Below are 57,088 nucleotides of genomic sequence, written 5' to 3'. Positions count from 1 at the left end.
CGTGAACGCCAGCAGGAACGCGAGCATCAGCGCAGAGGAGGATCGCGCGGAGGTTGCCGGCGCGGCCGGAGGGGTCGGGTCCGACGGCGGGCGTTCACGCCCCGGCCCGGTCGCTCGCGGCGGCCCGTGACGCGGCGATGCGCTCGCCGTTCTCCTCCGACCAGGCGCGGATCGCGTCGATGGGGCCGAGGAGCGACCGGCCGAGGTCGGTGAGCGCGTACTCCACGCGCGGCGGCACCTCGGCGTAGACGGTGCGCTGGACCAGGCCGTCACGCTCGAGCGAGCGCAGCGTCTGGGTCAGGACCTTGGGAGTGACGACGCCGACGAGGTCGCGCAGCTCGCCGAAGCGCAGGACGCGCCGGCGCAGGGCCATGAAGACGAGGAGCGTCCACTTGTCGCCGATGCGCTCGACGACGAGCCGGCTCGGGCAGTCGGCGGCGAACACGTCGGGTGCGCCGTCGGCCCTGCTGTCGGGTCCGCTCCGCGAGACGTGTGCGGTGGCGTCGCCGCCCGGTCGGCTCGCCATGGTATCCACCGGGGAAGTATGGCACGGTGAAGTCACCAGTACCTGAGAGATACCGTGCGTCCGGACCGGTCGCCGACCGGCCACGACACGGGAGGTACGACATGCGGGTGCTGCTCACCGGGGGAACCGGGTTGGTCGGGTCGGCCGTGCTGCGCGAGCTGCACGGCCGCGGGCACGAGGTGACCGCGCTCGTGCGGTCCGAGGCGTCCGCCGCGTCCGTCGCCGCGGCCGGGGCCACCCCCGCCCAGGTGGACGCGTACGACGCCGACGCGCTCGTCGCCGTCCTCGACCGGGCCGAGGGCGCGATCCACGCCGCCGCGCCCGGCGACGGGACGAGCGAGGCCCTCGACCGCGCGGTCGTCGAGGCGGTCACGCGCGCGTTCGGAGGGACGACCAGGCCGTTCGTGCACACGAGCGGGGTGTGGAAGTGGGGCCGCGGGGCGGCGACGGAGAGCTCGCCGACCGACCCGCCCGCGATCGTCGCGTGGCGCGTCGCCGTGGAGGAGCTGCTGCTCGCCCAGGACGTCGTCGCGTCCGTCGTCGCGCCCGGCGTCGTCTACGGGGACGGGCGCGGCATCCCCGCGCTCGTCTCGGGGGCGCCGCGCGTGGACGGACCGGACGGACCAGGCCTCGCGCTCGTGGGCGACGGCGCGCAGCACTGGTCGGTCGTGCACGTCGACGACCTCGCGGTGCTCTACGCGCTCGCGCTGGAGCAGGGGGCCCGCGGCCACCTGCTCGGCACGACGGCGGAGCACCCCACGGTCCGGGCGCTCACCGAGGCGGCGAGCCGGGCCGCGGGGCTGGACGGCGTCGTCGTGCCGCAGTCGGTGGAGGCGACCCGCGAGCGGTTCGGTGCGCCCTTCGCGGACGCGCTGCTGCTGGACCAGGCGACGCGCGCGGTGCGGGCGGCCGCGCTCGGCTGGACCCCGGTCCGCGGGTCGCTGGTCGAGGAGCTGGAGAGCGGCTCCTACGCGCCCGAGGCCGCGGCGCGGTCCTGACGGACGCTCACGTCGCCGGGGCCGCCGCGCGCAGCTTCTCCAGCAGCGGCCCCGCGGCGTCCGCGAGGAACTCCCGCTGCCCGACCTCGCCCACCTGGACGAGCGCGAGGTCGGTGAACCCCGCCTCCCACCATGCGGACGCCGCCTCGACGATCGCGTCGAGGTCCGGACCGCACGGGATCGACCGCGCGACGTCCTCGGGCCGGACGAACTGGCTCGCGGCCTCGAACGCCTCGGTCGTGGGCAGGTCGGCGTTCACGCGCCAGCCGCCCACGGACCAGCGGAACTGCTCGTGCGCGCGGGCCACCGCGACGTCCTCGTCGGGGTCCCAGCAGATCGGCATCTGCCCGACGACGCGCGACGGCGCGAGGTCCGCGCGGCCCCGGACCGCGGACCACCGCTGGACCACGTCGGCGTCGGGCTCGGTGGTCACGAGGTGGTCGGCCAGCGGGGCGAACCGCTCGACCGACTGCGGGCCGGAGACGGCGACGCCGATCTCCACGGTCTCGTCGGGGAGGTCCCAGAGCCGGGCGGAGTCGACGCGGTAGTGCACGCCCTCGAACGTGAGGCGCTCGCCGGCGAGCAGGGACCGGATGATCTCCACGGCCTCCTCGAGCATGTCGTGCCGCTCGCCGACCGCGGGCCACCGCTCGCCCGCGACGTGCTCGTTGAGGTTCTCGCCGGCGCCGAGGCCGAGGGTGAAGCGGTCGTCGGAGAGGAGGGCGACCGTCGCGGCCTTCTGCGCGACCACGGCCGGGTGGTAGCGCAGCAGGGGGCAGGTCACGTACGTCATGAGCCCGACGCGCTCCGTCGCCTGGGCGACGGCGCCGAGCACGGACCAGGCGTAGGGGGAGTGGCCCTGGGCGTCGAGCCACGGGAAGTAGTGGTCGCTCATCACCTCGAACTCGAAGCCGACGCGCTCCGCGTCGACCGCGTGCTCGACGAGCGCGCGCGGGCCGGACTGCTCGGTCATGAGGGTGTAGCCGAAGCGGGTCATCCCTCGATCGTGGGACGGGCCGGTCACGCGAGGTCGGTCAGGCGAGCGCCTTCGCCTTGAGCTGTGCGAACTCCTCGGGCGTGATCGCCCCGGAGTCGAGGAGCGACTTGGCGTGCGAGATCTGCTCGGCCGGCGACGTGGTCGCGACCTGGCGGATGTACGCGTCGGTGTCCTGCTTCGCCTGGGCGACCGCCGCCGCCTGCCGCTCTGCCATCCCGCGCCCGCGGGCGATGAGGTAGACGAGCGACGTCAGGATGGGCAGGAAGATGAGGAAGATGATCCACACGGCCTTCCACCAGCCCGAGAGCTCACGGTCGCGGAAGAGGTCCGCGATGATCTGGAAGAGCACGATGAGGTAGGCGATGAAGAAGAAGCTCCAGACGAGGAGCCAGAAGAAGTCCCAGAAGTCCACGGTCGCGCCCTTTCTTGACGGTTCCCCGTACCCGGAGCACGGCCGGCTGCCGCGCACCAACAGGGCGAACCTAGCGACGATGGGGGGTTTGCGCCCGGCGAAAGCCGGGTGAAGCGCACGAAGAGGCCGTACCGCACCTCTCGGTGCGGATCACCCCGGGGCCGGAGCCACCCCTCGACGCCGTGCTCGGACGACGTCGCCGACGATGACGGCGAGCAGGATGCCGTCGGTGACCCAGTTGAGCGCGAGGGGCGTGAGCCACGCGTGCGTCCCGTACAGCGCGCCGACCGCCAGGGCGCCGAGCAGGTGAGGGACCGACCACCGCCCTCCCGTCGCCCGGCGGAAGAGCGCGTTGCCCACCAGGTACGTCGCCGCCGCCCCGCACACGAGCGCGGCCGTCCACGCGTCCGCGTGGCCCGCGCCGTCGTGGCCCAGCGGGTGCAGCAGGACCAGCTCGTCCGCCACGGCGGTGAGCACGATCCCCGCGACGATGACGAACGGCACGTAGGTGTACGCCGTCTGCGCCACCATGCCGCGCTCGTCGCGCGACGTGAAGTACTCGGTCGCGCGCCGCTCCGAGCGGTCGAAGAACAGCAGCCACATGAGCACGGTGCTCGCGAACGCGGAGCAGAACGCCGAGACGGTCGTCGCGTCGAGGGGCAGCTCCGCGAACGCGGCTCCCGTGACGATGATCGACTCGCCGAGGCAGATGATGACGAACAGGCTCACGCGCTCGGCCATGTGCTCGCCGCGCACGACCCACGTGCTCGCGCGCGACGCGCCGAGCCCGGGCAGCCAGAACATCGCACGAGGCCCCGCGACGTCGATCGCCGCGGCGACCGCCCACAGCGCCAGGCGGTGCTCCTCGACCAGGCCGCCCGCGACCCACACGGCCCCGGACACGGCGACCCACGTGGTGATGCGGACGAAGTTCACCGCGTTCTCCGGCCAGACGCGGCCCATCGCGACCGTCGTGAACAGGCTGCGCCCGACCTGCATCGTCGCGAGCATCACGGCGAACAACAGGCCCTTGTCGCCGAACGCCTCGGGGATCGCGCTCGCGAGGACGAGACCCAGCAGCATGAGCACCACGAGCAGGGCACGCACCGGCAGCCGTTCCGGGTCGAGCCAGTTCGTCACCCACATCGTGTCGACCCACACCCACCAGACCGCGACGCCCAGCACGAGCGTGTGCACGAGCGCCTCGCCGCCGGGGTGCGCGATCAGGCCGTGGGAGAGCTGCGTGACGGCGAAGACGAACACGAGGTCGAAGAAGAGCTCGACGTAGCCGACGCGGCTCGAGTCGCCGCCGTCGCCGTGCCGCCGAAGGTCGGTACGCAGGCCCCAGGGCAGCGAGGGCCGCCCGGTGCCGGGCGTCGTGAGCGGAGCGTCCATGCTGGGATGCTCCCACCCCGGGTCACCGTCGGGTCACGATCGTCCGGCGCGTCGCGGTTCGCCGCGCACGACCGCACCTCAGGGACCACGATGGTCGCGCCACCCGTCGTCGACCGAGGAGTCCTCATGGTCCCCGTCCGCCGCCCCGTCTCCCGGTCGGCTCGTGCCGCGTCCGCGCTCTCGCTCGTCCTCGCGGTCGGTCTCCTGGGGGCGTGCGCCTCCGAGACCGACGGCGGCGGGGACGACCCGTCCGCGTCCGAGGAGTCCACCGAGCCCAGCGAGGACGCGTCCGAGGAGCCCTCGGACGACGCGTCCGAGGAGGAGGGCCTGCCCGACGCCGGCACGATGGACGTCGTCGCGGGTGCGCACGGCACGGGCCTTCCGCCCGGCGTCGACGCGCCGACCGAGGGTGGGACCGGCGCCGCGTGGAGCGCGGAGCCGGGGCTGCTGTTCGTCGTGACCTACGGGTCGAGCACGTGCCCCGTGCTCGCGGAGGACGAGGCCGCGGTCCAGGGCAGCGACGTCGTCGTGACGTTCGTCGAGATCGCCCCGGACACGCCGTGCACGATGGACTACGTGCCGGCCACCTCGGTGGTCGCGGTGCCCGACGACGTGGATGCGAGCGGCGAGGTGAGCGTCGTCCTGGGCGACCGCGGGACCGTCGTCGTGCCCCCCGCGGCGGACGGCACGACCGGCGAGTCCGCCTGGGTCGAGGAGTAGCCGGCGCCTGCCGTGAAGAGCGAGTGAAAGGACGGTCCCGCCCCGGCGGGACCGTCCTGCACGCACCCGCGGAGCGGCTACCGTGTGCGGGTGACGACGCCCCTCTCCCGCTCCGCTCGCCGCACCGTGGCTGCCGCCGCGACCCTCGTGCTGGCCCTCGTCCTGGGTGCGTGCTCGGCGCCTCCCAAGCAGCAGACCCCCGTGGACGACGTCGCCACCTCCGCGTCCGGCACGGGCGAGACCGGGCCCGAGGGCTTCGAGGAGTTCTACGGCCAGAGCCTCGCCTGGGAGGACTGCGGCGCGGGCTGGGAGTGCGCGACCGCGCGCGCCCCGCTCTCGTGGCAGGACCCGGCGGCGGGCGAGATCGAGCTCGCGGTGAAGCGGCAGCCCGCGACGGGGGAGCGCATCGGCTCGCTCCTCACCAACCCGGGCGGGCCCGGGGCCTCGGGGATCGACTTCGTGACGAGCCTCGCCCCGACGGTCGGCGAGCGCGTCACCGCGGCCTACGACCTCGTCGGGTTCGACCCGCGCGGCGTCAACCAGTCGTCGCCCGTCGTGTGCCTCGACGACGCGGCGAAGGACGAGTCCCTGGCCCGCGACTTCGACACCGACACGGCGGGCCTCGAGGCCCTCGCGGAGGACCGGCGGGCCTGGGCCGAGGCGTGCGCCGAGAACACGGGTGACCTGCTCGGCCAGGTCGACACGCAGAGCGCCGCGCGCGACATGGACATGCTGCGGGCGGCGCTCGGCGACGAGAAGCTCGCCTACCTCGGGTACTCCTACGGGACGCAGCTCGGCGCCACGTACGCGGGGATGTTCCCGGACAAGGTCGGGCGACTCGTGCTCGACGGTGCGATCGACACGACCCTCGACCCGGACACGATCTCCGAGCAGCAGGCCGTCGGCTTCGAGAACGCCCTGCGCGCCTACGTCGAGGACTGCCAGGCCGGGGGCGCGTGCCCGCTGCGCGGGGACGCCGACGCGGGGATGCGGCAGATCCGCTCGCTCCTCGACGCCGCGAAGTCGAACCCGCTGCCGACCGACTCCGAGCGTCGCGTCACGCAGACGCTCGGCTTCTACGGCGTCGCCGTCACGCTCTACAACGACCAGAGCTGGCCGGTGCTCACGCAGGCGCTCACGGAGGCGTTCGAGGAGGGCACGGGCAACCTGCTGCTCTACCTGGCCGACTTCTACAGCGACCGCAACCCCGACGGGACGTACTCGACCAACTCGTCGGAGGCGTTCCGCGCCGTGAACTGCCTCGACGGTCGCCAGGACGACGACCCCGACGCGATGCAGGCCCAGCTCGAGCGCCTCGAGGAGGCGGCGCCGACGATGGGCTTCTTCTTCGCGTTCGGCGGCCTCACGTGCGACGGCTGGGCGTACCCCGTGGTGGAGCAGGAGTTCGACCTCCACGCCGAGGGCGCCGCGCCGATCGTCGTCATCGGCACGACCAACGACCCCGCCACCCCGTACGTCTGGGCCGAGGGCCTCGCGGACACGCTCGACTCGGCCGTCCTCCTCACCTGGGAGGGCGAGGGGCACACCGCCTACGGCCGCTCCAACGCGTGCGTGGGCGACGCCGTCGACGCCTACCTGGTGGACGGGACGGTGCCCGAGGACGGGCTGCGCTGCTGACCCGGGAGGCGCCCGACGGCGGCCCGCGGGGTCGCTTTGGAATCTGGCCCGGTCGTTGGGTACAGTAGGCGCTCGTTGCCAGCGGTTCGCGGAGCGGACCGGGACGTAGCACGCCGCCTTAGCTCAGTCGGCAGAGCGATTCACTCGTAATGAATAGGTCAAGGGTTCGATTCCCTTAGGCGGCTCCGACGAGGCCCGGAATCTCAACGATTCCGGGCCTCAGTCATGTCCGGGCCAGGATGCCGAGGCGACGATCGGCGTGTTCATCGCACCACGCGCTCCTGCGGGACGACGACCCGGAGCAAGCGGCCGTTGGCGCACCGAGCAGGTGTGGATCGGCGGCTCGGACATCTCGCCCGCGGGAGCGGACTTCGTACCCCCGCACCACGAGCGGGTCCCGGGGGCCATCGCTGACCTGGTCGCCTTCGTCGCCCGCGCCGACGTCGTCCCGTTGGCACACGTAGCGATCGCGCACGCCCAGTTCGAGACCATCCACCCCTTCACCGACGGCAACGGTCGCACCGGGCGCGCACTGGTGCAGGCGATGATGCACAGCTCAGGCTTGACCCGGAACGCCACCCTGCCGCTGTCGGCAGGCCTCCTGGCCGACGTCGACAGCTACTACGCTGCACTGACCCCCTACCGCGCAGGTCACCCCGCGGCGATCGTCCACCAGTTCGTCCAGGCCAGCGCCCGCGCGGTGAAGAACGGGCGTCAGCTGGTGGAGCAGGTGCGCTCGATCCGGGCCAGGCCGGGATCGTCAACGAGACCCGCGTCCATCGCCACGGACTTACCTGGTCGGCGGTGGAGATACTCGCTGCCCTCGACGACTTCGCAGAGCGCGCGGGCAAGCGCCGCACCTCCTACGGGAGCGCCGCACCGCTCAGAGACACCGGCCGGCAGCAGTGAGCGGCGTGGCCCTGGCGCGTACCGGCAGCGGGAGCCCACCGGCTCCCTGCCACGTCGCGTGCCTAGCCCGGACGTCGCCGGGCCTCCGCCGACTGTTCGCCCGCTGGACGGCCTGTCGTCACCGGCCGGACGCGTTACCGGGCTTGGCTCGTGCCGATGCCACCCGAGGAGACGAGGCCCACGATGGTCGAGAGCCCGATGACGCTTCGCGAGACCGCCACGCCGGCCCCGCGCGCCGTCCGTCCCCTGACCGCGCACGCCGCACGCGTCCCGCGCCCTGCCGTCGCGGCGCACGACCCGTCGGACCCGGACTACACCGCGGGGGACGTCGACGAGCTGGTGCGGTGGCAGCGCCGCGCGGCCGAGGGAGCCGCGCCGCGTACGCGCTGAGCGCTCAGCCGACGCGGCGCAGGAGCAGGATCGCGCCACCCGCGGCGGCGGCGACGAGCCCACCGACGCCGACGACGGCGAGCGTCGGGAACGCCTCGTCCGCGGGCGGGGGAGGCGCCATGCGCTCCGCGGCGGACGTGAGAGGCGTGCGCGACGGCTCCGGACGGGGCGTGGTGGGCGTCTCGGTGGGGGTGGGCTCGACGGGGGCCTCGGTCGTCGGCTCCGCCGTCGGCTCCTCGGTGACCTCCGGTTCGGGCGCCTCCGCCGTCTCGACAGGTGCCTCGACGACCGGGGCCGGCGTCTCGACCGCCGGCGCCTCGACGGGAGCCTCCGTCGCGGGAGCGGGGGGCGGCGTCGTGGGTGCGGGCGTGGCGGCCGTGGTGCAGACGGCGGCGTCGCCGTTCCACCCGGCGAACTGCCGGTCGATGCCCGTCACGAGGACCCAGCTGACGCAGTACCCGTCGCCGTACGGCCCGCGCTCCGGGACGTCGAGCTCCAGGACCCCGTCGGCCGCGTCCTCCCGGGAGTACCGGTCGCCGAGGTTGCGCGCGTGCGACCCGTCGGGCGCCGTGACGACGTAGCCGAGCCACCCCGAGGCATCGCGCAGCCGGCTCGCGTCGAACGACACGGTGTCGACGGTGACGGTGAGTCCGCCGCCGCCGTCGCGGTCGTCGGCCACCGCCGGCGACGCGGCGAGCGCCGCCGTGACGACTCCCAGGGTCGTGAGGGCGAGCAGTCGGCCAGCGGCGCGCATCATCACCTCCGGGTCGGCTCGGGCGTGGTCCGCGGCACATCGTACGCAGTCCTGGCTCGCCGTCGGAACGCCGGGGGGTGCGGTCGGAGGGCACTGTCACGAGCCCGGACAAATCGCTCGACGACGACGCGCGCGTCGTCCTAGCGTGGCCCCATGTTCCTCGTGACGATGGTGCGTCGTGGCCGGGCCGGCCTCGCGACGCGAGTGGGGATGGCACCCGCTCACCGCTGAGCACGCCGCGCGCGTGGTCGAGGACGCCGGGGTACGTCCCGGCCAGCTCGTCCTCGACCTCGGGGCGGGGTACGGGGCGCTCACGCGGCACCTCGTGGCCGCGGGCGCGCGGGTCCTCGCCGTCGAGCTGCACCCGCGCCGCGCCCGGGCTCTGCGCGAGCGCTTCGCCGGTGCGGACGTGACGGTCCTGGAGGTCGACCTCGCCGACCTGCGCCTGCCCCGACGTCCGTTCCGCGTCGTCGCGAACCCGCCGTTCGGGCTGACGTCGCCCCTGCTCGCCCGCGTGCTCGCGCGGGGAACCGCGCTGGTGGCGGCGGACGTCGTCGTGCAGCGGCAGGCTGCGCGGCGCATCGCCGCGGGCGAGGGCACGGCGGGGCGCGCGGCGCGAGGCTGGGCGGTCGAGGTCGGGCGGCCCGTGCCGCGCTCGGCGTTCCGGCCGCCGCCGCGCGTCGACGCGGCCGTGCTCCGCGTCCGGCGGGGGCGGCGTTGAGGCGCGCTTACGGGCTCGGTCGGCCGAGCGTCCCGAGCCACGTGACGATCGCCTCGCACACCGCGGCGTCCTGGCCCTTGAGGTCGTGGGCGCCCGGCAGCTCGACGCGCGTGACCGGGCCGGGGATCGCGGCGGTGTGCTCGGTGAGCTCGTCGGGCGTCGCGAACGGGTCGGTGCGCCCCGACACGAGGAGCACGGGCACGCGGAGGTCGGGGAAGTGCTCGGTGCGCAGGCGCTCGGGCTTGCCCGGCGGGTGGAGCGGGTAGCTGACGAGCGCGAGCCCGGCCGCGGGCAGGCCCTCGGCGACGGCCATCGAGCACATGCGCCCACCGTACGAGCGGCCGCCGAGCACGAGGTGGTCCGTCGTCGTGCCGAGCTCGGCGGCGAACGCCTCCGCCTCGGCGCGCACGTGGGCGATCGCGACGGGCGGACGGTCGGGCATCCGCTTGCCCGCGGTCCGGTACGGGAAGTCGACGCGGCGCACGGGGACGGGCGGGTCGAGCGCGGCGAGCGCGTCGTCGATCGCGACGAGCGCGCGGTGGTCGCGGCTCGCGCCGGCGCCAGGCGTGAGCAGGACGCCGGCGACGAGCCGGTCGGGGGTCGGCGTGGTCACCCGCCCAGTCTCGCAGCGAGCACGACGTTCCTCCTGGTCGACCACGACATGAGGGTCGTCAAACGGCCCTTTCCGTCCCTCATGTCGTGTTCGGCGGGGTGGGTGGGGGCGGGGAGGTCACCGGGAGGCGAGCCGCGCCGGGTCGAGGTCGATGCGGCGCAGGAGCTGCGCGTTGAGCGCCACGATGACCGTCGAGGCGGACATGAGGATCGCGCCCACCGCCATCGGCATGACGAACCCGACCGGGGCGAGCACGCCCGCAGCGAGCGGCACCGCCGCGATGTTGTAGCCCGCGGCCCACCACAGGTTCTGCTGCATCTTGCGGTACGACGCGTGCGACAGCTCGATGATCGACAGCACGGCGCGAGGGTCGGAGCTCGCGAGGATCACCCCGGCCGACGCGATGGCGACGTCAGTGCCGGCGCCGATCGCGATGCCGACGTCCGCCTGCGCGAGCGCGGGGGCGTCGTTGACGCCGTCGCCGACCATCGCGACGACGCGGCCGTCGTGCTGGAGCTCGGCGACCTTCGCGTCCTTGTCCTCGGGGCGCACGCCGGCGAAGACCTGGTCGATGCCCAGCTCGCGCCCGACCGTGCGGGCGACGGGCTCGGCGTCGCCCGTGATCATGACGACCTTGATGCCGCGCCGGTGCAGCGCGTCGACGGCCTCGCGCGACTCGGGGCGGATCGCGTCGGCGAGGGCGAACGCGCCCACGACCTCGCCCGTCGCGTGCGCGTGCTCGTGGCCCGGGTGGGCGACGGCGTCCGCACCGGCCGCGGCGGGCGAGACCACCACGTGCAGGACGGTCGCGCCGTCGTGCGCCCAGGCCTCGGCGTCGGGCAGCGGGTCGAGGCGGCGCTCGCGCAGGAGCGCGGGACCGCCGACCGCGACGCGTCGCGCGCCGTGCGGCGTGGGTACCGTCGCCTCGACGCCGACCGCGGTGAGCGAGCGGAAGTCGGTCGCCTGCGGGACCTCGACGTGCTGCTCGGACGCCCGGTCGACGATCGCCCGCGCGAGCGGGTGCTGGCTGTCGGCCTCGGCCGCGGCGGCGAGCGCGAGGAGCTCGCCCTCGGTCGTGCCGCCCGCGGTGGCGAGGTGCGCGACGACGGGCTCGCCCGCGGTGAGGGTCCCGGTCTTGTCGAACAGGACGGTGTCCACCGTGCGCATGCGCTCCAGCGCGAGGCGGTCCTTCACCAGGACGCCGGCCTTCGCGGCCCGCTCGGTCGAGAGCGAGACGACGAGCGGGATCGCGAGGCCCAGGGCGTGGGGGCACGCGATGACGAGCACGGTGATCGCGCGGATCAGCGCCTGCTCGGGCGTGCCGAGAACGAGCCACAGGGCGATCGTCAGTGCGGCCGCGCCGAGCGCGTACCAGAACAGCCAGCCGGCGGCGCGGTCGGCGAGGCGCTGCGTCCTGGTCGAGGACGCCTGGGCGTCGGCGACGAGCCGCTGGATGCCCGCGAGCGCGGTGTCCTCGCCGACGGCCGTGATCCGTACGCGCAGCGCGTCGTCCGTCGCGACGGTCCCGGCGACGACGGCGTCGCCGACGGTGCGCCGCACGGGGCGCGACTCCCCGGTGATCATCGACTCGTCGACGTCCGCGGACCCGGACGCGACCTCGCCGTCCGCGGGCACGCGCCCGCCCGGGCGGACGACGACGAGGTCGCCGACGCCCAGGTCCGTCGGCGCGACGGTGGTCACGGTCCCGTCCTCCGAGACACGCTCGGCCTCGTCCGGCAGGAGCGCGGCGAGAGAGTCGAGCGCCGACGCCGTCTGGGCGAGCGAGCGCATCTCGAGCCAGTGGCCCAGCAGCATGATGACGACGAGGAGTGCGAGCTCCCACCACACGTCGAGCTCGTGCGCGAGCAGCCCGAGGCTCGACCCGAGGGAGGACACGAAGGCGACCGTGATCGCGAGCGAGATGAGGGTCATCATCCCGGGCTTGCGCCCGCGGAGCTCGCTCACCGCACCCGCGAGGAACGGTCGTCCACCCCAGAAGAAGATCACCGTGCCGAGCACGGGGGAGACCCAGGGCAGCCACGCGGTGTCGGGCAGGTCGTAGCCGAGGAGCATCGCGAACATCGGGCTCAGCGCGACGGTCGGCACGGCCAGCACGAGCATGACCCAGAACAGGCGGCGGAACTGCCCGACGTGGTCGCCGTGCCCGCCGTGGCCCGACATGTCGTGGCCGCCGTGGCCCGACACGTCGTGACCGGCGTGGTGGTCGTGCGCGTGGTCCTCCGTCGTGACCGACCGGGCCTCGCCGCGCTCGTGGCCCTCGTGCTGGTCGGCGTCGTGCGGGTGCGACGCGTGGCGCGTGTCGTCCGTGCCGTGGCCGTGCTCCCTGCGGTGGTCCACCGTTCCTCCTCTCGATACCCCCATGGGGTATCCGTCGCTCCCGATGATGCCTCGACGTGTGCGTCGCGTCAACCCCTGGGGACATGCCGACGCCCGACGCACGACAGCCCGTGCGCGGCTCGGCGGGAGGGTGCCGAGCCGCGCACGGGCTGTGTCCGGGGGGCGGGTCGTGGCCCGGTCCGCCGGGTCAGGCGGTGGTCAGGTGGGGAAGCACGTGGCGGGCGAAGCGGTCGGCGACGGTCGCGACGACACGGCGCGGGTCGTCGTCCCAGATCTCCTGGTGGAAGATCTCGGTCTCGACGTCGCCCGTGTACCCGGCCTCGGTGACCCACCGGGTGATGGTCGCGAAGTCGACGTACCCGTCGCCCACGTAGCCGCGCGAGAGCAGGGGGTCGGCGGCGAGCGGCAGGATCCAGTCGCACACCTGGTAGCCCGCGACCCGTCCCTCGGCGCCGGCGCGCGCGACGCTCGACCGCAGGTCGGGGTCCCACCACACGTGGTACGTGTCCACGACCACGCCCACGACCGCCGGGTCGAACGGCGCGGCGAGGTCGAGCGCCTGGCCGAGCGTCGAGAGCACCGCGCGGTCCGCCGCGAAGATCGGGTGCAGCGCCTCGAGCACGAGCCGCACGCCGTGGTCCGCGGCGAACGGCGCGAGGTCGGCGAGCCGGTCGGCCACGCGCCCGCGCGCGGCGGCGACGTCGCGGTCGGCCGGGTCGGCGTCAGGCCGCGGCCCCTGCCCGGGTGCGCTGCTCGCGGGGAGCCCGCCGACGACGAGCACGAGCTCGCGCGTCCCGACCGTCGCCGCCTCCTCGATCGCGCGCCGGTTGTCGTCGAGCGCCGCGGCGACGTCGTCCGCGCCGGTCGCGGTGAGGAACCCGCCCCGGCACAGCGACGAGACGCGCAGCCCGGCGTCGGCGACGACCTTCGCGGCCCGCACGGCGCCGATCTCCTGCACGCGGTCGCGCCACAGCCCGACGGCGCCGTAGCCCGCCTCGGCGGCGAGGGCGACCGCCTCCTCGAGCGTGGCGCGCTTGACCGTCGCGGTGTTGAGCGAGCAGCGTGAGAGATCAGGTGCGTCCGCGGCGGTCACGACGCCGCCCCGTTCGCCTCGAGGAACGCGCGCGTGCGCCGCGCCGCGAGGTCCGGGTCGAGCAGGAGCCCGGCCCGGTCGGCGAGCCGGACGAGCGCGACGAGGTGCGCGACCGACCGTCCGGACTGGAGCCCGCCGACCATCTGGAATGCGGGCTGGGTGCCGTTGAGCCACGACAGGAACGCGATCCCCGTCTTGTAGTAGTACGTCGGCGCGGCGAACACGTGGCGCCCCAGGGCCTCGGTCGACGTGAGGATCGCGTGCGCGCGGTCGGGGTGGCCGGCGTCGAGCGCGCCGAGCGCGGTCGACGCGGCGGGGTAGATCGCCGCGAAGATGCCGAGCAGCGCGTCCGAGTGCGCCCGGCCGTCGCCGACCACGAGCTCCGGGTAGTTGAAGTCGTCGCCCGTGTAGAGGCGGACGGGACCCGGCGCGCCGGGGCCGGCGCCCGGGTCGAGCGCGGCCAGGCGGGCGCGCAGGTCCTTCTCGTGCGCGGCGTCGAGCAGCGACACCTTCACGCCGTCGACGCGGCCCTGGTGGGCGCGGACCAGATCGACGAACACGTCGGTGGCCGCGGCGACGTCGTCGCCCGTGCCCCAGTACCCGGCGAGCGCGGGGTCGAACATCGTGCCGAGCCAGTGCAGGATCACCGGCGCCTCGGCCTCGGCGAGCACGGCGTCGTAGACCCGCGCGTACTCCTCGGGGGAGCGGGCGACCTGGGCGAGCGCGCGCGACGCCATGACGATCACCTGGGCGCCCGCGTCCTGGACCACACGTACCTGCTCGCGGTAGGCGTCGGTGACGGCGGCGAGCGCGGCGGGGTCGCCCGGCTCCCAGCCCGCGACGACCGCCGGGTCGAGCTGGTCCGTGCCCGCGCCGCACGCCACGCGACCGCCGACGGTCCGCGCCTCGGCCGCCGAGCGGCGCACGAGCTCCTGGGTCGCGGCCCAGTCGAGACCCATGCCGCGCTGCGCGGTGTCCATCGCGTCGGCGACGCCGAGCCCGTGCTCCCAGAGCCGGTGCCGGTAGGCGAGCGTCGTGTCCCAGTCGACGACGGCGGGCGCGCCGGGCACGTTCTCCGCGCCCACGTGCGGCACGACGTGCGCGGCCGCGAAGGCGACGCGCGACGTGAAGGGCGCGGACGGCGTCGTCCAGGGGCCGGGCACGAGCAGCTCGCGCACCTCGGTCCCGGCGACGCGGCCGTCGTCGGCGAAGCGGGGCAGGCGCACGACGGCGCCGCTGCCGTCCCGGTCGCGCAGCTCGCGCGCGCCGGGAGCCTCGGTCGTCGGCGCGGTCACAGCGCGATCTCCGGCACGTCGAGGCGGCGGCCCTCGGCGGACGAGCGGAGCCCGAGCTCGGCGAGCTGGACGCCGCGCGCCGCGGAGAGCAGGTCGTAGCGGTGCGGGCGGCCGGCGGCGACGTCGCGCAGGAACTCCTCCCACTGGGCCTTGAAGCCGTTGTCGAGGTCGGCGTTCGCGGGGACCTCGAGCCACTGGTCGCGGAACGGCTCCGTGACGGGGAGGTCCGGGTTCCAGACGGGCTTGGGGGTGTGGGCGCGCTGCTGCGCGACGCACCGGCGCAGCCCGGCGACCGCCGAGCCGTGCGTGCCGTCCACCTGGAACTCGACGAGCTCGTCGCGGTAGACGCGCACCGCCCAGGAGGAGTTGATCTGCGCGACGACCGGGTCGCCGCCCGGCGTCTCGACCTCGAAGATCCCGTACGCGGCGTCGTCGGCGGTCGCGGCGTACTCCGTGCCCTGCTCGTCCCAGCGGGTGGGGATGTGGGTCGTGGTCTGCGCGGTGACGGTCCGGACGGACCCGAGGATGCCCTCGAGCACGTAGTTCCAGTGGCAGAACATGTCCGTCGTCATGCCGCCGCCGTCCTCGGCGCGGTAGTTCCACGACGGGCGCTGCGCCGCCTGGTGGTCGCCCTCGAACACCCAGTAGCCGAACTCGCCGCGCAGGGACAGGATGCGGCCGAAGAAGCCCTCGTCGACGAGGCGGCGGAGCTTGACGAGGCCGGGCAGGTACAGCTTGTCGTGCACGACGCCGGCGGTCACCCCGGTCTCCTCGCGCAGCCGGGCGAGGTCGATCGCCTCGGCGAGCGTCTCGGCCGTCGGCTTCTCGGTGTAGACGTGCTTGCCGGCCTGCATCGCCTTGGTCAGCGTCTTGGCGCGCAGCGCGGTCATCGAGGCGTCGAAGACGACGTCGGTCGCCGGGTCGACGATCACGCCGTCGAGGTCGGTGGTCCAGTGCTCGACGTCGTGCTGCGCGGCGAGCTCGCGGAGCTTGGTCTCGTTGCGCCCGACGAGCACCGGCTCGACCTGGAGGCGCGTGCCGTCGGGGAGCTCGACGCCGCCCTGCTCGCGGATGGGCAGGATCGAGCGGACGAGGTGCTGGCGGTACCCCATGCGGCCGGTCACGCCGTTCATCGCGATCCGCAGGGTTCGGGTGGTGGTCATCGATCGGCTCCGTCGTCGGTCGGGCGCCCGGCGGGAGGCCGAGCGCGGAATGCGCTTTCCGCGAGCGTAGGGGAACCGTTTTCCCGCGTCAACAGGGTGGGTCAGAGCGGGGGGGTGGACTCGCGGACCACGACCTCGCCGTGGACCTCGACGCGTCGGGGCCCGGCGTCGTCGTCGGGCGGCGCGAGCGCCAGCGCGAGGGCCTGCTCCCCGACCTCGGTGAGCGGGATGCGCACCGTCGTGAGGGCGGGCGTGACGTCGCGCAGCGTCACGATGTCGTCGAAGCCCGCCACGGCGACGTCCTCGGGGACGCGCAGCCCCGCCTCGCGCGCCGCGGCCATCGCCCCGACGGCCATGACGTCGTTCACCGCGAACACGGCGACGGGCGGGGTGCCCGCGTCGTGGCGCGCCGGCCCCAGGCGTTCGAGCAGCTCGCGCATCCCGCCGTGGCCGCCGTCGCGCGTGAACGCGCACTCGACGACGGCCTCCGCGGCGACGGGCGAGCCCAGGGCGCCGAGCGCCTCGGCGAAGCCGCGCGCCCGGTCGAGCGCGGTGCGGTGACCCGCCGGGCCCGCGAGCACGCCGAACGACCGGTAGCCGAGGCCGTGCAGGGCCCGCGCGAGGTCTGCGGCGCCGTCGGCGTTGGCGATCTCCACCGCGGGCAGGTCGCCGAGCGGCTGGCCCACGAGCGAGACCCCGCCCCCCGACGCGCGGTACCGCTCCAGCGCGGCTCGCAGCGCGCCGTCGGCGTCCTCCGCGAGCCGCCCGCCGCCCAGCACGACCGCCCGCGCCCGCTGGCGGTCCATGAGCTCGACGAACGCGCGCTCCCGCTCCGGCGAGTGCCGCGTGCTCGTGAGGGTGACGATGAGCCCGTCGCGGTCGGCCGCGTCGGCGACGCCCGCCGCGAGGGACGAGAAGTACGGGTCCGCGATGTCGTGCACCACGAGGCCCACGCTCGTCGTGCGGCCGCGGGCCATGGCCTGCGCGCTGGGGTCGGGCGAGTAGCCCAGCCGCCGGGCCGACGCGAGCACCCGCTCCCGCAGGTCGGGGCGCACCGTGCGGTTCGCGCTCCCGTTGATCGCGCGGGAGGCGGTCGCGAGGGAGACGCCGGCGTCGCGCGCGACCTCGCTCAGGGTGGGTCCGGGCACGGACCCAGGCTAGCGGGAACGCTCCCGCACCCCGGGTGGGCCGCGCCCGGAGCGGTTACCTTCGACGGGACCGTCACCCACCGCACGGCCGCAGGAGGACTCCATGACGTCTCACGGTGCAGCACCCACGCCCGGCACGACGGCGCTCGTCGCCCGGGCGCTCGCGCTCGGCGTGGCCGCGGGGTCGCGCAGCAGCCTCGGCGCCGCGGCGCCGGTGCTCGGGGGATGGGTCGGGCGCGGGTCACGCGGCGGGTCCGGCGGACCCGGCCTGCTCGCGCGGGCCGGCGCCGTCGCCGGGGTCGTGGGCGAGATGGTGGGCGACAAGCTGCCGCGGACGCCGAGCCGCCTCGACCCTCCCGGGCCGGTGTTCCGCCTCGGGAGCGGTGCCGCCGGAGGGGTCCTCCTGGCCCGGCACCGCGCGGGTCCCGCGGGCGTCGTCGCTGCCGCGGTCGCCGGCGCGGCGGGGGCCGCCGTCGGGACGTGGGGCGGCGCGGCCTGGCGACGCCTCGCCGTCGGGTCGCGCCCCGACTGGCCGGGCGCGGTCGCGGAGGACGTCGTCGCGCTCGCCCTCGCGGCGTGGGCCGTGCGGCGCTGACGACCCGTCGAACCCGGGGTCACGGGGCACGACCGAGCCCCGGTGCCCCGAGAACCCGGGTTCGACGGGGATCGTGTGTCGTCGCTCAGGCGTTGGGGATGCTCGTCACCGTCGTGAGGAGGAACGCGGAGTCCTCGATGGCGCCCACGGCGTGCCGCTCGTGCGTGAGGACGCGCAGCTCGCCGGTGCCCAGCTCGACGTCCCCCTCGCCGAGCGCCGTGACGCGGACGCGGCCGCGCAGCACCTGGATCGACGCCGCGGGCGGGGAGTTGTGCTCACCGAGCTCGACGCCCGCGCGCAGCGCGAGGATCGTCTGACGCAGGGGACCGTCGTGCAGCACGACCTCCGCGCTGCGCCCGTTCGGGGCGGTCCGGGCGTGGGTGAGATGGGCGTCGGTGAGAAGGTCGACGTTCGTCATCGGGGCTCCGACCTGTCGGGGGAGCTCCATCATGCCGCGCCCGGCGGCGCGGTGCCCGTCCCGGTGGCGCGCTTCCCGGCCCGGTGGCGCGGTGCCCGTCCAGTGGCGCGCCGTGGTGGTGATCCGCGACACCGTCGGGAAGAGTGACGGTCATGCAGGTCGTCTCCGGATTCTTCATCGGGCTCGTCGGCGTCGTCTCCACGGTGGTCATGCTCGTGCTCCTCGCGGCGACGGCGCGGCGCGTCATGGGGGCGGCGGTCGGCTGGATCCGCTCCGCCGTGGTGGCGCTCGCGATGCTCACCGTCACGTCGTGGGTGCTCACCAACGGCCTGCTCGACGTCGGCTGGTCGCGCCCGGACGGGACGCTCACCGTCGCGCCCGGCGTCGCGCTCGTGGCGATCGTCCTCGCGTTCGCGTGGGCGTTCGTGCTCGGGCTCTGCGTGCTGCTCGTGCTCGAGCTGCTGGTGCCGACCGGCTCGGTGCCCGGCCCGTGGCGTGCGCTGCGCGGCCTGCGCCAAGGGCGTCGGGAGACCCGGCGGTACGCGCAGATCCTCGCGATCGGCGTCCGCCACGGCCTCGGCGGTGCGCTCACGCGCGGGGCGCGGCAGCCCGACGGGTCGCGGTTGTCGCGCACCGACCAGCGCCGGCAGGCCGCCGCGCTCCGCGACGCCCTGAGCGACGCGGGCGTGACGTTCGTGAAGTTCGGCCAGGTCCTGTCGACGCGCCGCGACCTGCTCCCCGCGACGTTCGCCGACGCGCTCGCCACGCTCCAGAGCGAGGTCCCGCCCGCGCCCTGGCCGCAGGTGGAGGCGGCCGTCGTCGACGCGCTCGGGCAGCCGATCGACGAGGCGTTCGCGGAGTTCTCGCCCGAGCCGCTCGCGTCGGCGTCGGTCGGGCAGGTGCACGCGGCCCGGCTGCTCGACGGGCGCGAGGTCGTGGTCAAGGTCCAGCGCCCCGGCGCGCGGGCGCAGGTCGAGACGGACCTGGCGATCCTCGGGCGGCTCGCGCGCCGCATCGAGCGCGACACCGCGTGGGGGAGGTCGCTCGGCGTCGTCGACCTCGCGGACGGCTTCGCGGCGTCGCTGCGCGAGGAGCTGGACTACACGGTCGAGCTGGAGAACACGCTCGCGCTGCGGGCGGCGCTCGCGCGGGGTCCGGCGTCGGACGACGGCGGGGACGCCCCGGGTGCGAGGCCGCGCGTCCGCGTCCCGGAGGTCTACCCCGAGCTCTCCGGCACGACCCTGCTCGTCATGGAACGGCTCGACGGCGTCCCCGTCGGCCGCGCCGCGGACGTGCTCGCGGGCCTGGACGACGCCGTGCGCGCCGACCTCGCGGCCCGGCTCCTCACCGCGACGCTCGACCAGGTGCTCGTCGCGGGCACGTTCCACGCCGACCTGCACCCCGGCAACGTGCTCGTCACCGCCGACGGCCGCCTCGGCCTCCTCGACATGGGCTCCGTCGGGAGGCTCGGCGAGCCCGAGCGCCTGGCGCTCGCAGCCGTGCTGCTCGCGGTCGACGCCGACGACGCCGTCGCCGCGACCGACGCGCTGCTCGAGCTGCTCGACGCCCCGGCCGACCTCGACGTGCGGCGCCTGGAGCGCGCCGTCGGGCAGGTGATCGTGCGGTTCCGTGGCGCCGGCGCGAGCGGGGCGATGTTCACCGCGCTGTTCCGGCTCGTCACCGACGCGGGGCTCGCCGTGCCGTCGCAGGTCGCCGCCGCGTTCCGCACCTTCACCTCGCTCGAAGGGACGCTTCGTCTCATCGACCCCAGGTTCGACCTCGTCGCCGGAGCCCGCGCGACCGCGCAGCCGCTCGTGCGGCGCGTCGTGACGCCGGAGGGTCTGCGCGAGCGTGCGACGAGCCTCTTCCTCGGGCTCGCGCCCGAGCTCGAACGGCTGCCGCGCCGCCTCGCCAAGATCACGAGCGACGTCGAGGCCGGGCGGCTCACCGTCAACGTCCGGTCGTTCGCCCACCCCGACGACCGCGCCTTCGTCACCGGCCTCGTGCAGCAGGTCGTGTCCACGGTCATCGCCGCCGCAGCCGTCGTGGCGGCGGTCGTGCTGGTCTCCGCGGACTCCGGTCCCGAGCTCGTCGAGGGCCTCCGCCTCTTCGCCGTACTCGGCGCGGCGCTCGGCTTCGTCGGGACCGTCCTGGCCGTTCGTGTCCTGGTGTTCGCCTTCCGGGGCGCGGCGGCGGGAGGCCGCCGACCCTGACGGCCGAGGGAAGGGCGAGCGCGCACGCCCGCAACGGGAGCGCTGCTCGTCGCGACGAGTCGCCGGACGTCTCAGTCGTCGTCGTGCGCGCCCGAGGGGTGGGTCGCGTCCGGGGGCCGCACCACGGTCACGGGGCAGTGCGCGTACTCGACGGCGTGCCGGCTCACCGACCCGAGCAGGAGCCGGTCGAACCCGCCGACGCCGCGGTTGCCGAGCACGAGCCGCTCAGCGTGGGACGACGCCTCGATGATCCCCTGCGCGGCGTGCACGTGCTTCACGCTGCGCACCAGGCGGTCGCCGGGCAGGTCGACCCCCGCGGCCTCGAGTGCGGCGTCGAGCTTCTGCGTGGCGAACTTCTCGTAGTCGTCGATCGGGGGGGTCCATCCCCACGAGTCGGGCAGCGGCGCGAGCGACACGATCTGCCAGCAGAACAGGGCCTCGAGCGTCGCGCCCGTGCGCCGCGCGACGTCCGCCCCGTGCCGCAGCGCCTGGACCGACGTGGACGACCCGTCGACCCCGACCACGACGGGCCGGGCGTGGTCGTGGCGCACGTCGGGCGTGCCGCGCACCACGGTCACCGGGACGGTCGCGTGCTGCACGACGGCGGTCGGCACCGAGCCGAGGACCATGCGCCCGAGACGTCCCCGGCCGCAGCGCCCGACGACGAGCAGGTCGGCGTCGTCGCCGTCGCCCGGGTCGGGCCGGACGTCGTCCTGGACGGGCTGGGTCGTCCCCGGTTGGGCGAGGGCGAGCAGGACCGCCGCGGGGCTCCCGCGCTCGGCGAGAGCCGTGGCCGTCACCGCGTCCGGGCCGAGGCCCGTGCGGGCGCGCGCGGCGTCCAGCCACTCCTGGACCAGCGCGCGCTTCTCCTCGGCCGCCGGGTCCGTGCCGTCGCCGGGCCCTTGTCGCGACTCGAACGCGAGCGCGGCCGTGAGCGGAACGCCCCGGTCCGCCGCCTCGCGCAGCGCCCAGTCGAGCGCGCCGCCGGACTCCTCCGACCCGTCCACACCGACGATCACGCCGCGCATCCCGCCACCTCCGCCCGGTCGGCCGACCGCGTGCGCCGTCGGCGTGCTGTTCCCGGCGCCATCGCCCGACGCCGGTGCTGACTCGACCCTAGGCCGCAAGGCTGTGCTCCGCCCGGGACGCCCGTCCCGGATCGACGGACCAGGGTCACCATGTCGGCGTTGGCCGGTCGGCGGCGTCAGAACCTCGGCTCGGGCTCGTCCTGGAGGATGTTGCGCAGCGGGCGGGTCACGACGTCCACGCGCGCGAGCAGGTCGGCCGGTCCCGAGACGACGAGCGCGCGCTCCTCCAGCGGGACGTACACCGCCGCGTGCTCCCGCACGGTGACGTGCAGGCAGGCCTGCTGCTCGCCGTCGACCACGAACGTGGTGCGCGTGACCGGCGCGACGTCGACCTCCTCGACGATCGCGCGCATCGCGGCGCGGTACTCCTGGTAGGAGTCGAGGAAGTCGTCGTCGCCCGGGTTGTCCGAGTGCAGCGGCGCGGCGAGCGCGCCGCTGAGGGCGGTGCGGACGATGTCCTCCGCCTGCTCGTCGTGGGCGGCCAGGACGCGCAGCGTCTCGACGTCGAGCGTCTCGCCCGTGAACGACACGTAGGAGCGCAGGAACCGCTCCTCCGCGGGGTCGTGCGCGCCGTGCCCGGCCCCCGTGAGCGTCTCCTCGTCGAGGTCGAGGCCCCAGGTCAGCGGGTCGTCCACCTCGGCGACGACGCCGTGGAACCGGGCCACGACCTGCTCCCACGTCGCGGGCGCGCTCGCGGGCCGCGCGTCGCGCTCGTCGGCTCCCGGTGCGGTCGGGTCCTCGGGCTGCTGGTCCGGCTGGTGCATCGCTCTCGCCACCCTTCTGGCCGTCCGTGCGGGGCGCACTCCCGAGCCTGCCCGGGGCGCGCGTCGCGGTCAACGCGCCGCGCGCGTGTCGGGCCGGGTGATCTGTGCACGACGGCGTCCGGGGCGCCCGCAGGTCACGGCCCGACCCCTCTTTCACGCCCCTGGCGAACAACGGCATACGGAGGGGGTGCGGCTCGTTCGAACCGCATAGAGTCAATGCGGTCAGGCTTGTACCCGTCGTCCGGCGGGCAGGTGTACGCCGCTCACGAGGAGCAGCACATGTTCGAGAGATTCACAGACCGAGCCCGTCGGGTCGTCGTCCTTGCCCAAGAAGAGGCACGGATGCTCAACCACAACTACATCGGCACCGAGCACATCCTCCTCGGCCTCATCCACGAGGGCGAGGGTGTCGCGGCCAAGGCGCTGGAGTCCCTCGGGATCTCCCTCGACGGCGTCCGCACCCAGGTGACCGAGATCATCGGCGAGGGCCAGCAGGCCCCGAGCGGGCACATCCCGTTCACGCCGCGCGCCAAGAAGGTGCTCGAGCTGTCGCTGCGCGAGGCGCTCCAGCTCGGTCACAACTACATCGGCACCGAGCACATCCTGCTCGGCCTCATCCGTGAGGGCGAGGGTGTCGCCGCCCAGGTCCTGACGAAGATGGGCGCCGACCTCAACAAGGTGCGCCAGCAGGTCATCCAGCTCCTGTCCGGCTACCAGGGCAAGGAGCCCGTCGCCGCGGGCGGCCCCGCCGAGGGGCAGCCGTCGGGGTCGGCCGTGCTCGACCAGTTCGGGCGCAACCTCACCCAGGCCGCGCGCGAGGGCAAGCTCGACCCGGTCATCGGGCGCAGCCTCGAGATCGAGCGCGTCATGCAGGTGCTGAGCCGTCGCACCAAGAACAACCCGGTGCTGATCGGCGAGCCGGGCGTCGGCAAGACCGCCGTCGTCGAGGGCCTGGCCCAGGACATCGTGCGCGGCGACGTGCCCGAGACGCTCAAGGACAAGCAGCTCTACACGCTCGACCTCGGCGCCCTCGTGGCCGGCTCGCGCTACCGCGGTGACTTCGAGGAGCGCCTCAAGAAGGTGCTCAAGGAGATCCGCACGCGCGGCGACATCATCCTGTTCATCGACGAGATCCACACGCTCGTCGGGGCGGGTGCCGCCGAGGGCGCGATCGACGCCGCGAGCATCCTCAAGCCGATGCTCGCGCGCGGCGAGCTCCAGACCATCGGCGCGACGACGCTCGACGAGTACCGCAAGCACGTCGAGAAGGACCCTGCCCTGGAGCGTCGCTTCCAGCCGATCCAGGTCGCCGAGCCGTCGCTCAACCACGCGATCGAGATCCTCAAGGGCCTGCGCGACCGTTACGAGGCGCACCACCGCGTGTCCATCACGGACTCCGCGCTCGTCTCCGCGGCCACGCTCGCGGACCGGTACATCAACGACCGGTTCCTCCCGGACAAGGCGATCGACCTCATCGACGAGGCGGGCGCGCGCCTGCGCATCCGCCGCATGACGGCCCCGCCGGAGCTCAAGGAGCTCGACGAGGAGATCGCCGAGGCGCGCCGCGAGAAGGAGTCCGCGATCGACGCGCAGGACTTCGAGAAGGCCGCCGGTCTGCGCGACAAGGAGAAGCAGCTCACCGCGAAGCGCGCCGACAAGGAGAAGGCGTGGAAGTCCGGTGACCTGGACACCGTCGCCGAGGTGGACGAGGAGCTGATCGCCGAGGTCCTGGCCATGGCCACGGGCATCCCGGTCTTCAAGCTCACCGAGGAGGAGTCCAGCCGCCTGCTGCACATGGAGGACGAGCTGCACAAGCGCGTCGTCGGCCAGGAGGCCGCGATCAAGGCGCTGTCGCAGGCCATCCGCCGCACGCGTGCCGGCCTCAAGGACCCCAAGCGCCCCGGTGGGTCGTTCATCTTCGCCGGCCCGACCGGCGTCGGGAAGACCGAGCTGGCCAAGGCGCTCGCCGAGTTCCTCTTCGGGGACGAGGACGCGCTCATCCAGCTCGACATGTCGGAGTTCTCCGAGAAGCACACCGTCTCGCGGCTGTTCGGCTCGCCCCCCGGCTACGTCGGGTACGACGAGGGTGGCCAGCTCACCGAGAAGGTGCGGCGCAAGCCGTTCTCGGTCGTCCTGTTCGACGAGGTGGAGAAGGCCCACGCGGACATCTTCAACTCGCTCCTGCAGATCCTCGAGGACGGTCGCCTGACCGACTCGCAGGGCCGCGTCGTGGACTTCAAGAACACCGTCATCATCATGACGACCAACCTCGGCACGCGGGACATCGCCAAGGGCGTCCAGACCGGCTTCAACGCCGGCGGCGACCTGGTCACGTCCTACGAGCGCATGAAGGCGAAGGTCAACGACGAGCTCAAGCAGCACTTCCGCCCTGAGTTCCTCAACCGCGTCGACGACGTGGTGGTCTTCCCGCAGCTCTCGCAGGCCGAGATCATCCAGATCGTCGACCTCATGATCGCCCGTCTCGACGCGCGTCTGCGGGACAAGGACATGGGCATCGAGCTCACCCCGGCGGCGAAGGTCCTGCTCGCCGAGAAGGGCTACGACCCGGTCCTGGGTGCCCGTCCGCTGCGCCGCGCGATCCAGCGCGACATCGAGGACGTGCTCTCCGAGAAGATCCTGTTCGGCGAGCTCAAGGCCGGCGAGATCATCCTGGTCGACGCCGACGGCGAGGGCCTGCTCGGGGAGTTCACCTTCCGCGGTGTCTCCAAGGGCGAGCACGACCGCGGCCCGGTGAGCGTGGGCGCGGCCGCCGCTCTCGACGCCCCCACCGGCGTCTCGGTCCGCGACCTGCCCCCGACGGGCGAGCTGCAGGCCGGCGCGGAGTGAGTGGTGTGACCCGCTCCTGAGAGCCTGACGACGTCTGCCCCAGCGGCAGCCGCCTGACACCGGGCCCCGATCTTCCACCAGGAGGGTCGGGGCCCGTCGTCGTCTCGCCGAGGGAGAACCGTGGTCACGCGAGGGAGAACCGCAGTCACCCGAGGTAGAGCCGTGGTTGCGCGAGGTAGAGCCGTGGTTGGCCGAGGTAGAGCCGTGGTCGCGTGACGTAGAGCCGTGGTTCTTGTGCTCGACGGCGTGTGGTCGGGTGGGGTGGGCGGGGTGGGTGGTGGTGCCGCGTCTACCATCCGCCGCTCGTTCCTCGCGGCTCCCGCCAGGCCCGCCACGACGCGGCACCACCACCCACCCCGCCCGGCGCCGTCTCACCCTGGTCGTCGCTCACCCGGGCGGTTGCTCGCGGTGTCGAGTTCGCCCGCGTCGTCTCGTCGGGCCGTCGCGGCTGGGAGCCTAACCGGTGCGGTCTCGGGAGATCGGCGGCCCGACCGCCTCGGGCGGCGTCCCGACCCGGGCTGGCGACCGACCGGCGTCGGGCACGACCATGCCGGACAGCCCGGCGGCGCAGACCGCCGACCGACGTCGGACGCGATGACCACGGCTCTACCTCGGCCAACCACGGCTCTACCTCGGCCTGTGGACGACGCCGGGCCGGTTCGGCGGCGGGGGAGCGGCCACGACGTGGCTCGTCGGCTCGGCGCAGGACGTCGCGAAGTCGCTGCGGCGCTACCAGGACCTCGGCGTCACGCACTTCGTCCTCTCCGACACCCCGTACCTGCGCGAGATCGAGCGCCAGGGGACCCGGCTCCTCCCGCTCCTGCGGGACTGAGGAGAAGCCCGCCCCGATCGACCCGTGCGTCGCGAGGTCGACCCCCTGCGGGTCGGTCCGGGACGTGCGGGTCGATCTCGTGGTGGTGGGGGCTATCCCCGCGCGGGCGGAGCCCGGCACAAGTACCGTCCGGACGTGGACCAGAGCCAGCTCGACGACCTCGTCTCCCGCCTGCGCGCCGCGGGGTGCGTCTTCGCGGAGGACGAGGCCGCGCTCCTCGCCGAGCGGGCCGACGACGACGCGCACCTCGAAGCGCTCGTCGCGCGCCGCGTCGCGGGCGAGCCGCTCGAGCACGTGCTCGGGTACGTCGACTTCCACGGGCTCCGGGTCGCCGTCGACCCCGGGGTCTTCGTGCCGCGGCAGCGCACCACGCTGCTCGTCGACGAGGCGGTCGCGCTCGGGCGGCAGGTCGCCGGGGCGGCCCCGGGTCGCCTCCAGGTCGCCCGGCCCGACGGCGCAGCGGTCGCCGCGCCGGGCGGGTCGCCGGTCGTCGTGGTCGACCTGTGCTGCGGGGCGGGGGCGCTCGGGCTCGCGACGGCGACCGACCTCGGCGGCCTGGCCGATGTCGAGCTGTACGCGACCGACGTGGACCCGGCCGCCGTCGCGTGCGCGGCGCGCAACGTCGCCGCCGTCGGCGGGACCGCGTACGAGGGCGACCTCTTCGACCCTCTGCCCGCCGGTCTGCACGGCCGGGTCGACCTCCTCCTCGCCAACGTGCCGTACGTCCCGACGGCCGAGATCCCGCTGCTGCCGCGCGAGGCGCGCGACCACGAGGCCCACGTCGCCCTCGACGGCGGCGGCGACGGGCTGGAGGTGCTGCGCCGCGTCGCGTCCGAGGCGCCGCGGTGGCTCGCCCCCGGCGGGCACCTGCTCACCGAGTCCGGCGAGCGGCAGGCGGCGGGCGCCGTCGGTGTCCTGGAGGGTGCGGGACTGCGGGCCCGCGTCGTCCGGGACGAGGAGATCGGCGCGACGATCGTCGTCGGGACGCTCCCCGCCGAGCCGTGAGCGGGGACCCGGAGCAGCCCGGAGAACCGTGGCCACGCCCCCGTCTCGGCGGACTGCGCGGGTAGACGCGCGGGCCCCGTGCAAGGATCCGGCGGCACGCGACAGGTGCTGGACGAGGGGCCCGACGAGAGGGTCGGCCCGCTGAGGGGGTAGAGACGGTGAGCGACCGACGACGACGCTCCCTGGCCGGGGTGTCCCTGCTCGTCGCCGTGATCACCGCGTGCGGCGGCCCAGGTGGCCCGATCACGGCGTGCCCGGCGATCGGGTACGTGGCCCGGCTGGAGGTCCGGCTCGACGACTCCTGGTCGGACCGGGACGCGTACGGCGTCGCGGTGAGCTGTGTCGGCACGGCCGAGCCGTGCGGGCTGGTCCGTGACGGGACGATCCGGCTCGCCCCCGAGCCGGCCCCCACCACGATCGCACCGGTCCAGCCTGGCCAGCCGGTCTCGCCGGACCCGGCCGAGGCTGCCGAGACGTCACCCGAGCCGACGGCAGAGGACGCGCCGGACGAACCGTCGCGGGGCGAGTGGACGGGCTCCGCGCTGAACGGCCCGGTCGGGCCGATCGTCGTGCGCGTCGTGGAGCTCGCGTCGGGCGACGTCGTCGTCGAGCAGGAGGTGGATCCGGAGTTCGTGCTGACGGTCGGCGACTTCGGGGCCGAGTGCGGCGGGCCGACTCTCGCGACGGTCGAGATCGAAGACCCACGGGCCTGACGGCTACGCCGGCCGCCGGACGAGCAGGGCGCGGATCTCCTTCTCCGCCTGCGCGGGCGTCAGTGCGCGGCAGCCGAGCGACACCCAGTGGCGCACGAGCGCGGGCTCGGCGCGCAGGAGTCCCCACCCGCGCCGGAACAGGGTGAGCGGTGGCTTGCGCATCTCCGCGAGGTCGCGCAGCAGACGGAACCAGAACGTCATGAGCCGCGGCCGGCGCAGGCAGATCGCGTCGGCCAGCACGTCCTGCGCGCGGCACGCCGCGACGATCTCCGCCGCGAAGATCCCCTCGGCCAGCACGACCCGCGAGCCCGTGACGTCGAGGTGCGTCGTCCCCGTGCGGCGCGACGTCGGGATGTCGTAGACCGGCACGTCAGCATGCCCGGTGCGCGCGAGGTCGACGAGCGCCGCGACGGCGCCTGCGGCGTCCCACGAGCGCGGGTCGTCCCAGTCGACGATGCCGAACCGCTGCGGCAGGTCGGGGTGGTCGTGGTCGAGGTAGAAGTCGTCGAGCGCGACGACCGGGAGGCCGAGGCGCCGCGTGAGCGACGTCTTGCCCGAGCCGGACGCCCCGGTGAGCAGGACGACCCGCGTCGGGACCTCGCGGGTCCCGGGCGGGAGGTCGAAGAGGGCAGGGTCCGTGGCGGGGTCGTCGGTCACCGGGTCGGTGCGGAGACCGGCGTCGGCCGGGACGCCGTCGTGCTGAGGGTCGCTCACGGGACACCATTGTCGCAGCGCGCAAGACCTGTCGCCCCGACGACCCCGTCGCGGCGGGAGAGCGCCCCGCTCCGCGTAGCCTTCCTCGGTGACCGCTCTCGATCCCGCCGCCCAGCTCGCCCGCGACGCCCTCGCCCGACTCGACCGGTGGCAGCCGGTCGACCCACGCCAGGCGTCGCTCGCGGAGGAGTACCGCGCCTTCGTCAGCGGGGAGGCCAGCCCGCGCGCCGACGCCGTGCGGCGCGACGGGGGTCCAGAGCACCTCACGGCGAGCTGCTTCGTGCTCAGCCCGGACCTGGACCGCGTCCTGCTGTGCTTCCACCGCAAGGGCCAGTTCTGGGTCCAGGTGGGTGGCCACATCGAGCCCGGCGACACGACGCTCGCGGGCGCCGCGTACCGGGAGGCGCGCGAGGAGAGCGGTCTCGACGACCTCGTCCCGTTCGACCCGGACCGTGAGCGCGTCCCAGCCCTGGGCGACCGCCCGGGCGCCGGGCACCAGGCCGGCGACCCCGCCGCGCCCGTCGACGTGCACCGCCACGACCTCGCCGCCGCGTTCGGGACGTGCCGCACGCACTGGGACGTCGGGTTCGTCGCGTTCGCCGACCCCGACGCGCGGACGGCCGTGAGCGACGAGAGCGAGGACGTCGCGTGGTTCCCGGTCGACGCGCTCCCGGCCGGCACGCCGGACGACTTCCCCGTCCGCCTGGCGACCGTCCTCGCCGAGGTGCGTCACCGCCGTCGGGCATGAGGGCCGGGTGGCCGAGGTAGAGGCGTGGTCCGCGAGGTAGAGGCCTGGTCGTGACCACGCCTCTACCTCGGCCTACCCGGCCTCTACCTCGGCCTACCCGGCCTACCCGGCCTCTACCTCGGCCTACCCGGGCTCTACCTCGGCGGGGCGAGGATCACGTGCAGGGTGCGCGGGCCGTGGACGCCCTCGACGCGCGAGAGCTCGATGTCGCTCGTCGCGCTGGGTCCGCTGATCCACGTCTGCGGTCGCTCCGGGTGCGCGGCGAGCAGCCGCACGGCCTCGGGGACCGTCTCCACGACCTGGTCGGTGCGCACGACGCACACGTGCAGGTCGGGGACGAGCGTGATCGCGCGCCGGCCCTGGTCCGGCTCGCCGTCGAGCACGATCGTGCCGGTGTCGGCGATCGCGACGCGCGCGGCCGTGACGACGGCGTCCACCCGGTCCAGCTCGTCGGGCGTGCGCGGGTCGTCCCGCGCGTCGGGCACGACGGCGGTCCCGGCGCCGAGCGCGCCCAGCCACGCGGCGTCGAGCCCCGGTGGCACGACGACAGAGCCTGCGGCCGCGAGCAGGTCACCGACGATCGTGGCGACCTCGGCCGGGGTGCCGGCCACGTGCACGTGCGCCCGGTAGTCGACGAGCCGGTCGACGAGGACGTCGACGGCCTCCGGCGCCCCTGGCGCGAGGTCGCCGCGCTCGCGGTACGCGCGGGGGACGGGATCGAGCGGGTCTGCCGGGTCCCCGAGGCGACCGGACGACGTCGAGCGAGCCGCCGTCGTCGGGCCGAGCGCGGCACGCACGCGGGCGAGGACGTCGTCGCGCGCGCTCATCGGTCTTCACCCATGTCGCCGAACCCGGGGTTGTCGGTCGCCGAGCCGCCGAACCCACCCGTATCCCCGGGTTCGGCGCCCTGGGGCGCGGCTACCCCGGGGGCGGCGGGCGGGGCAGCCGGGGCGGGAGCGGGGCGGTCGCGCCACCAGGTGCGGAAGGTCTGCTTTGCGGGGGCCGGGAGGTCGCGCGAGCGGGTCCAGGCGGACCCGGGCGGCGGGAGGGTCGAGATCCGGCCCTTCGGGCCCGCGACGACGCGGCCCAGCCCGGCCGCCTTCTCCGCGAGCTCGAACCGTCGCGCGTCGGACATGACGAACGACGCCGCCTTCATGGCGGCGCCCCAGCCGGTGGGACGGCCCCGATCGGCGTCGACCTCGCGCGCGCGGAGCTCCACGAGGATCGACGGGATGTCGATCTTCACCGGGCACACCTCGTAGCACGCGCCGCACAGCGTCGACGCGTAGGGGAGGGACGCGTTCGGGTCGTGGTGGCCGGAGAGCCCGCCGGAGGACGTGGTGAGCTGCGGCGTGAGGATCGCGCCGATCGGGCCGGGGTACACGGACCCGTAGGCGTGGCCGCCCACCCGCTCGTACACCGGGCACACGTTGAGGCACGCCGAGCAGCGGATGCAGTGCAGCGCGGCGCGGCCGACCTCGTCGGCGAGGACGTCGGTGCGCCCGTTGTCGAGCAGCACGAGGTGGAACTCCTGCGGGCCGTCGCCGGGTGTGACGCCCGTCCACAGGGACGTGTACGGGTTCATCCGCTCGCCCGTCGACGAGCGCGGCAGGAGCTGGAGGAACACCTCCAGGTCGGTGTACGTGGGCACGACCTTCTCGACCCCCATGACGGTGATGAGCGTCTCGGGGAGCGTGAGACACATGCGCCCGTTGCCCTCGGACTCGACGACGGTGAGCGTCCCCGTGTCGGCGACGCCGAAGTTGGCGCCGCTGATCGCGACCTTCGCCGAGAGGAACTTGCGGCGCAGGTGCGCGCGGGCCGCCATGGCGAGCTCGCGCGGCACGTCCGACAGGTCGGGCGGGGCGTCGCCCATGCGGGCGAGGAAGATCTCGCGGATCTCCGCGCGGTTGCGGTGGATCGCGGGCACGAGGATGTGCGACGGCATGTCGTCGGCGAGCTGGACGATGAGCTCGGCGAGGTCCGTCTCGTACGCCGCGATGCCCTCGGCGGCGAGCGCCTCGTTGAGCCCCGTCTCCTGCGTCGCCATGGACTTCACCTTGACGACCTCGTCGACACCCTTCGCCTTCACGAGGTCCGCGACGATCCGGTTCGCCTCGTCCGCGTCGCGCGCCCAGTGCACGACGCCGCCGCGCGCCACGACGTTGCGCTCCAGCTCCTCGAGGAGCTCGGGCAGGCGTGCCATGACGTCGGTCTTGATCGCCGACCCGGCGTCGCGCAGCGCCTCCCAGTCCGGCACCTCGCCGACGACGGCCGCGCGCTTGGCCCGGATGGTCGACGTCGCGTGCGCGAGGTTGCGGCGCAGCTGTGTGTTCTGGAGCGCCTCGCGCGCCGCGTCGGGGAACGACCCGCCCCAGCGCAGCGGAGCGTCGGGGTGCGGCACGTCGCCGAACGCGTCGGACGCCGCGCCGGCACCCGCCGAGGTGCCGTGGCCGCCTGGGTGGGCGACGTCGTCGGGCAGGGTGCGCGCGCCGCGCCGGACGGGCAGGCCGAGGAACGTGCGGCTCACCGGGTACCCCCGCGCGTCGACGGACCGACCCCGGCGGGGGCGGGCGTGTCCTTCGTGGAGGCGAGGATCTCCGCGAGGTGCAGCGTGCGGACGCCCGCGCGGATGCGCGACAGGCCGCCGCCGATGTGCATGAGGCACGACGCGTCGCCCGCGGTGAGGACCTCGGCGCCCGTCGACTTCACGTGCGTCATCTTGTCGGCGAGCATCGCCGTCGACGTCTCGGCGTTCTTCAGCGCGAACGTGCCGCCGAACCCGCAGCACGCCTCCGCCGCGGGCAGCTCGACGAGGTCGATCCCCTCGACGGCCCGCAGGAGCCGCAGCGGCTTGTCGCCGACGTGGAGCATGCGCAGCGAGTGGCATGTCGGGTGGTAAGTGACCCGGTGGGGGAAGGAGGCGCCGACGTCGGTCACGCCGAGCACGTCGACGAGCAGCTCGGACAGCTCGTAGGTCTTCGCGGCGACCGCGTCGGCGGTGCGCGCGAGGTCGTCGAGCCCGGCCCGCCGGCACACCATGCCCTGCTGGTGGCGTACCGAGCCCGTGCACGACCCGGACGGGACGACGACGGCGTCCCACTCGCCGTCGAGCACGGGGGAGAACGCCTCGACGTGGTTGCGCACGACGGGGACCGCCTCGTCGAGGTACCCGGTGTTGACGTGCATCTGGCCACAGCACGCCTGGCGCTCGGGGAAGAACACCTCGTGCCCGAGGCGCTCGAGGAGGAGGGCGGTGGCGCGCGGTGCCTGGGGGAACATCACGTCGCCGATGCAGGTCGCGGTGAGGGCTATGCGCATCGTTGCTCCGAGGGAGGGCGAGTCGGTCCAGTCTCGCCGGGCCGCGTCCGTGCCGCCTGCCGAGACTGCCGCGGTGAGGCGCCGCGGCTGTGGTCTGACCACAGAGGGCCCACTGTAGACCACGGGACGGCGTGAGGTCTGACCACAGCGACGCGGGGTCGCCTACCCTGAGCGGGTGCGCACCCATGAACGCGTCCTCGCCCGCATCGAGGCGGACCTCGCCGCGGGCCGCTGGGCGCTGGGCGAGCGGCTCCCGGCCGAGCGCGCGCTCGCCGAGGAGCTGGGCGTCTCGCGTCCCTCTGTGCGGGAGGCGATCCGCGTCCTCGAGGCCATGGGCATCGTGCGCACCGCCGTGGGCTCCGGGCCCGACGCCGGGGCGACCGTCGTCGACCGGCCCGCCGCGGGCCTCGGGGCGGCCGTGCGGCTGCACGTCGCGTCGGGGACGCTCGCCGTGCGCGACGTCGTCGAGACGCGCGTGCTGCTCGAGACGTGGGCCGTCCGCGCGGCCGCCGAGCGGATCGTCGCCGGGCGGGACAGCGGCGGCGAGGGGTCCGAGCCCGGACCGGGCACGCCGGAGCTCGCCGACGCTCTGGCCGCGGCGGACGCGCTGCTCGACCGCATGGACGACCCGGCGCTCGCGACCGAGGAGTTCCGCGAGCTGGACGCGTCGTTCCACGTGCTGCTCGTGCGGCTCGCGGGCAACCCGCTCGTCGAGGCGGTGATGACCGGGCTCCGCGGCGCGATCGAGTCGTACGTCGCCCAGGGGAGCGCCGCTCTGCCGTCCTGGGAGCGGACGGCGGCACGCCTGCGCGCCGAGCACCGCGCCATCCTCGAGGCCGTGACCGCGGGCGACGGCGAGCGCGCCGCGCGCGAGGTCCGCGCCCACATCGAGGGCTTCTACGCCGAGACGGGCCTCTGAGCGACCTCCGGTGCGGCGGCGTCGCGGCCCGGTCACGGTCGGGCCTGGAGCGGCGTGCGATCACGCTGTCCTCCGGGCCTCCGCCGGGGTGGCGGGACGGACGGTCCCGCCACCCCGGCGACCCGTCAGGCCGAGCAGGTGGCCGTCGGGAGAGTGGTGTTGCCGTTCGAGTACAGCGTGATGCCGAAGGCGTCACCGTTGCCGTTCGGTGTCGCGGTGAGTGTGCCGCTCGTGCCGGTGACCGCGGCGTTCCAGGAGCTCTGCAGGCTCTGGCCGGAGCCGGTGCGGATGGTCACGGTCCAGTCGGACGCGCCCGACACCTGGAAGGTCGTGTTGAAGCGGTCGCCCCAGGAGTCGCCCCGCGTCACGGTCACGGTGCAGGTCTCGCCGCCCCCGGAGGCCGACGCACAGGTGGCCGTGGGGAGCGTGGTGTTGCCGTTCGAGTACAGCGTGATGCCGAAGGCGTCACCGTTGCCGTTCGGTGTCGCGGTGAGGGTGCCGCTCGTGCCGGAGACGGCGGCGTTCCAGGAGTTCTGCAGGCTCTGGCCGGAGCCGGTGCGGATGGTCACGGTCCAGTCGGACGCGCCCGACACCTGGAAGGTCGTGTTGAAGCGGTCGCCCCAGGAGTCGCCCCGTGTCACGGTCACGGTGCAGGAGCCGTCGCCGCCCGGGTTCTCCCCGGGGCCGCCGGGGGTCCCGCCGCCGCTGTTGAGCTGGTCGAGCACGGCGGTGTAGGCGGCCTTCTTGTTGCCGCTGCCGTCGAACAGCAGCGGCGTGCCGGACGCGCGCCACGAGTCGGTGTCCCGCACGCCCCAGACGGTGATGCCGGTGCAGCGTGACACGGCCATGCACGCCTGGACCACGCCGCGGTACTGCTCGGCCTGGGAGGAGCCGGAGCCCTCGATGTCGAGCTCGGTGATCTGCACGTCGACGCCCAGGTCGGCGAAGTTCTGGAGCGTGGTGTGGTAGTTGCTCGGCACCGGGTTGCCCGAGTTGAAGTGGGCCTGGAAGCCGACGCAGTCGATCGGCACGCCCCGAGCCTTGAAGTCGCGGACCATGGAGTAGACGGCCTGCGTCTTCGCGTGGCTCCAGCTGTCGGTGTTGTAGTCGTTGTAGCAGAGCTTGGCGCCCGGGTCGGCGGCGCGGGCCGCGCGGAACGCCGCCTCGATCCAGTCGTTCCCCGTGCGCTGCAGGTTCGAGTCGCGGCGCGCGCCCGAGCCGCCGTCGGCGAACGCCTCGTTCACGACGTCCCACGCGTAGATCTTGCCGCGGTAGTGCGTCGCGACCTGCGTCACGTGGTTGAGCATCGCCTGGCGGAGCGCGGACCCCGACATGTTCTGCATCCAGCCCGGCTGCTGCGAGTGCCACGCGAGGGCGTGCCCGCGCACCTGCTTGCCCCGGCTCGTCGCCCAGCTGACGATCTGGTCGCCCTGGGAGTAGTTGAAGCTGTTCTGCGACGGCTCCGTCGCGTCCATCTTCATCTCGTTCTCGGCCGTGATCATGTCGAACTCGCGGTTCGCGATGGTCGAGTACGTCGAGTCGGACAGCCTGCCGGCCGCGAGGGCGGTGCCGAAGTAGCGGCCGGACTCGGCAGCCGCGGCCTCGAGGGTGGAGCCGGCCGCCTGGGCGGCGCCCACGCCGACGCCGGTCGTGATGAGCACGGCAAGGAGGGCGCCCAGGGCGGCCGACCTCCTGCCGTTCGTGCTGCGCAAGGGTAGTGCTCGGGTCATCGTCGATCCTCTTCCTCCCGGGGTGGACCTCCGTTGGCCCACCAGCGCGAACAACGTGCGCGAGTGACGCTAGTCACACAGGAAGGCGATGGCAATCGTTATCGATACCGTTTTACATCGTGGACAAAAGCGACAGCGGTGACAGTGCCGCGCGGGTGAGGGTGGAGCGTCAGGTCTGCGGCGGCGCCGTGCTCTCGCGCACGACGAGCTCGGTCGCGAGGTCGAGGCGCTGGTTCATGGGCTGACCGCCTCGCGCGAGGTCGAGCAGCATGCGCGTCGCGGTCCCCGCCATCTCGTGCAACGGCTGGTGCACGGTGGTCAGCTCCGGGCCGATCCAGCCGGCGAGCGGCAGGTCGTCGTAGCCGACGACCGAGAGGTCCTCGGGGATCCGCAGGCCGAGCTCGCGCGCGGCGCGCAGGACGCCGAGGGCCTGCATGTCCGACCCGGCGAAGATCGCCGTGGGGCGGTCGGGGAGCGAGAGCAGGGCCTTGCCGTGCTCGTACCCGCCGTCCACGTAGAAGTCGCCGTAGCGCACGAGCCCGGGGTCGACGACGATCCCCGCCTCGTCGTGCGCGCTGCGGTAGCCGTCGATGCGGGCGCGGCTGCACAGCACGTCCGAGGGCCCCGAGATGATCGCCACGCGACGGTGGCCCAGGCTCAGGAGGTGGCGCGTCGCGGAGAGCCCGCCGCTCCAGTTGTTGGACCCGACTGTCGGCACGCCCGCGGGCTGCTCGCCCTCGGTGTCGACCACGACGAACGGGATGGAGCGGGACTCGAGCTGGTGCCGCTGGGACTGGTCGAGGCTCGACAGGACGAGGAGGACCCCGAGCGGGCGGCGCGCGAGGACGCCGTCGAGCCAGTCCTGGGGCGGCCGGTGCTCGCCGCCGAGCTCCGAGAGCACGACGCCCACCTTGGCGGCGGCCGCCGCCTCCTCGACGCCCCGGATGATCTCGATCGACCACGCGGAGTCGAGCTGGTGGAACACGAGGTCGATCAGGGGCGTCGGCGTCGCGGGGGCGGACCGGCGGCGCCGGTACTGGTGCCGCTCGAGCGCGGCCTCGACGCGCGCCCGGGTGGCCGCCGCGACGTCGGGCCTGCCGTTGAGCACCATGGACACCGTGGGCACGGACACGCCGGCCTCCGCGGCGATGGACGCGATGGTCGCGGGGCCGCCCGTGGCGGCTCCCCGGTCCTGCGCTGGCATGGCGCTCCTCGTGCTGGTCGCAACTTTCGAGTCGAACCGTAGCACTTGTGCGCGGCGGTCGTCCGTAGCCGAGACGGGTGATCTCGCTGGTATCCCGGGCATCCTGGCGCGCCGGTCACCGCGCTCCGTCGTCACCGAACTGTGACCCGAGTCTCGCTTGACGACGCGTCGGTCGTCGGTCTAGCGTCCCGGACCAGCGGGTATCGGAACCGTTACCGATACTTTCGAAGACCACGATGCCGTGGACGCCCGATCACCGGGCGAGGCACGACGACGTGACCGACCCGAGGACCACGATTGACGACGCAGACGACCCCGGCCGCCCCCGAGCGGCACGAGGCCACGACCCCGGAGCCGTGGCGCGACGTGCGGCGGGGCGCCGCCGAGCGCGCCCGGGCGCTCTCCGCAGCGATGACGCTCGAGGAGAAGCTCGCCCAGCTCGTCGGCGTGTGGGTCGGCGCGGACGCGTCCGGCGGGGGCGTCGCGCCGCACCAGGCCGACATGACGGGCCACGTCCCCACCTGGGAGTCCGTCATCGAGCACGGGCTCGGTCAGCTCACGCGCCCCTACGGCACCGCGCCCGTCAGCCCCGAGGCCGGGGCCCGCTCGCTGGAGCGGTCGCAGCGCGACCTCATCGCCGCCAGCCGCTTCGGGATCCCCGCCCAGGTGCACGAGGAGTGCCTCGCCGGCTTCGCTGCGTGGCGCGCGACCGCCTACCCCGTCCCCTTGTCCTGGGGCGCGAGCTTCGATCCCGAGCTCGTCGAGGCGATGGCCGCTCGCATCGGCGCGAGCATGCGGGCCGCGGGCGTGCACCAGGGGCTCGCGCCCGTGCTCGACGTGGCGCGCGACCACCGCTGGGGCCGCACCGAGGAGACCATCGGCGAGGACCCGTACCTCGTCGGCACGGTCGGCGCCGCCTACGTGCGCGGGCTCGAGTCGGCCGGCGTCGTCGCGACGCTCAAGCACTTCGCCGGCTACTCCGCCTCGCGGGCGGGCCGCAACCTCGCGCCCGTCGCGATGGGCCCGCGCGAGTACGCCGACGTCATCCTGCCGCCGTTCGAGACCGCGGTGCGCCACGGCCGTCCGCGCTCCGTCATGCACGCCTACACGGACGTCGACGGGATGCCGTCGGCCGCCGACCGGGGCCTCCTCACCGGGCTGCTCCGCGAGACGTGGGGCTTCGACGGCACGGTCGTCGCCGACTACTTCGGGGTCCGGTTCCTCGAGACCCTGCACAAGGTCGCCGCCGACGGGGCCGACGCCGCGCGCCTCGCGCTGCGCGCCGGCGTCGACGTCGAGCTCCCCACCGTCGACGCGTTCGGTCCGGCGCTCGCCGAGGCCGTGCGCCGCGGCGACGTCGAGGAGTCCCTCGTCGACGCGGCGCTGCACCGCGTGCTCCGGCAGAAGGTCGAGCTCGGGCTCCTCGACCCCGGCTGGGAGCCCGTGCCCGACGGCGGCGCGGGCCTCGCGCTCGACGACGCGGCGGGACGCGACCTCGCCCTGCGCCTCGCGCGCGAGGCGGTCGTGCTGCTCGCGGACGACGGCGGCGCGCTCCCGCTCGCGTCCGGGGCGCGCCTCGCCGTCGTCGGCCCGCTCGCGGACGACCCGATGGCGATGCTCGGCTGCTACTCCTTCCCCGCGCACGTCGGCGCCCAGCACCCCGAGGTCGAGACCGGGATCGACATCCCGACGGTCCTCGCCGAGCTCGGGTCGCGCTTCGAGGTCGTGCACGCCCGGGGCTGCGACGTGACCGGGCAGGACTCGAGCGGGTTCGCCGCGGCCGTCGAGGCGGCGCGCGGCGCGGACGTGTGCGTCGTGGCGGTGGGGGACCGGGCCGGGCTGTTCGGGCGCGGGACCTCGGGCGAGGGCTGCGACGCGGCCGACCTGCGGCTCCCCGGCGTCCAGGAGGACCTCGTGCGCGCGGTGCTCGACACGGGCACGCCCGTCGTCCTGCTGCTCCTCACCGGCCGGCCCTACGCGCTGGGCGTGCTCCTCGACGAGCCGACGCCGCCCGCGGCGGTCGTGCAGGCGTTCTTCCCCGGCCAGCTCGGCGGACGGGCGGTCGTCGAGGTGCTCGCCGGAGAGGTGTCGCCGTCGGGCCGCCTGCCCGTGAGCGTCCCGCGCGACCCCGGCGGCCAGCCCGCGACCTACCTGTCGGCACCGCTCGGCCTGCGCTCCGGCGTCTCGAGCGTCGACCCGACGCCCGCCTTCCCGTTCGGCCACGGCCTGTCCTACGCGACGTTCGCGTGGGAGGACGCGCACGTCGTCGGCGCCCCGGCCGGCGGACCCGCCCCCTGGCCGGTCGACGGCGAGGCCCGGGTCGAGGTCACCGTGCGCAACACCGGGAGCGTCCCGGGTGCCGACGTCGTGCAGGTCTACCTGCACGACCCGGTCGCGCAGGTGACGCGGCCCGTCGTGCGCCTCGTCGGGTACGCGCGCGTCGCTCTCGACCCGGGCCGGGCCGCGACCGTGTCGTTCGTCGTGCCGGCCGACGTCACGTCCTTCACCGGGGCCGACGGGCGCCGGGTCGTGGAGCCCGGCGACGTCGAGCTGCGCGTCGCGCGGTCCAGCGCCGACGTCGTCGCGACGCTCCCGCTGCGCCTCGTGGGGCCCGAGCGCGAGGTCGACCACACGCGCCGCCTCGTCACCGACGTGCGGGTCTCCGGACCCGCGACCGACCCGGCCGCGCCGGGCACGTACCGCGAGAACGATCACGAGGAGGTGAGCGTGGGATGACCCTGGACCAGGGCCCCGTCGACGTCGGCGAGGCCACCACCGTCGCGAGCGCCGTCGCAGCGGCCGAGCACGCGCGGCCCGGCGAGCCCGCGGGCGACGGCGGACGACCGCGCCGGCCCGCCCGGCGCCGCAAGGCCGGCAGCGTCCCGTGGCGCGTCGCGCTGCGCAAGGACTGGCGGCTGTACACGTTCCTCGTGGTGCCCGTGCTGTTCCTGCTGGTCTTCCGCTACCTCCCGATGCTGGGGAACGTCATCGCGTTCCGCCGGTTCCGTCCGGGCGGCAGCGTGTTCGGCGACGAGTGGGTCGGCTTCCGCTACTTCGAGATGTTCATCCAGAACGCGCAGTTCTGGCAGGTGTTCTGGAACACCGTGATCCTCGGGCTCCTCACGCTGCTGATCTGCTTCCCGCTGCCGATCGTCTTCGCGCTCCTGCTCAACGAGCTGCGCTCGCGCCGGTTCAAGAAGATCGTGCAGACGGTCTCCTACCTCCCGCACTTCATGTCGATCGTCATCGTGGCGGGCCTGGTGCTCCAGCTCACGTCCGTCAACGGGACGGTCAACCAGATCGTCGAGGCGTTCGGGGGAGACCCCGTCGCGTTCATGCAGCAGCCCGAGTGGTTCCGCACCATCTACGTGTCGTCCGAGGTCTGGCAGACCGTCGGGTGGGGGACGATCCTCTACCTCGCGGCGCTCACGACGATCGACGACCAGCTCTACGAGGCGTCGCGCATCGACGGCGCCAACCGCTGGCAGCAGACGTGGCACATCACCCTGCCGGGCATCCGACCCACGATGATGGTGCTCCTCATCCTCAACATCGGCTCCTTCATGGCGGTCGGGTTCGAGAAGGTCCTGCTGCTGCAGAACCCCCTGATCTACTCCACGGGCGACGTCATCTCGACGTACCTGTACCGCGTCGGCATCCAGTCCGCGCAGTTCTCCTACGGGACCGCGATCGGGCTGTTCGAGGCCCTCATCGGGCTCGTGCTCGTCCTCTCCGCGAACGCCGTCTCGCGCCGCCTGACTGGAGCCTCGCTGTGGTGACCGACCCCCTGTCCGCGACGCCGGACCTCACCGCCGTCCGCCGCGAGGGCGGCACGATCAAGGACACGGGCGGCTACCGCGCGTTCCGCGTGGTCAACGGGCTCGTCCTCGCGGTCGTGTGCGTCGTGACGCTCTACCCGTTCGTCAACCTCGTCGCGAAGGCGTTCTCGTCCGAGGGCCAGATCGCGGCGGGGAACGTCAACCTCGTGCCGCGCGGGTTCAACGTCCAGACGCTCCAGTACGTGCTCTCCGACGCCATGTTCTGGACCAACTACAAGAACACGGTCGTCTACACGGTCGTCGGCACGATCATCGCGATGGCGCTCACCACGACGTACGCCTACGCGATCAGCCGCCGCCACCTCAAGGGCCGCAACGCGTTCATCGGCATCGCGGTCTTCACCATGTTCTTCGGCGGCGGCCTCATCCCGAACTACATCCTCGTCGCGGACGTCCTGGGCATGCGCAACACGATGTGGGCCGTCGTGCTCCCGGGCGCGATCTCCGTGTTCAACCTCCTCGTCATGAAGTCGTTCTTCGAGAACTTCCCGACGGAGCTCGAGGAGGCGGCCGCGATCGACGGGCTGTCGACGTACGGGATCTTCGGCCGCATCGTGCTGCCGCTGTCCAAGGCAGTGATCGCGACCATGACGCTCTTCTATGCGGTGGGCATCTGGAACTCGTGGTTCGGGGCGTTCCTCTACCTCGACAAGAAGGAGCTCTTCCCCGTCACCGTCTACCTGCGCAACCTCATCGCCGCGGCGACCGGTCCCGGCTCGCAGGAGGCGGTCCAGATCGGCTCGAACATCCAGTCCGTGACGATGCTGCTCACCGTCCTGCCCATCGTCTGCCTGTACCCGTTCGTGCAGAAGTACTTCGTCTCCGGCGTGATGCTCGGCTCCGTCAAGGGCTGAGCCGCGCCGCGCCGACACCCGCACCGTGCCACCGCCTGCACCGCGCGACCCGCACCACCGCACCGCACCACCCGCACCTCAGCGACGTCAGAGCGACGAAGCTCGAACCCGAGGAGAGAGATGAGAACGATCCGGATCCCGGTCGCCACCATGGCGACCGCGACCACCCTGGCCCTGGTCCTGACCGCCTGCAGCGGCGGGGGCGGCGACACGCCCGAGCCCGAGGAGGGCGGCGGCGCGGTCACGATCGACGCCGAGCACTCCGTCGGCGCCATGGAGGACTTCGAGGTCGGCACGACCTTCCAGGCCACGGAGCCGGTCGACTTCTCGCTGATGTACCGCGACCACCCGAACTACCCGGTGAAGGAGGACTGGTCGATCTTCCAGAACCTGGAGGCCAACCAGAACGTCACCTTCACACGCACCGACGTCCCCCTGGCCGACTGGGACAACAAGAAGGCGCTGCTCGTCGGCGCCGGCGACGCCTCCGACCTCATCCCGGTGACCTACCCCGGCCAGGAGGTCCAGTTCGTCTCCGGCGGGGCGATCCTGCCCGTCTCCGACTACCTCGAGTACCTGCCGAACTTCGCCGACAAGGTGGAGAAGTGGGGCCTCGGGGAGGAGCTCGACGCCAAGCGCCAGGCGGACGGCAAGTACTACCTCCTCCCGGGCCTGCGCGAGATCCCGGACGTGCAGTACTCGGTCGTCGTCAACGACGACCTGTTCCAGAAGGCCGGCATCACCGAGGAGCCGGAGACCTGGGACGAGTTCGCGGAGCAGCTCGCGACGGTGAAGGCGGCGAACCCCGAGCTGTCGTACGCGATGACCGACCGCTGGACCGACACGCAGCCGCTCGGCGCGATGCTCCAGTACATCGCCCCGAACTACGGCACCGAGGGTGGCTGGGGCTACTCCAACACGTGGTTCGACGAGGAGTCCGGCGAGTTCCAGCTCACCGGCACGACCGACGCGTACAAGGACATGATCACGTACGTCGCCGGCCTGACCTCCGACGGCCTGCTCGACCCGGAGATCACGCAGAACGACGACCAGGCGATCCAGAAGTTCGTCAACGGCGAGGCCGCCGCGATCTCCGGCAACACGCAGGAGATCACGGCCTACCGCAGCAAGCTGGCGGAGGCGGGCAAGGACGTCACGCTGCGCATGATCGTGCTGCCCGACGGGCCGTTCGGCGGGATGCTCGCGGGGAGCCGGCTGTCGTCCGGCCTCATGATCTCGAGCGAGGCGGCCGAGAAGCCGTACTTCAAGGCCCTGCTCCAGTTCGTCGACTGGCTCTACTACTCCGACGAGGGCATCGAGTTCGCCCAGTGGGGTGTCGAGGGCGAGACGTACACCAACGAGGGCGGCACCCGCACGCTCCCGGCCGACATCGGCTGGAACGCGCTCAACCCCGACGCACCGAAGAAGCTCAACGCCGACTTCGGGTACAGCAACGGCGTGTTCCTGCTCGCCAACGGCTCCTCGAAGGAGCTGCTCCAGTCCGTCATGACGGACGAGACGAAGGCGTGGACCGACGCCGTGCTCGAGCGCAAGGAGATGCTGCCGGTCAAGCCGGCCGCGAGCCTCGACGAGCTCGAGCTCGAGCAGACGTCTCTCCTGGACACGCAGATCAAGGACGCCGTGATGGCGGCGACCGCGGGCTTCGTCACCGGTCAGCGCCCACTGAGCGAGTGGGACGCCTACGTGTCCGAGATCGACGGGCTGGGCGGCTCGCAGCTCATCGACACCTACAACGCGGCGCTCACCCGCTCCGCGGGCTGACGTCCTCCGGCGGGCGCCCCGGCACCCGCCACCCCGGTCCCGCCGTCGCCCGGTCGCCCCACCGGGCGACGGCGGTCCGCCGCCCGCAGCACCCACCGCACCACCCTTCCCCGCTGGAGCATGTCCCGTGACACCCACCGTCGTCCCGTCCGAGCCCGTCGCCGTCCTGTCCGACGCGTGGCGCACGTGCGTGGGCACGGGCCGCTTCAACCTCGCGCTGCGCCAGGACTACCAGGAGTCGCTCGCCCTCGCGCAGGCCGAGATCGGCTTCCGGTACATCCGGGGCCACGGCCTGCTGTCCGACGACGTCGGGGTCCACCGCCCGTACGACGTCGCGGGGCCCACGACCAGGTACCGCGGGACCCGGTACGCGTTCACCTACGTCGACCAGGTGGTCGATGCCTACCTCGCGCTCGGGGTCGAGCCGTTCCTCGAGCTCGGGTTCATGCCGTCCGGGCTCGCGTCGGGCGACCAGACGGTGTTCTGGTGGAAGGGCAACGTCACGCCGCCGCGCGACCACCGCGAGTGGGCCGCCCTCGTGGCCGCGGTGCTGCGCCACCTGGTCGACCGCTACGGGATCGACGAGGTCCGGACGTGGCCGGTCGAGGTGTGGAACGAGCCCAACCTCGTCAACTTCTGGGAGGGCGCCGACCAGGAGGCGTACCTCCGCCTGTACGAGGCGACGGCGCACGCCGTGAAGGACGTCGACGCCGACCTCCAGGTGGGCGGCCCGGCGATCTCGCCCGGCGCCGACGACTGGTGGGCGCCGTTCGCCGACGCGGTGGCCGCCCGTGACCTGCCGTGCGACTTCGTGTCCTTCCACGCGTACACGACCGGCCCCGCGCAGCACGTCCCGTTCGGCGTCTACCAGACCCTTCGCCACCCGACCGACCTGCTCGACCAGTTCGCGCGCCCCCGCGAGCTCCTCGCCGGGACCCGGCTGGACGGGCTGCCCGCGCACGTCACCGAGTTCAACACGAGCTACCGCCCCGACAACCCGGTGCACGACACCGCGTACAACGCCGCCGCCCTCGCGCCCGTGCTCGCCGCCGGCGGCGACGTGGTGGACTCGTTCTCCTACTGGACGTTCTGCGACGTCTTCGAGGAGGAGAACATCCCCACCGCCTTCTTCCACGGCGGGTTCGGCATGCTGGCCCACCGCCAGGTGCGCAAGCCCACCTACCACCTGTACACGTTCATGGCGCGCATGGGTCCTGACGTGCTCGCCCGCGGCGCCGACCACCTCGTGACGCGCGACGCGACGGGCCGGGTCACCGTGCTCGCGTGGCAGCCCGTCGGCGGGACCGACGACCCGACCGAGCCCGAGCGCCACGAGCTGCGGCTCTCCGTCCCGGTCGGGGCATCGGGCGCTCGTGGGAGAGGGCAGCGCGCCTCCGCGCACCGCAGCGTCGTCAACGAGACCGACGGCAACGCGTTCACCGCGTGGCAGCACCTCGGTCGCCCCGCGTCGCCGACCGCGCGCCAGCTCGACCTCCTCCACGAGGCCTCCGAGCCCGCCCGCTCGACCACGTCGCTCCCCGTCACGGACGGCCGGGTCGACCTCGCGCTCACGCTCGCGCGGCACGAGGTCACCCTCGTCGAGATCGACCTCGTCCGCGACGAGACGCCCGCGTGGCTCGACGACGACCGGATCCTCGGCAGGGCCTCGGGCGGGGAGGGCGCACGGTGAGCGACGTGACCCGGACCGCGCGGCCGTCGGGCACGGGATCGCCGCTGCCGGGCGCGCTCGGCCAGGGGACGCTCGGCCGTGCGACCGCGCTCGTCTACTGGTACGTCGTCGTCACGGCCCTGCTCGCTCTCGCAGCGCTGCCGACGCTCGTCCTGCTCCTGCTGCTCGACCGCGCGGCGTCCAACGTCCCGCTCGCGGCGCTCGCGGCCCTCCCGCTCGGGCCCGCGCTGTCCGCGGCGCTGTACGCCGTCCGGGCGCGCGAGACCGACGACGAGGTCGCGCCCGCCCGCACGTTCGTGCGCGGCTACCGCCGCGGGGCGCTCGACGCGCTGCGCGTGTGGGCGCCCGCGCTCGCGGTGCTCGCGGTCGTCGGGGTCGTGCTCGCGAACGCCTCGGCCGCCGGCGTCGGCCCGGCGTACGCGGCCGTGCTCGTCGTCATCGCGGCGCTCGCGCTCGTGTGGGGGCTGCACGCGGTCGCGATCGCGACCTTCTACTCGTTCCGCACGCGCGACGTCGCGCGCCTCGCCGCCCACTACCTCGGCAAGATGCCGTTCGTGAGCCTCGGCGTCGTCTCGCTGCTCGTCGCCGCGGCCGGCGTCGCGTGGTTCGCCACGGACGGCGTGCTCGCGCTCGTCGGCGGGGTGTGGGTGTGGTGCTGGTACCGCAACGACCGGCGGATGCTCGACGACGTCCGCGCCCGCTTCACCGCCTGACCCGACCTGACCCCGTTCCGAGGAGCCGTCCCCGTCATGACCCCCGCCCGTCTGCCCGCGACCGAGAAGATCCTCTACGGGGGCGACTACAACCCCGAGCAGTGGCCGCGCGCCGTGTGGGAGGACGACTACGCCGCGTTCGACGAGGCGTCGATCGACACGGTGACGCTCGCCGTCTTCGGGTGGTCGTACCTGCAGCCCGCCGAGGACACGTACGACTTCTCGCGCCTCGACGAGATCGTGGCGCGCGCGGTCGAGGGCGGGCGCCAGATCGTGCTCGCGACGTCGACCGGCGCGCTGCCCCCGTGGCTCGCGCACTCCTACCCCGAGGTCAACCGGACCGACTTCGAGGGCCGCGCGCACGCGTACGGGCAGCGGCACAACGCGTGCCCCAGCTCGCCCGTCTACCGCCGCCTGTCCGCCGAGCTCGCGGGCCGCGTCGCCGAGCGCTACGCCGGCACGCCCGGCCTCGTCGCGTGGCACGTGGGCAACGAGTACGGCGGGTACGACGGCGGCTGCTGGTGCGAGCGCTGCGCCGTCGCCTTCCGCGGGTGGCTGCGCGAGCGGTACGGCACGATCGAGCGGCTCAACGAGGCGTGGAACGCGACGTTCTGGTCGCACCTGTTCTCCGACTGGGACCAGGTGGTGCCGCCGAACAAGCTCACCGAGCACTGGCGCGGGCCGGACCACACCGCGTTCCAGGGCATCACGCTCGACTACCGCCGCTTCATGACCGACGCGATGCGCCAGAACTTCCGCGACGAGAAGGCCCGCATCCGCGCGCACGACGCGACGACGCCCGTCACGACCAACTTCATGGGCATGTTCCGCCCGCTCGACTACCACCGCTGGGCCGACGACCTCGACTTCGCGTCGTGGGACAACTACCCGCCCGGGCAGCGCGAGCACGCGCGCATGGCGCTCGCGCACGACCTCATGCGCGGGCTCAAGGACGGCGCGCCGTTCTGGGTCATGGAGCAGACGCCGACCATCACCGCCTCGCGGGACGTGAACCCGGTGAAGCGCCCGGGCGTGCTGCGCCTGTGGTCGTGGCAGGCCGTCGCGCACGGGGCCGACGCCGTCCTGTACTTCCAGATGCGGCAGTCGAGGGGCGCGTGCGAGAAGTACCACGGCGCCGTGCTGGACCACGCCGGGCGTCGCGACACGCGCAGCTTCCGCGAGATCGCCGCCCTCGGCGGCGAGCTGCGCGGGCTGGGCGACGCCGTCCTCGGCGCACGGACCCCGGCGCGCGTCGCGCTGCTGTTCGACTGGGACTCGTGGTGGGCGGCCGAGATGACGGACGGCTTCAACCGCCACGCGCGCTACGTCGACACCGTGCTCGCGTACTACCGCGCGCTGTGGCAGGCGAACGCCGACGTGGACGTCGTCCCCGTGACCGCCGACCTGTCTCGCTACGACGTCGTCGTCGCGCCCATGCTGCACCTCCTCAAGGGCGACGTCGCCGCGCGCCTGGAGGGTGTGGCCGCCCGCGGCGGGACCGTGCTGTCGTCGTTCTGGGCAGGCCGCGTCGACGAGGACGACAACGCGTTCCTCCTGGACGCGCCCGGTCCGCTCGGCCCGCTGTTCGGGATCCGTGTCGAGGAGACGGACTCCGCCGAGCCGGGGGTCGTGAACCCGGTCGCGCTGCACGACCCCGACCTCGACGACGTCGCGGGCGCCGCCGGGACGCCGGGGAGCGCCGAGGCGCCGCTCGTCGTGGGCGGCGAGCTCGTGTTCGAGGTCCTGGTGCCGCAGGGTGCCGAGGTCGTCGGGACGTACGGCGCCGAGTTCTACGCCGGGACGCCTGCCGTGACGCGGCACCGCGTCGGGGGGACCGACGGCGTGCCCGGCGAGGCCTGGTACGTCGCCACCGCGCTCGACGAGCCGGGCGTCGCGTGGGTCGTGCGGCGCGTGCTCGACCGGCACGGCCTCGTCGGCCCCTACGCCGACGTGCCCGACCTCGAGCTCGCCGTGCGCGAGCGCGACGGCGACCGCACCGCGTTCGTGCTCAACCACGCCCAGGAGACCGTCGAGGTCGCCGCCCACGCGTCGGGCACCGACCTGCTCACGGGCCGCCGGATCGAGCACGGCGAGCCGCTGCGCCTCGACCCGACCGACGTCGTCGTGCTGCGGGAGGACCGCCCCTGACCCGACACAGCGGGGGCCGTTCTCGACCCGAAGGAAACCCCCGGTGGGTGGAGCGGCTCTGAGCGCGTCCAGCCTCGGCCCGGCTGTGAGATGACCTGTGTGTCTCGCTACCACCACGGAGTTGACGCACGATCAACGAACAGGGCAGACTAGACGAGCCGAGAGGACTGCCAACGCGGTTCCGCTCGACGGGTGGGACTGCCAACGCGGTGCCCACATGCGCGACTCGGCAAGTGCGTAGACGAGGCCCAGCCTAACGGCTGGGCCTCGTCGTGTATCCACGCTCAAAGGGGGGTGCGGAACGTTGTACTTGCTGTTTGTTGACGAATCGGGCACGCACGGCGGTAGTCCGGCTTTCGTCCTTGGCGGGGCCGCGATCCATGAGGACGACGCACAGCGGCTCCAAGTGAGCCTGGATGAGCTGGTCGTCAAGCACCTCGGCCGCATCCCGGTAAATCTTGACGAGTACGAGTTGCACGCGGGCGAGATGCGGAATGCAAAGAAGCCTCGGGCCGATGCTTCTCCGTCGGCTCGCGCGAGCGTCTGGGCAACAATCGATCGCGCGACGCGTCTTGCGTTGCTTGCTGAAGCCTATTCCCTCGTCGCGAGCTTCACCCCGACGGATCCGAAACTTCCGCTAGTGCTCTTCGGTGTAGTTCTCGACGCAGGTTTTCACGCCGGAGAACTTCCGATCGAGCGGGAGCGCTTTGCCTACGAGGTATTGCTCAACAAGTTTGACGTGATGCTGAAGAACTCCCGGACGGAGCGGGGTCGGCCGAACCGAGGGCTTGTCGTCCACGATCGTCGCCTCGTCGCGGAGCGTGACATCCAATCGTGGGTCTCACAGTGGAGGGCTGCTGCCGGGACGATCGGGCAATTGCGCAACCTTGCCGACGTTCCACTCTTCGCAGACTCGCGCGCTACGCGGTTGCTGCAGGTCGCTGACCTCGTGAGTTATGCGATGTTCAGGAGATATTCTCCCGAAGTGTTCGACCTCTCGTATTTCAAGACGATCTGGCCAGCTTTTCACGCAGAGGCCGGACAAGTCCACGGGTGTGTTCATTACACGCCCTCGTACGGCCAGGGGAACTGCGCCTGCGAGGCGTGCCAGGTTCGCCTTGCTGCCGATGGTGGTGGCCCTGTTCGGCGCCGTCGGGGACGAAGTAGGAGGGCGATAGCTCCGTAGTGCAGCGGGTACGAGTCACCCCAGAGATGCGGAGGCGAGGGCCGCGTGGCGCCAAGAGAGCGAAAGTTCACAAGCGCCGTGGACGATCCGCCGCTCGCGCCACCTCCGCACGGGAATCGCCACACTCGTTCTCACCGAGACGGGGGCGCTGCCAGCCGGGCAAGGCGGCGCTCCAGGAGGCGGCGGTCGCCCTCGCGGTCGACGAGCGCGAGGGCGCGGCGCAGGTCGACGGCGGCGTCCGCGGGTCGCTCGGCCCGCACGAGCAGCTCCGCCCGGACGGCGGGCAGCAGGTGGTACTCCGCGAGTGCCGGCTCGGCGGCGACGCGGTCGACCGCGACGAGCCCGGCAGCCGCGCCGTGCACCTCGGCGACGGCGACCGCGCGGTTGAGCGCGACGACCGGCGAGCCGGTGAGGTCGAGCAGCACGTCGTAGAGGCCGAGGATCTGCGGCCAGTCGGTCGCGTCGGCGTCGCGTGCCTCGTCGTGCAGCGCCGCGACCGCGGCCTGCACCTGGTAAGGCCCGGGCCGCCCGGCGGCGAGCGCCGCCTCGAGCTCCGCCACGCCCTCGGCGATCTCGTCGTGCCGCCAGCGAGAGCGGTCCTGCTCCGCGAGGGTGCGCGTCGCGCCGTCCGGACCGATGCGCTCATCGCGGCGCGCGTGCTGGAGCAGCAGGAGGGCGAGCAGCCCGCGGGCCTCGGGCTCGTCGTCGAGCAGCCGTGCGGCGAGGCGCGTGAGCCGGACGGCGACGTCCGCGAGCGCGCGCCGTTCAGCCGATCCCTCGACCACGTCGGCGGGCTCCGCCCAGGCGTCGTAGCCCTCCGTGAAGAGCACGTACAGGACGGCGAGGACGCCGTCGACGCGCTCCGTCCTGAGCTCGGCGGGCGGCACACGGAACGTGATCCCGGTCGCGCGGATGCGGCGCTTGGCTCGGACGAGGCGCTGCGCCATCGTCGCCTCGGGGACGAGGAAGGCTCGGGCGACCTGGGCCGTCGTCATGCCGGTGAGCGACCGCAGGGTCAGGGCGACGCGCGCCTCGGCGGGCAGCGCCGGGTGACAGCACGTGAACAGCAGGCGCAGGAGGTCGCCGTCGGGGTCGTCGAGGTTCCACGCGTCGTCGTCGAGGCCGGCGGCGACCTGCTCGACGACGGGGTCCGGGCCACCGCTCCGGGACCCGGCGTCGACGCGCTCGCCCAGGCGGCCCACGGCGGCGACACGCTCCGACTCGACCCGGCGCCGTCGCAGGACGTCGATCGCGTGCCGGCGGGCCGTCGTCGTCAGCCACGCGCCGGGCCGATCGGGGACGCCGTCGCGGCCCCAGGTGCGCAACGCGGTCGCGAACGCCTCCTGTGCCGACTCCTCGGCCAGGTCGAGGTCGCCCGTGCTGCGCGCGACCGCGCCGAGGACGCGTCCCCACTCGGTGCGGAACGCGTCCTCGACGGCGGTGCCGACGCCGGTCACGACCGACAGGTCAGGACCCGTCGAGGTCGAGGGGCCAGGCCGGGTGCAGCTCGATCGCGCCGCCGTACGCCATGGGGTGCTCGGACGCGATGGCGATCGCGGTGTCCAGGTCGGGCGCCTCGAGGACGTCGAACCCGGCGATCGTCTCCTTGGTCTCGGAGAACGGCCCGTCCGTGACGAGGACCTTGCCGCCGCGCACCCGGACGCCGACGGCGTCCTCCTCCGGTCGCAACCGGTCGCCGAGCACGGCGGCGCCGCTGCCGTAGTGGCGCCCGACCCACTCCTCGATCGGGGGAGCGGCCTCGGCCTCCTCGGGGCGCAGGTCGGGGTCGTGCGGCGTGCCGAGCACGAGCATCAGGTAGCGCATCAGAGGTCCTCCGCCCTCGTCGTCGCGGGCCGGCGGAGCGCCGTCGGCCCGTAGAACGCCACGTCGGCCGCCTCGATCCCGTCGCCGACGCTGCGTCGTCCGTCACGGTAGCGCGCGAGGTCCGGCGGCTGCTCCCGGTTCGCCGCGAGGATCGTCTCCAGAAAGGTCATGGTGCCTCCTCCGTCGGGCGGCCCGTGTGGCCGCTCATCAGGACGACGAAGCCCGACCGCCGAGATCGACACGACGCGGCGGCGAGTTTCGGGGACGCCGTCGGTGGCGGCCGCTCACGGCGGCGAGGTCGTCAGGAGAACACCGCGGCGTGGGCCGCCGGGACGACGAGCGTCGACAGGCTCGGGTGCCACAGCGGCGTCGTGTGCCAGTCGAGGGTCAGACGCTCCCCGGGGCGGCCCGTCGCGACGAGGCGGTGCGGCGACGTCGGGAGCACGACGTGCACCTCCACCGTGCCGTCGGGCAGCGCGCGGCCGCGCGTCGAGACCACGAGCACGGGGTCGACGACGGGCCCCGCGGCAGGGCCGGAACACTCGGCGGCGTGGGGCCAGGGCAGGACGCGCGTCTCCCAGCGGTCCTCGGCGACGGGGACGGGCTGCCCGCCGACGTCGAGCCGCCAGGTGTACGGGGACCCGGCCCGGACGGCGTGGAGCGTCCACGTCACCGGGCTGACCACGTCCTGCGGCGTCGGCTGCGGGTCGAGCTCCCGGCCGAGGATCCCCGGCCACGCGTCGAGCGTCGCGAGCCGGTCCGCGAGGCGCGCCGCGGCGGCGGGGTCGGGCTGCAGCGGCGTGCTGCCGTCGCCCGCGCGCTCGACGAACGCCCAGATCGCGTCGAGGGTCGACTGCGCGTCGCGCGTCGCGCCGCGGTAGCCGATCGCGAGCCCGCGCTCGGGGACGGCGATCGCGAACTGCCCGTACGCGCCGTCGGCCCGGAACCCGTACCGGCTCGTCCACACCTGGTAGCCGTATCCGCGCGACCAGTCCGGCGGCTCCCCGCCTGCCACCCCGGGGCCGCCGCCGTGCTCGGCCGTGTCCGACCAGGGCTCGCGCATCGCGGCCAGCCATGCGGGCGGGATCACGGTGACGCCCGCGTAGCGGCCGCCGTCGGCCATCGCGACGGCGAGGCGCGCGATCTCGCCGGTCGTCACGTGCAGCCCCGAGAAGCCCTGGTCGAGACCGTCGATCTCGACCCACCACGGGTGCGCGATCCCCAGCGGGTCGAGCACGCGCGGGCGCAGGTAGGCGAGCAGCCGCTCGCCGGTCACGGCGGCGACGACCGACGACAGCGCGCGCGACGCGGGCGAGCTGTACGCGAAGTGCGTGCCGGGCGCGTGCTCGGGCGGGGTCGCGAGCAGGCGGGGGAGGTCGAACCCGATCTCGGCGAGCTGCCCGGACGTGTGGCCGGTGCTCATCGTCAGCAGGTGCCGCACGGTGAGGCCGGTCGGGTCGGGCAGGCCGAGCACCTCCCCGACGAGGTCGTCCACCGTGAGGCGACCCTCCGCCACGAGGTGCCCGACGGCGAGCGCGGTGAACGTCTTCGAGACGGAGTAGACGAGGCCCGGAAGCGGCGCGTCGTGCGGCGCCCACGACGCCTCGACCACCGGGACGCCGTCGCGCGCGACGACGAGGCCGTGCGGGTCGAGCCCACTGCCCTCGAGCGCGTCGAGCAGGTCGAGGACCGCGGCGGACGGGATCCCGTGCACCTCGGGGGAGGGCGCGGTCGTGCCGGGCGGGGTCGCGGGGGTGGCCACGGGCTCGGGCGCGGGCGGTGTCACGTGCTCAGTAGATCCTGCGGCCGTGCGCGTCGGCCACGCCGGACGCGCGCAGGAAGTAGGTGCACACCTGGTCGCGCCACTCGCGCGCGGAGCGGAGCTGCTCCGCGAGGCGCTCGGCGACCCGCTCGAACACCGCGTCGTCGACCGTGCCGCGCAACCCCTCCCACGTGCGGACGTACGCCTCGACGCGCTCGACGCCGGCGAAGTGCGTGTCGTACACGTGCTGCACGACGCTCGTGCCGTCGTGCAGCACGTGCCCGTACGGCACGTGGTGGAAGAAGAGCAGCAGCTCGTCCGGGCACGTGTCGAGCGACTCGTAGACGTCGCGCCACGGCGCGGGGTACTGGCCGGTGTAGCCGGTGCCGGTCGCGCGCGTGCGGTCGACCCCGATGCCGTCGCGGTCGGCGAAGTGGTACGTGCCCCACGGCGAGTACTCGTAGCCGTCGACGGACGGCCCGTAGTGGTGCCCCGGGTTCACCATGAAGCCCACGCCGAGCGGGGCGGTGTAGGACTCGTAGGTGCGCCACGAGTCGTCGAGGACGTCGTGGAGCGCTGCCCGGACGTCCGGATCGATGGCGCGGTCGCCCGCGACCGAGGGGGACGCGAACGTCAGCGACACCCATTCGTCGAGCACGTCGGTCGGGTCGAGCGCCGGGTCCCACGCGAGGCGGCCGAACGCGTAGAGGTTTGCCTGCGCGAGCGGGTGGCCCGTCCAGAACGCGTCGTCGCCGACGTTGGACACCGCGGCGATCCCGCCGCCGCGTGCGGCCGCGACCTGGGGCGAGGCCCCCGGACCGGCGCCCCCGACGACGTCGGACACGGTGGGGGAGCCGTCGTCGCCCTCGACCGGGCCCCACGGCCGGAACCGCAGGATCTCGCTCCACCACGGGCCCAGGTAGCACGCGTGGCGCTGCTGGCCCGTGTACTCCTGCGTCACCTGCAGCTCGACGGCGAGCCGCGTCCGCGGCATCGCGGCGAGCACGGGGGAGACGGGCTCGCGCGTCTGGAAGTCCATGGGGCCGTGCTTGACCTGCACCACGACGTTCTCGTCGAAGCGCCCGTCGAGCGGCGCGAAGTGGTCGTACGCGGCGCGCGCCCGGTCGGTCGAGCGGTCGCGCCAGTCCTGGGCGTGGTCGTAGACGAACGCGCGCCAGTGCACCGTCCCGCCGTACGGGGCGAGGGCGCGCGCAAGAAGGTTCGCGCCGTCGGCGTGGTCCCGCCCGTACGCGAACGGCCCCGGCTGGCCCTCGGAGTCCGCCTTGACGACGAACCCGCCGAAGTCGGGGATCGCCTCGTGCACGCGAGCGACGGCGCCCGCCCACCACGCCCGGACGTCCGGGTCGAGCGGGTCCGACGTCGCGAGGCCGCCGAGCACGATCGGCGACGCGAAGCTCACCGACAGGTGCACGCGGACGCCCCACGGCCGGAACGCGGCGGCGACGCGTGCGACGTCGGGCAGGCCGTCCGTGAGCAGCCGCGCCTCGCGCGCGTGCACGTTGACGTTGTTGATCGCGACCCGGTTCACGCCCGTCGCCGCGAGCAGGCGCGCGTACTGCTCGACGCGCGACAGGTCCTCACGCACGCGCCCGTCCGCGTAGAAGATCGAGCCGCCGGAGTACCCGCGCTCCACCTGGCCCATGACCGGGTGGACGTCCACGTTGTCCCAGTGGTCGAGCATGCGCAGCGCGTGCGCGGGCTCGTGGCGACCGTCGGCGTGGCCGGCCGGGTCCGTCGTCCCGGTGCGCACGACGTGGAACCACGCGTGGAGGAGCGCGGCGTCGTCGTCCGCCGCGACGTCCAGGTGGCCGTCGCCGTGCGCGACGACGAACCCCTCGCCGCCGGGGACGGCGCCGGTGTCGCGCAGGACGAGGTCGGCGTCGCCGTCGACGAGGGTCGCGCCCGCACGGCGGGCCTCGCCGCGGACGGTCTCGGCGAGCGGGCCGTCCCCCACGACGCGGACGGTGCGGCCGCGCAGAAAGGACGTCGCGGCGTCGGGCAGCCAGGCGGGGTGCACGGACGGGTGGTCCGGGGTGGTCACGGGGTCTCCTGGGGGAACGGTCTGAGCATGGGTGCGTGAAACAGTCACGAGATCGGGCCGCCGCGGCGACTCATTCATGCACTCGGCGGCGGGTAGGACGCCTTGGGCAGGTGATAGGCGAGGTCGACGGCGGTCTCGAGCGCCTCGTCGAGGTCGAGCCGGTGCTCCGCGACGAGCCGGGCGAGGTGCCCGGCGTCGATGCGGCGCGCGAGGTCGTGCCGGGCCGGGATGGAGCAGAACGCGCGCGTGTCGTCGACGAACCCGCTCGTGTTGTAGAACCCGGCGGAGTCGGTCGCGGCCTCACGGAAGCGGCGCATGCCGTCGGGGGTGTCGAGGAACCACCACGGGGCGCCGAGCCGCAGGGCGGGATAGACGCCCGCGAGCGGGGCGAGCTCGCGCGAGAAGGTGTCCTCGTCGACGGTGAACGCGATCATCCGGAAGCCCGGGTGGTGCCCGAACGCCTCGAGGACGGGGCGCAGCGCGCGCACGTACTCGGTGCGCTCGGGGATGTCGTAGCCCTTGTCCGGCCCGTAGGCCTGCGCGACGCCCGCGCAGTGGTCGCGCAGGACGCCGGGGTGGAGCTGCATGACGAGCCCGTCCTCGGCCGACATCGCGGCCATCTGGAAGAGCATGTGCGCGGAGAACGCCCGCGCCTCGGCCGCTGTGGCCTCGCCGCGCAGCGCGTCGTCGAGGATGCGGGCGGCGTCGGCGTCGTCGAGAGGGGTGGTGTCGGCGGTCAGGTGACCGTGGTCGGTCGCGCGGGCGCCGGCAGCGACGAACGCGGCGCGGCGTGCGCGGAGCGCGTCGAGGTAGGAGCGGTAGTCGACGACGTCCGTCCCCGCCGCGGCGCCGAGCTCGGCCACCTGCGCGGCCCAGTCGGCGCGGTCGACGTGCAGGAGCGGGTCGGGGCGGAACGTGGGCACGACGCGCTCGCCCCAGCCGTCCGCGGCGAGGCGCGCGTGGTCGGCGAGCGGGGACTGCGCGGGGTCGGTCGTCGCGAGGAGCTCGAGGCCGAACCGCTCGAACAGCGCGCGCGGCCGGTACTCGGGGCGTGCGAGCCGGTCGACGAGGTGGTCGTACAGCGCGTCCGCCGTCTCGGCCGACGGCTTCACCGGGGCGCCGAAGACCTCGACGAGCGCGTGCTCGGTCCAGTACCGCGTCGGGGTGCCGCGGAACAGGTGCCACCCGGCGCAGAACCGGCGCCAGATCTCGCGCGGGTCGGTCTCCGCGGGGGCGGTGCCGGTGGGGGCGCCGGGCACGGGCGCGACCCCGAGGTCCTGGACCCCGCGCACGCCGGGCGACCCGTGCGGTGACGTGCTCTGTGCGACGAGCATGCGCACGAGGTAGTGGTCGGGCGTGACGAACAGTGCGGCGGGGTCGCCGAACGGGGTGTCGTCGGCGAACAGCGCGACGTCGACGTGGCCGTGCATCGAGACGATCGGCAGGTCGCGGGTCGCGGCGTAGACCTCGCGGGCGAGCGGTCGGAGCACGGGGTCGGCGGGGAGCGCGCGGTCGGGGTGCAGGGACCACGGCGCCGTCGCGGTGGTCGGGTCCAGGTGGGCCGTGCTCGTCACGGGTTCCTCCAGAGGCGTCGTTGCGAACGTTTGCATCCTACGTCATCGGCGTTCCGATGTGTCATCTGCCCCGAGCGCTACAATCGTTCGCAGCCCCGTCTCCCCGTGGGGCCCGAGCGCCGAGGAGGCAGCCGTGGTCACCGTCCGTGACGTCGCCCGCGAGAGCGGGGTGTCGATCTCCACGGTCTCCCGGGCCCTCGCCGAGCCCGAGCGCGTCGCCCCGGAGACGCGCGACCGCGTCGTCGCGGTCGCGAACCGCCTCGGGTACCGGCCCAACCGCGCGGCGAGCGGGCTGCGCGCGGGTCGCACCGGAGCCCTCGGGCTCGTGGTGCCCGACCTGGAGAACCCGTACTTCGCGTCGGTGACCAAGGGCGTGCAGGCGCGGGCGCGCCAGACGGGCCACGCCGTGTTCGTCGTCGACGCGGGCGAGGACCCCGCGCTCGAGACGGAGCTCGTGACCGGGCTGCGGTCCCAGACCGACGGGCTCGTGCTGTGCTCCCCGCGCGCGGCCGAGGCGGACCTGGACGCCGCGCGCGACGCCCCCGTCGTGCTCGTCAACCTCCGCCACGACGGCATCCCCTCCGTCTCCTCGGACGACGCGCACGGCGTCCTCCTCGCCGTCGAGCACCTGCGCGCGCTGGGCCACCGCCGCGTCGCGTACGTCGGCGGGCCCGACCGGTCGTGGTCGGACGCGCGCCGCCGCGGCGGGCTCGACGTCGCCCGCGAGCGCTACCCGGACGTCGAGACCATCACCGTGGGGTCGTTCCGCCCCCGGGTCGAGGGTGGCCGCGCCGCCGCCGACCTCGTCGTCGCGTCGGGCGCGACGGCGGTCCTCGCCTACAACGACCTCGTCGCCCTGGGCCTCGTGGCACGCCTGCGCGAGAGGGGCGTCGACGTCCCGCGCGACCTCAGCGTCGTCGGGTTCGACGACACGTTCGTCGCGACCCTCGCCTCGCCCCCGCTCACCACGGTCCGCACCGACCTCGCGCGCCTCGGCGCCCGCGCCGTCGACCGCCTGGTCGCGGCCCTCGGCACGCGTCGCGGAGCCGTCGACGACGGGTCGCCCGACCCCGCGACCTCGCCCGACGACGTCCTCCCCGTCGAGCTCATGGTGCGCGACTCCACGACCCTCGCCCCCACCCGCTAGCGAGGGAGACCCGTGGTCGCGCGAGGAGATCCCGTGACGCGCCGAGGTAGTGACGGTCCCGCGAGAGAGAACCCTGGTCGCGCGAGGTAGAGCCCTGGTTGGCCGAGGTAGAGCCATGGTCGGCCGAGGTAGAGCCCTGGTCATATGAGGGAGGGCTGCGGTCGCCTGGGTGAGGACCGACCAGGGTGAGACGACGTCGGGCGGGGTGGGTGGTGGTGCCGCGTCGTGGCGGGCCTGGCGGGAGCCGCGAGGAACGAGCGGCGGAT

The 57,088-nt window shown here is 74.0% G+C and carries 48 protein-coding genes and 1 tRNA gene; 23 read left to right on the top strand and 26 right to left on the bottom strand.

The annotated features are described in order from the left end of the window. Positions 1–94: 94 nt before the first annotated feature. Complete coding sequence (locus tag CCE02nite_RS09665; protein ID WP_141389438.1) at positions 95–526, bottom strand: winged helix-turn-helix transcriptional regulator; 432 nt, start codon at positions 524–526, stop codon at positions 95–97. Between the two features lie 101 nt (positions 527–627). On the opposite strand from CCE02nite_RS09665, the gene CCE02nite_RS09660 reads away from it, so the two are divergent. Continuing rightward, positions 628–1,524, top strand: coding sequence for an NAD-dependent epimerase/dehydratase family protein (locus CCE02nite_RS09660; protein WP_141389437.1), 897 nt, complete (start codon positions 628–630; stop codon positions 1,522–1,524). A 7-nt stretch (positions 1,525–1,531) separates the two neighbouring features. Here the strand turns inward: CCE02nite_RS09660 and CCE02nite_RS09655 are convergent, their stop codons facing one another. The 3 genes from CCE02nite_RS09655 to CCE02nite_RS09645 form a co-directional block, all read right to left on the bottom strand. Further along, on the bottom strand, positions 1,532–2,521 hold the full coding sequence (locus tag CCE02nite_RS09655; RefSeq protein ID WP_141389436.1) for a TIGR03557 family F420-dependent LLM class oxidoreductase: 990 nt from the start codon (positions 2,519–2,521) through the stop codon (positions 1,532–1,534). 37 nt (positions 2,522–2,558) lie between these two features. Then, complete coding sequence (locus CCE02nite_RS09650) at positions 2,559–2,933, bottom strand: SHOCT domain-containing protein (protein ID WP_141389435.1); 375 nt, start codon at positions 2,931–2,933, stop codon at positions 2,559–2,561. 150 nt (positions 2,934–3,083) lie between these two features. After that, a complete protein-coding gene (locus tag CCE02nite_RS09645) occupies positions 3,084–4,328 on the bottom strand; it encodes a low temperature requirement protein A (RefSeq protein WP_141389434.1) in 1,245 nt (414 codons plus the stop codon). A gap of 90 nt (positions 4,329–4,418) precedes the next feature. On the opposite strand from CCE02nite_RS09645, the gene CCE02nite_RS09640 reads away from it, so the two are divergent. From CCE02nite_RS09640 to CCE02nite_RS09620, 5 genes are all read left to right on the top strand, one after another. Further along, positions 4,419–5,048 carry a hypothetical protein gene (locus tag CCE02nite_RS09640; RefSeq protein ID WP_170227271.1) on the top strand — a complete coding sequence of 210 codons (630 nt, stop codon included), beginning with the start codon at positions 4,419–4,421 and terminating at the stop codon, positions 5,046–5,048. Between the two features lie 90 nt (positions 5,049–5,138). Further along, positions 5,139–6,686: an alpha/beta hydrolase gene (locus CCE02nite_RS09635; protein WP_141389432.1), complete on the top strand. Its 1,548-nt coding sequence runs from the start codon at positions 5,139–5,141 to the stop codon at positions 6,684–6,686. Positions 6,687–6,798: 112 nt separating this feature from the next. Further along, a tRNA-Thr gene (locus tag CCE02nite_RS09630) sits at positions 6,799–6,871 on the top strand. Positions 6,872–6,945: 74 nt separating this feature from the next. After that, entirely contained in the window at positions 6,946–7,797 is an 852-nt protein-coding gene (locus CCE02nite_RS21175) for a Fic family protein (RefSeq protein ID WP_308463691.1), read from the top strand. Continuing rightward, positions 7,794–7,985, top strand: coding sequence for a hypothetical protein (locus CCE02nite_RS09620; RefSeq protein ID WP_141389431.1), 192 nt, complete (start codon positions 7,794–7,796; stop codon positions 7,983–7,985). The genes CCE02nite_RS21175 and CCE02nite_RS09620 overlap by 4 nt, the downstream gene beginning before the upstream one ends. 4 nt (positions 7,986–7,989) lie before the next feature. On the opposite strand, the gene CCE02nite_RS09615 is transcribed toward CCE02nite_RS09620, so the two are convergent. Next, positions 7,990–8,739, bottom strand: a complete 750-nt coding sequence (locus tag CCE02nite_RS09615; RefSeq protein ID WP_170227270.1) for a hypothetical protein — start codon at positions 8,737–8,739, stop codon at positions 7,990–7,992. Between the two features lie 178 nt (positions 8,740–8,917). Here CCE02nite_RS09615 and CCE02nite_RS09610 point away from each other — a divergent pair, with 178 nt between their 5' ends. After that, the gene (locus CCE02nite_RS09610) at positions 8,918–9,460 is read left to right on the top strand and encodes a 23S rRNA (adenine(2058)-N(6))-methyltransferase Erm(C) (protein WP_141389429.1); all 543 of its coding nucleotides are present in this window, start codon (positions 8,918–8,920) and stop codon (positions 9,458–9,460) included. Between the two features lie 7 nt (positions 9,461–9,467). On the opposite strand, the gene CCE02nite_RS09605 is transcribed toward CCE02nite_RS09610, so the two are convergent. The 6 genes from CCE02nite_RS09605 to CCE02nite_RS09580 all read right to left on the bottom strand — a co-directional run bounded on the left by CCE02nite_RS09605 (position 9,468) and on the right by CCE02nite_RS09580 (position 17,130). Continuing rightward, on the bottom strand, positions 9,468–10,073 hold the full coding sequence (locus CCE02nite_RS09605) for an alpha/beta hydrolase family protein (RefSeq protein WP_141389428.1): 606 nt from the start codon (positions 10,071–10,073) through the stop codon (positions 9,468–9,470). A 117-nt stretch (positions 10,074–10,190) separates the two neighbouring features. After that, positions 10,191–12,455 (bottom strand): heavy metal translocating P-type ATPase, encoded by a 2,265-nt coding sequence (locus CCE02nite_RS09600; RefSeq protein WP_141389427.1) that lies wholly within the window; start codon positions 12,453–12,455, stop codon positions 10,191–10,193. A 163-nt stretch (positions 12,456–12,618) separates the two neighbouring features. Then, the gene (locus CCE02nite_RS09595) at positions 12,619–13,524 is read right to left on the bottom strand and encodes a sugar phosphate isomerase/epimerase family protein (protein ID WP_141389426.1); all 906 of its coding nucleotides are present in this window, start codon (positions 13,522–13,524) and stop codon (positions 12,619–12,621) included. After that, positions 13,521–14,744 (bottom strand): dihydrodipicolinate synthase family protein, encoded by a 1,224-nt coding sequence (locus CCE02nite_RS09590; protein WP_218027080.1) that lies wholly within the window; start codon positions 14,742–14,744, stop codon positions 13,521–13,523. The genes CCE02nite_RS09595 and CCE02nite_RS09590 overlap by 4 nt, the downstream gene beginning before the upstream one ends. Positions 14,745–14,815: 71 nt before the next feature. Next, entirely contained in the window at positions 14,816–15,982 is a 1,167-nt protein-coding gene (locus CCE02nite_RS09585) for a Gfo/Idh/MocA family protein (protein ID WP_141389425.1), read from the bottom strand. 101 nt (positions 15,983–16,083) lie between these two features. Then, the gene (locus CCE02nite_RS09580; protein WP_141389424.1) at positions 16,084–17,130 is read right to left on the bottom strand and encodes a LacI family DNA-binding transcriptional regulator; all 1,047 of its coding nucleotides are present in this window, start codon (positions 17,128–17,130) and stop codon (positions 16,084–16,086) included. A gap of 103 nt (positions 17,131–17,233) precedes the next feature. Between CCE02nite_RS09580 and CCE02nite_RS09575 the strand changes: the two genes are divergently transcribed. Continuing rightward, positions 17,234–17,725 carry a hypothetical protein gene (locus tag CCE02nite_RS09575; protein ID WP_141389423.1) on the top strand — a complete coding sequence of 164 codons (492 nt, stop codon included), beginning with the start codon at positions 17,234–17,236 and terminating at the stop codon, positions 17,723–17,725. 85 nt (positions 17,726–17,810) lie between these two features. On the opposite strand, the gene CCE02nite_RS09570 is transcribed toward CCE02nite_RS09575, so the two are convergent. Next, positions 17,811–18,143: a cupin domain-containing protein gene (locus tag CCE02nite_RS09570; RefSeq protein WP_141389422.1), complete on the bottom strand. Its 333-nt coding sequence runs from the start codon at positions 18,141–18,143 to the stop codon at positions 17,811–17,813. Between the two features lie 152 nt (positions 18,144–18,295). Between CCE02nite_RS09570 and CCE02nite_RS09565 the strand changes: the two genes are divergently transcribed. Beyond that, positions 18,296–20,356, top strand: a complete 2,061-nt coding sequence (locus CCE02nite_RS09565) for an ABC1 kinase family protein (RefSeq protein WP_218027078.1) — start codon at positions 18,296–18,298, stop codon at positions 20,354–20,356. Between the two features lie 71 nt (positions 20,357–20,427). On the opposite strand, the gene CCE02nite_RS09560 is transcribed toward CCE02nite_RS09565, so the two are convergent. Next, positions 20,428–21,384: a universal stress protein gene (locus CCE02nite_RS09560; RefSeq protein ID WP_141389421.1), complete on the bottom strand. Its 957-nt coding sequence runs from the start codon at positions 21,382–21,384 to the stop codon at positions 20,428–20,430. 176 nt (positions 21,385–21,560) lie between these two features. Then, positions 21,561–22,208, bottom strand: a complete 648-nt coding sequence (locus CCE02nite_RS09555) for a hypothetical protein (protein WP_255318765.1) — start codon at positions 22,206–22,208, stop codon at positions 21,561–21,563. 279 nt (positions 22,209–22,487) lie between these two features. Between CCE02nite_RS09555 and CCE02nite_RS09550 the strand changes: the two genes are divergently transcribed. The 3 genes from CCE02nite_RS09550 to CCE02nite_RS09535 all read left to right on the top strand — a co-directional run bounded on the left by CCE02nite_RS09550 (position 22,488) and on the right by CCE02nite_RS09535 (position 27,605). Continuing rightward, positions 22,488–25,055, top strand: coding sequence for an ATP-dependent Clp protease ATP-binding subunit (locus CCE02nite_RS09550; RefSeq protein ID WP_141389420.1), 2,568 nt, complete (start codon positions 22,488–22,490; stop codon positions 25,053–25,055). Between the two features lie 967 nt (positions 25,056–26,022). Continuing rightward, complete coding sequence (locus CCE02nite_RS09540; protein ID WP_141389419.1) at positions 26,023–26,892, top strand: putative protein N(5)-glutamine methyltransferase; 870 nt, start codon at positions 26,023–26,025, stop codon at positions 26,890–26,892. A gap of 158 nt (positions 26,893–27,050) precedes the next feature. Beyond that, positions 27,051–27,605 carry a hypothetical protein gene (locus CCE02nite_RS09535; RefSeq protein WP_141389418.1) on the top strand — a complete coding sequence of 185 codons (555 nt, stop codon included), beginning with the start codon at positions 27,051–27,053 and terminating at the stop codon, positions 27,603–27,605. A gap of 3 nt (positions 27,606–27,608) precedes the next feature. Here CCE02nite_RS09535 and CCE02nite_RS09530 read toward each other — a convergent pair whose 3' ends face one another. Then, on the bottom strand, positions 27,609–28,319 hold the full coding sequence (locus CCE02nite_RS09530) for a uridine kinase family protein (protein ID WP_255318764.1): 711 nt from the start codon (positions 28,317–28,319) through the stop codon (positions 27,609–27,611). 88 nt (positions 28,320–28,407) lie between these two features. On the opposite strand from CCE02nite_RS09530, the gene CCE02nite_RS09525 reads away from it, so the two are divergent. Continuing rightward, entirely contained in the window at positions 28,408–29,067 is a 660-nt protein-coding gene (locus CCE02nite_RS09525) for an NUDIX hydrolase (protein WP_141389417.1), read from the top strand. A gap of 134 nt (positions 29,068–29,201) precedes the next feature. Here CCE02nite_RS09525 and CCE02nite_RS09520 read toward each other — a convergent pair whose 3' ends face one another. From CCE02nite_RS09520 to CCE02nite_RS09510, 3 genes are read right to left on the bottom strand one after another with little or no spacing between them, the layout of a single operon-like run. Further along, entirely contained in the window at positions 29,202–29,894 is a 693-nt protein-coding gene (locus CCE02nite_RS09520; protein ID WP_141389416.1) for a LutC/YkgG family protein, read from the bottom strand. After that, a complete protein-coding gene (locus CCE02nite_RS09515; protein ID WP_218027076.1) occupies positions 29,891–31,597 on the bottom strand; it encodes a LutB/LldF family L-lactate oxidation iron-sulfur protein in 1,707 nt (568 codons plus the stop codon). Before CCE02nite_RS09515 ends, CCE02nite_RS09520 begins: the two co-directional genes overlap by 4 nt. Further along, a complete protein-coding gene (locus CCE02nite_RS09510; RefSeq protein WP_141389415.1) occupies positions 31,594–32,388 on the bottom strand; it encodes a (Fe-S)-binding protein in 795 nt (264 codons plus the stop codon). Before CCE02nite_RS09510 ends, CCE02nite_RS09515 begins: the two co-directional genes overlap by 4 nt. A 175-nt stretch (positions 32,389–32,563) precedes the next feature. Here CCE02nite_RS09510 and CCE02nite_RS09505 point away from each other — a divergent pair, with 175 nt between their 5' ends. Further along, positions 32,564–33,307: a FadR/GntR family transcriptional regulator gene (locus tag CCE02nite_RS09505; protein ID WP_141389414.1), complete on the top strand. Its 744-nt coding sequence runs from the start codon at positions 32,564–32,566 to the stop codon at positions 33,305–33,307. A 125-nt stretch (positions 33,308–33,432) separates the two neighbouring features. Here the strand turns inward: CCE02nite_RS09505 and CCE02nite_RS09500 are convergent, their stop codons facing one another. Together CCE02nite_RS09500 and CCE02nite_RS09495 are read right to left on the bottom strand one after the other, a co-directional pair. Then, positions 33,433–35,037 (bottom strand): glycoside hydrolase family 10 protein, encoded by a 1,605-nt coding sequence (locus CCE02nite_RS09500; RefSeq protein WP_255318763.1) that lies wholly within the window; start codon positions 35,035–35,037, stop codon positions 33,433–33,435. Between the two features lie 169 nt (positions 35,038–35,206). Beyond that, positions 35,207–36,241 carry a LacI family DNA-binding transcriptional regulator gene (locus CCE02nite_RS09495; RefSeq protein ID WP_141389413.1) on the bottom strand — a complete coding sequence of 345 codons (1,035 nt, stop codon included), beginning with the start codon at positions 36,239–36,241 and terminating at the stop codon, positions 35,207–35,209. Between the two features lie 297 nt (positions 36,242–36,538). On the opposite strand from CCE02nite_RS09495, the gene CCE02nite_RS09490 reads away from it, so the two are divergent. The 8 genes from CCE02nite_RS09490 (at position 36,539) to CCE02nite_RS09455 (ending at position 48,453) form a co-directional block, all read left to right on the top strand. Next, the gene (locus tag CCE02nite_RS09490) at positions 36,539–38,977 is read left to right on the top strand and encodes a beta-xylosidase/alpha-l-arabinosidase (protein ID WP_255318762.1); all 2,439 of its coding nucleotides are present in this window, start codon (positions 36,539–36,541) and stop codon (positions 38,975–38,977) included. Further along, positions 38,974–40,020, top strand: a complete 1,047-nt coding sequence (locus CCE02nite_RS09485) for an ABC transporter permease (RefSeq protein WP_141389412.1) — start codon at positions 38,974–38,976, stop codon at positions 40,018–40,020. The genes CCE02nite_RS09490 and CCE02nite_RS09485 overlap by 4 nt, the downstream gene beginning before the upstream one ends. Beyond that, positions 40,014–40,934 carry a carbohydrate ABC transporter permease gene (locus CCE02nite_RS09480; protein WP_141389411.1) on the top strand — a complete coding sequence of 307 codons (921 nt, stop codon included), beginning with the start codon at positions 40,014–40,016 and terminating at the stop codon, positions 40,932–40,934. The genes CCE02nite_RS09485 and CCE02nite_RS09480 overlap by 7 nt, the downstream gene beginning before the upstream one ends. Positions 40,935–41,054: 120 nt before the next feature. Further along, entirely contained in the window at positions 41,055–42,716 is a 1,662-nt protein-coding gene (locus tag CCE02nite_RS09475; RefSeq protein ID WP_141389410.1) for an ABC transporter substrate-binding protein, read from the top strand. Positions 42,717–42,843: 127 nt separating this feature from the next. Then, positions 42,844–44,406, top strand: a complete 1,563-nt coding sequence (locus CCE02nite_RS09470) for a GH39 family glycosyl hydrolase (RefSeq protein ID WP_141389409.1) — start codon at positions 42,844–42,846, stop codon at positions 44,404–44,406. Further along, positions 44,403–45,119, top strand: a complete 717-nt coding sequence (locus tag CCE02nite_RS09465) for a glycosyltransferase (RefSeq protein ID WP_255318760.1) — start codon at positions 44,403–44,405, stop codon at positions 45,117–45,119. Before CCE02nite_RS09470 ends, CCE02nite_RS09465 begins: the two co-directional genes overlap by 4 nt. A 36-nt stretch (positions 45,120–45,155) precedes the next feature. Further along, a complete protein-coding gene (locus CCE02nite_RS09460; RefSeq protein WP_141389408.1) occupies positions 45,156–47,267 on the top strand; it encodes a beta-galactosidase in 2,112 nt (703 codons plus the stop codon). 304 nt (positions 47,268–47,571) lie between these two features. Continuing rightward, positions 47,572–48,453 (top strand): DUF3800 domain-containing protein, encoded by an 882-nt coding sequence (locus CCE02nite_RS09455; protein ID WP_141389407.1) that lies wholly within the window; start codon positions 47,572–47,574, stop codon positions 48,451–48,453. A gap of 131 nt (positions 48,454–48,584) precedes the next feature. Here the strand turns inward: CCE02nite_RS09455 and CCE02nite_RS09450 are convergent, their stop codons facing one another. The 6 genes from CCE02nite_RS09450 to uxaC all read right to left on the bottom strand — a co-directional run bounded on the left by CCE02nite_RS09450 (position 48,585) and on the right by uxaC (position 55,675). Continuing rightward, positions 48,585–49,910 carry an RNA polymerase sigma factor gene (locus CCE02nite_RS09450; RefSeq protein ID WP_141389406.1) on the bottom strand — a complete coding sequence of 442 codons (1,326 nt, stop codon included), beginning with the start codon at positions 49,908–49,910 and terminating at the stop codon, positions 48,585–48,587. A 10-nt stretch (positions 49,911–49,920) separates the two neighbouring features. Continuing rightward, positions 49,921–50,277, bottom strand: a complete 357-nt coding sequence (locus CCE02nite_RS09445) for a YciI family protein (RefSeq protein WP_141389405.1) — start codon at positions 50,275–50,277, stop codon at positions 49,921–49,923. Then, positions 50,277–50,447, bottom strand: a complete 171-nt coding sequence (locus CCE02nite_RS20450; protein ID WP_170227269.1) for a hypothetical protein — start codon at positions 50,445–50,447, stop codon at positions 50,277–50,279. Before CCE02nite_RS20450 ends, CCE02nite_RS09445 begins: the two co-directional genes overlap by 1 nt. A 131-nt stretch (positions 50,448–50,578) precedes the next feature. Further along, positions 50,579–52,063 carry a serine hydrolase domain-containing protein gene (locus CCE02nite_RS09440; RefSeq protein ID WP_141389404.1) on the bottom strand — a complete coding sequence of 495 codons (1,485 nt, stop codon included), beginning with the start codon at positions 52,061–52,063 and terminating at the stop codon, positions 50,579–50,581. A 4-nt stretch (positions 52,064–52,067) separates the two neighbouring features. Further along, a complete protein-coding gene (locus tag CCE02nite_RS09435) occupies positions 52,068–54,101 on the bottom strand; it encodes an alpha-glucuronidase (RefSeq protein WP_255318759.1) in 2,034 nt (677 codons plus the stop codon). A gap of 74 nt (positions 54,102–54,175) precedes the next feature. After that, positions 54,176–55,675, bottom strand: coding sequence for a glucuronate isomerase (gene uxaC / locus CCE02nite_RS09430; protein WP_255318758.1), 1,500 nt, complete (start codon positions 55,673–55,675; stop codon positions 54,176–54,178). A gap of 133 nt (positions 55,676–55,808) precedes the next feature. Between uxaC and CCE02nite_RS09425 the strand changes: the two genes are divergently transcribed. Then, positions 55,809–56,822 carry a LacI family DNA-binding transcriptional regulator gene (locus CCE02nite_RS09425; protein ID WP_141389401.1) on the top strand — a complete coding sequence of 338 codons (1,014 nt, stop codon included), beginning with the start codon at positions 55,809–55,811 and terminating at the stop codon, positions 56,820–56,822. Positions 56,823–57,088 lie beyond the last annotated feature (266 nt).

This window comes from Cellulosimicrobium cellulans, assembly GCF_006539945.1.
Classification (GTDB): Bacteria; Actinomycetota; Actinomycetes; order Actinomycetales; family Cellulomonadaceae; genus Cellulosimicrobium; species Cellulosimicrobium cellulans.
This window is presented reverse-complemented; position numbering and strand designations above follow the sequence as displayed.

Bases quoted from the DNA above. Each gene is read 5' to 3' on its own strand.
- CCE02nite_RS09485 (WP_141389412.1), top strand. From the start codon at position 38,974: ATGACCCTGGACCAGGGCCCCGTCGACGTCGGCGAGGCCACCACCGTC.
- CCE02nite_RS09560 (WP_141389421.1), bottom strand. From the start codon at position 21,384: ATGCGCGGCGTGATCGTCGGTGTGGACGGGTCGGAGGAGTCCGGCGGC.
- CCE02nite_RS09645 (WP_141389434.1), bottom strand. From the start codon at position 4,328: ATGGACGCTCCGCTCACGACGCCCGGCACCGGGCGGCCCTCGCTGCCC.
- CCE02nite_RS09445 (WP_141389405.1), bottom strand. From the start codon at position 50,277: ATGCGCTACCTGATGCTCGTGCTCGGCACGCCGCACGACCCCGACCTG.
- CCE02nite_RS09475 (WP_141389410.1), top strand. From the start codon at position 41,055: ATGAGAACGATCCGGATCCCGGTCGCCACCATGGCGACCGCGACCACC.
- CCE02nite_RS09665 (WP_141389438.1), bottom strand. From the start codon at position 526: ATGGCGAGCCGACCGGGCGGCGACGCCACCGCACACGTCTCGCGGAGC.
- CCE02nite_RS09500 (WP_255318763.1), bottom strand. From the start codon at position 35,037: ATGACCCGAGCACTACCCTTGCGCAGCACGAACGGCAGGAGGTCGGCC.
- CCE02nite_RS09600 (WP_141389427.1), bottom strand. From the start codon at position 12,455: ATGGGGGTATCGAGAGGAGGAACGGTGGACCACCGCAGGGAGCACGGC.
- CCE02nite_RS09510 (WP_141389415.1), bottom strand. From the start codon at position 32,388: ATGCGCATAGCCCTCACCGCGACCTGCATCGGCGACGTGATGTTCCCC.
- CCE02nite_RS09585 (WP_141389425.1), bottom strand. From the start codon at position 15,982: ATGACCACCACCCGAACCCTGCGGATCGCGATGAACGGCGTGACCGGC.
- CCE02nite_RS09640 (WP_170227271.1), top strand. From the start codon at position 4,419: ATGGTCGCGCCACCCGTCGTCGACCGAGGAGTCCTCATGGTCCCCGTC.
- CCE02nite_RS09620 (WP_141389431.1), top strand. From the start codon at position 7,794: ATGACGCTTCGCGAGACCGCCACGCCGGCCCCGCGCGCCGTCCGTCCC.
- CCE02nite_RS09575 (WP_141389423.1), top strand. From the start codon at position 17,234: ATGACGTCTCACGGTGCAGCACCCACGCCCGGCACGACGGCGCTCGTC.
- CCE02nite_RS09565 (WP_218027078.1), top strand. From the start codon at position 18,296: ATGCAGGTCGTCTCCGGATTCTTCATCGGGCTCGTCGGCGTCGTCTCC.
- CCE02nite_RS09655 (WP_141389436.1), bottom strand. From the start codon at position 2,521: ATGACCCGCTTCGGCTACACCCTCATGACCGAGCAGTCCGGCCCGCGC.
- CCE02nite_RS09495 (WP_141389413.1), bottom strand. From the start codon at position 36,241: ATGCCAGCGCAGGACCGGGGAGCCGCCACGGGCGGCCCCGCGACCATC.
- CCE02nite_RS09550 (WP_141389420.1), top strand. From the start codon at position 22,488: ATGTTCGAGAGATTCACAGACCGAGCCCGTCGGGTCGTCGTCCTTGCC.
- CCE02nite_RS09660 (WP_141389437.1), top strand. From the start codon at position 628: ATGCGGGTGCTGCTCACCGGGGGAACCGGGTTGGTCGGGTCGGCCGTG.
- CCE02nite_RS09555 (WP_255318765.1), bottom strand. From the start codon at position 22,208: ATGCACCAGCCGGACCAGCAGCCCGAGGACCCGACCGCACCGGGAGCC.
- CCE02nite_RS09615 (WP_170227270.1), bottom strand. From the start codon at position 8,739: ATGCGCGCCGCTGGCCGACTGCTCGCCCTCACGACCCTGGGAGTCGTC.
- CCE02nite_RS09460 (WP_141389408.1), top strand. From the start codon at position 45,156: ATGACCCCCGCCCGTCTGCCCGCGACCGAGAAGATCCTCTACGGGGGC.
- CCE02nite_RS20450 (WP_170227269.1), bottom strand. From the start codon at position 50,447: ATGACCTTTCTGGAGACGATCCTCGCGGCGAACCGGGAGCAGCCGCCG.
- CCE02nite_RS09520 (WP_141389416.1), bottom strand. From the start codon at position 29,894: ATGAGCGCGCGCGACGACGTCCTCGCCCGCGTGCGTGCCGCGCTCGGC.
- CCE02nite_RS09570 (WP_141389422.1), bottom strand. From the start codon at position 18,143: ATGACGAACGTCGACCTTCTCACCGACGCCCATCTCACCCACGCCCGG.